The sequence below is a fragment of the Pseudoalteromonas sp. 78C3 genome (assembly GCF_002836695.1).
GTDB classification, from domain to species: domain Bacteria; phylum Pseudomonadota; class Gammaproteobacteria; order Enterobacterales; family Alteromonadaceae; genus Pseudoalteromonas; species Pseudoalteromonas arctica.
Window position 1 is genome coordinate 1 of record NZ_PJAV01000166.1, and the last position, 57,671, is coordinate 57,671.

General features: G+C 39.8%; 57 protein-coding genes, 10 tRNA genes and 1 pseudogene (1 of these 68 running past the window's edge). 28 read left to right on the forward strand and 40 right to left on the reverse strand.

The window, feature by feature from the left end; all coding sequences use genetic code 11:
• Nucleotides 1-155 precede the first annotated feature (155 nt).
• Nucleotides 156-1,103, forward strand: coding sequence for a PDC sensor domain-containing protein (locus tag CXF76_RS15370; RefSeq protein WP_024591129.1), 948 nt, complete (start codon nt 156-158; stop codon nt 1,101-1,103).
• Nucleotides 1,104-1,138: 35 nt separating this feature from the next.
• On the opposite strand, the gene CXF76_RS15375 is transcribed toward CXF76_RS15370, so the two are convergent.
• Nucleotides 1,139-2,758, reverse strand: a complete 1,620-nt coding sequence (locus tag CXF76_RS15375; RefSeq protein ID WP_101164086.1) for a M28 family metallopeptidase — start codon at nt 2,756-2,758, stop codon at nt 1,139-1,141.
• 142 nt (nt 2,759-2,900) lie between these two features.
• Here CXF76_RS15375 and CXF76_RS20720 point away from each other — a divergent pair, with 142 nt between their 5' ends.
• Nucleotides 2,901-3,050: a hypothetical protein gene (locus tag CXF76_RS20720; protein ID WP_007585545.1), complete on the forward strand. Its 150-nt coding sequence runs from the start codon at nt 2,901-2,903 to the stop codon at nt 3,048-3,050.
• Between the two features lie 106 nt (nt 3,051-3,156).
• Here the strand turns inward: CXF76_RS20720 and CXF76_RS15380 are convergent, their stop codons facing one another.
• A complete protein-coding gene (locus CXF76_RS15380; RefSeq protein ID WP_007585551.1) occupies nt 3,157-3,396 on the reverse strand; it encodes an RNA recognition motif domain-containing protein in 240 nt (79 codons plus the stop codon).
• Between the two features lie 256 nt (nt 3,397-3,652).
• Between CXF76_RS15380 and CXF76_RS15385 the strand changes: the two genes are divergently transcribed.
• Nucleotides 3,653-4,939, forward strand: coding sequence for a VCBS domain-containing protein (locus tag CXF76_RS15385; protein ID WP_024591127.1), 1,287 nt, complete (start codon nt 3,653-3,655; stop codon nt 4,937-4,939).
• 80 nt (nt 4,940-5,019) lie between these two features.
• Here the strand turns inward: CXF76_RS15385 and lipA are convergent, their stop codons facing one another.
• The 13 genes from lipA to leuS form a co-directional block, all read right to left on the reverse strand.
• On the reverse strand, nt 5,020-5,985 hold the full coding sequence (gene lipA, locus CXF76_RS15390) for a lipoyl synthase (protein WP_002958515.1): 966 nt from the start codon (nt 5,983-5,985) through the stop codon (nt 5,020-5,022).
• The gene (gene lipB / locus CXF76_RS15395) at nt 5,982-6,635 is read right to left on the reverse strand and encodes a lipoyl(octanoyl) transferase LipB (RefSeq protein WP_010554695.1); all 654 of its coding nucleotides are present in this window, start codon (nt 6,633-6,635) and stop codon (nt 5,982-5,984) included. Before lipB ends, lipA begins: the two co-directional genes overlap by 4 nt.
• Nucleotides 6,636-6,654: 19 nt before the next feature.
• Nucleotides 6,655-6,933, reverse strand: coding sequence for a DUF493 family protein YbeD (gene ybeD / locus CXF76_RS15400; protein ID WP_002958517.1), 279 nt, complete (start codon nt 6,931-6,933; stop codon nt 6,655-6,657).
• Between the two features lie 175 nt (nt 6,934-7,108).
• The gene (locus tag CXF76_RS15405) at nt 7,109-8,272 is read right to left on the reverse strand and encodes a serine hydrolase (protein WP_010554697.1); all 1,164 of its coding nucleotides are present in this window, start codon (nt 8,270-8,272) and stop codon (nt 7,109-7,111) included.
• Nucleotides 8,273-8,325: 53 nt separating this feature from the next.
• Nucleotides 8,326-9,090, reverse strand: a complete 765-nt coding sequence (locus CXF76_RS15410; RefSeq protein ID WP_101164087.1) for a septal ring lytic transglycosylase RlpA family protein — start codon at nt 9,088-9,090, stop codon at nt 8,326-8,328.
• Nucleotides 9,090-10,196, reverse strand: a complete 1,107-nt coding sequence (rodA, locus tag CXF76_RS15415; RefSeq protein ID WP_007585558.1) for a rod shape-determining protein RodA — start codon at nt 10,194-10,196, stop codon at nt 9,090-9,092. Before rodA ends, CXF76_RS15410 begins: the two co-directional genes overlap by 1 nt.
• Complete coding sequence (gene mrdA / locus CXF76_RS15420; RefSeq protein ID WP_024591126.1) at nt 10,193-12,061, reverse strand: penicillin-binding protein 2; 1,869 nt, start codon at nt 12,059-12,061, stop codon at nt 10,193-10,195. Before mrdA ends, rodA begins: the two co-directional genes overlap by 4 nt.
• Before the next feature lie 9 nt (nt 12,062-12,070).
• Nucleotides 12,071-12,541 (reverse strand): 23S rRNA (pseudouridine(1915)-N(3))-methyltransferase RlmH, encoded by a 471-nt coding sequence (gene rlmH / locus CXF76_RS15425; protein ID WP_007585562.1) that lies wholly within the window; start codon nt 12,539-12,541, stop codon nt 12,071-12,073.
• Between the two features lie 37 nt (nt 12,542-12,578).
• Entirely contained in the window at nt 12,579-12,896 is a 318-nt protein-coding gene (gene rsfS / locus CXF76_RS15430) for a ribosome silencing factor (protein ID WP_007585564.1), read from the reverse strand.
• Nucleotides 12,897-12,951: 55 nt separating this feature from the next.
• Entirely contained in the window at nt 12,952-13,587 is a 636-nt protein-coding gene (gene nadD, locus CXF76_RS15435) for a nicotinate-nucleotide adenylyltransferase (RefSeq protein WP_101164088.1), read from the reverse strand.
• A 21-nt stretch (nt 13,588-13,608) separates the two neighbouring features.
• The gene (gene holA, locus CXF76_RS15440) at nt 13,609-14,646 is read right to left on the reverse strand and encodes a DNA polymerase III subunit delta (RefSeq protein ID WP_010554702.1); all 1,038 of its coding nucleotides are present in this window, start codon (nt 14,644-14,646) and stop codon (nt 13,609-13,611) included.
• Entirely contained in the window at nt 14,646-15,137 is a 492-nt protein-coding gene (locus tag CXF76_RS15445; protein WP_101164089.1) for an LPS-assembly lipoprotein LptE, read from the reverse strand. Before CXF76_RS15445 ends, holA begins: the two co-directional genes overlap by 1 nt.
• Before the next feature lies 1 nt (nt 15,138).
• A complete protein-coding gene (leuS, locus tag CXF76_RS15450) occupies nt 15,139-17,727 on the reverse strand; it encodes a leucine--tRNA ligase (protein WP_101164090.1) in 2,589 nt (862 codons plus the stop codon).
• A 196-nt stretch (nt 17,728-17,923) separates the two neighbouring features.
• Between leuS and CXF76_RS15455 the strand changes: the two genes are divergently transcribed.
• The 5 genes from CXF76_RS15455 (at nt 17,924) to CXF76_RS15475 (ending at nt 22,337) form a co-directional block, all read left to right on the forward strand.
• The gene (locus CXF76_RS15455) at nt 17,924-18,382 is read left to right on the forward strand and encodes a zinc ribbon-containing protein (protein ID WP_007585575.1); all 459 of its coding nucleotides are present in this window, start codon (nt 17,924-17,926) and stop codon (nt 18,380-18,382) included.
• Nucleotides 18,383-18,459: 77 nt separating this feature from the next.
• Nucleotides 18,460-20,895: a Lon protease family protein gene (locus tag CXF76_RS15460; RefSeq protein WP_197237000.1), complete on the forward strand. Its 2,436-nt coding sequence runs from the start codon at nt 18,460-18,462 to the stop codon at nt 20,893-20,895.
• A gap of 2 nt (nt 20,896-20,897) precedes the next feature.
• Complete coding sequence (locus tag CXF76_RS15465; RefSeq protein WP_007585579.1) at nt 20,898-21,374, forward strand: FKBP-type peptidyl-prolyl cis-trans isomerase; 477 nt, start codon at nt 20,898-20,900, stop codon at nt 21,372-21,374.
• A 25-nt stretch (nt 21,375-21,399) separates the two neighbouring features.
• Nucleotides 21,400-21,654 carry a hypothetical protein gene (locus CXF76_RS15470; RefSeq protein WP_101164092.1) on the forward strand — a complete coding sequence of 85 codons (255 nt, stop codon included), beginning with the start codon at nt 21,400-21,402 and terminating at the stop codon, nt 21,652-21,654.
• A 146-nt stretch (nt 21,655-21,800) separates the two neighbouring features.
• Nucleotides 21,801-22,337, forward strand: coding sequence for a hypothetical protein (locus tag CXF76_RS15475; RefSeq protein WP_101164093.1), 537 nt, complete (start codon nt 21,801-21,803; stop codon nt 22,335-22,337).
• 21 nt (nt 22,338-22,358) lie between these two features.
• Here CXF76_RS15475 and CXF76_RS15480 read toward each other — a convergent pair whose 3' ends face one another.
• Nucleotides 22,359-22,883 (reverse strand): CIA30 family protein, encoded by a 525-nt coding sequence (locus CXF76_RS15480; RefSeq protein WP_101164094.1) that lies wholly within the window; start codon nt 22,881-22,883, stop codon nt 22,359-22,361.
• A gap of 82 nt (nt 22,884-22,965) precedes the next feature.
• Nucleotides 22,966-23,733 carry a hypothetical protein gene (locus tag CXF76_RS15485; protein ID WP_101164095.1) on the reverse strand — a complete coding sequence of 256 codons (768 nt, stop codon included), beginning with the start codon at nt 23,731-23,733 and terminating at the stop codon, nt 22,966-22,968.
• Between the two features lie 180 nt (nt 23,734-23,913).
• Here CXF76_RS15485 and CXF76_RS15490 point away from each other — a divergent pair, with 180 nt between their 5' ends.
• Nucleotides 23,914-25,002, forward strand: coding sequence for an alkene reductase (locus CXF76_RS15490; protein ID WP_101164096.1), 1,089 nt, complete (start codon nt 23,914-23,916; stop codon nt 25,000-25,002).
• Nucleotides 25,003-25,067: 65 nt separating this feature from the next.
• Here CXF76_RS15490 and CXF76_RS15495 read toward each other — a convergent pair whose 3' ends face one another.
• Both CXF76_RS15495 and CXF76_RS15500 read right to left on the reverse strand, forming a co-directional pair.
• Nucleotides 25,068-25,616 (reverse strand): hypothetical protein, encoded by a 549-nt coding sequence (locus CXF76_RS15495; RefSeq protein ID WP_024591118.1) that lies wholly within the window; start codon nt 25,614-25,616, stop codon nt 25,068-25,070.
• A gap of 17 nt (nt 25,617-25,633) precedes the next feature.
• A complete protein-coding gene (locus CXF76_RS15500) occupies nt 25,634-26,209 on the reverse strand; it encodes a hypothetical protein (RefSeq protein ID WP_101164097.1) in 576 nt (191 codons plus the stop codon).
• Nucleotides 26,210-26,433: 224 nt separating this feature from the next.
• Between CXF76_RS15500 and CXF76_RS15505 the strand changes: the two genes are divergently transcribed.
• The 4 genes and pseudogenes from CXF76_RS15505 (at nt 26,434) to CXF76_RS20815 (ending at nt 29,256) form a co-directional block, all read left to right on the forward strand.
• A complete protein-coding gene (locus CXF76_RS15505; RefSeq protein WP_101164098.1) occupies nt 26,434-27,444 on the forward strand; it encodes an RDD family protein in 1,011 nt (336 codons plus the stop codon).
• A gap of 29 nt (nt 27,445-27,473) precedes the next feature.
• On the forward strand, nt 27,474-28,322 hold the full coding sequence (locus CXF76_RS15510) for an alpha/beta hydrolase (protein ID WP_101164099.1): 849 nt from the start codon (nt 27,474-27,476) through the stop codon (nt 28,320-28,322).
• An 89-nt stretch (nt 28,323-28,411) separates the two neighbouring features.
• Nucleotides 28,412-28,861, forward strand: coding sequence for an ATPase (locus CXF76_RS15515; protein ID WP_101164100.1), 450 nt, complete (start codon nt 28,412-28,414; stop codon nt 28,859-28,861).
• A gap of 107 nt (nt 28,862-28,968) precedes the next feature.
• Nucleotides 28,969-29,256: pseudogene (locus CXF76_RS20815) on the forward strand (2OG-Fe(II) oxygenase).
• 87 nt (nt 29,257-29,343) lie between these two features.
• Here the strand turns inward: CXF76_RS20815 and lnt are convergent.
• From lnt to miaB, 5 genes are read right to left on the reverse strand one after another with little or no spacing between them, the layout of a single operon-like run.
• Nucleotides 29,344-30,894 (reverse strand): apolipoprotein N-acyltransferase, encoded by a 1,551-nt coding sequence (gene lnt, locus CXF76_RS15525; protein WP_101164101.1) that lies wholly within the window; start codon nt 30,892-30,894, stop codon nt 29,344-29,346.
• Complete coding sequence (gene corC, locus CXF76_RS15530; RefSeq protein ID WP_007585597.1) at nt 30,875-31,759, reverse strand: CNNM family magnesium/cobalt transport protein CorC; 885 nt, start codon at nt 31,757-31,759, stop codon at nt 30,875-30,877. The genes lnt and corC overlap by 20 nt, the downstream gene beginning before the upstream one ends.
• Before the next feature lie 22 nt (nt 31,760-31,781).
• The gene (gene ybeY, locus CXF76_RS15535) at nt 31,782-32,240 is read right to left on the reverse strand and encodes an rRNA maturation RNase YbeY (RefSeq protein WP_002958542.1); all 459 of its coding nucleotides are present in this window, start codon (nt 32,238-32,240) and stop codon (nt 31,782-31,784) included.
• A gap of 4 nt (nt 32,241-32,244) precedes the next feature.
• Complete coding sequence (locus CXF76_RS15540) at nt 32,245-33,303, reverse strand: PhoH family protein (protein ID WP_007585598.1); 1,059 nt, start codon at nt 33,301-33,303, stop codon at nt 32,245-32,247.
• A 50-nt stretch (nt 33,304-33,353) separates the two neighbouring features.
• Nucleotides 33,354-34,802: a tRNA (N6-isopentenyl adenosine(37)-C2)-methylthiotransferase MiaB gene (miaB, locus tag CXF76_RS15545; RefSeq protein ID WP_010554713.1), complete on the reverse strand. Its 1,449-nt coding sequence runs from the start codon at nt 34,800-34,802 to the stop codon at nt 33,354-33,356.
• Between the two features lie 169 nt (nt 34,803-34,971).
• Here miaB and CXF76_RS15550 point away from each other — a divergent pair, with 169 nt between their 5' ends.
• Together CXF76_RS15550 and CXF76_RS15555 are read left to right on the forward strand one after the other, a co-directional pair.
• Nucleotides 34,972-36,228: an FAD-dependent monooxygenase gene (locus CXF76_RS15550; RefSeq protein WP_024591112.1), complete on the forward strand. Its 1,257-nt coding sequence runs from the start codon at nt 34,972-34,974 to the stop codon at nt 36,226-36,228.
• Between the two features lie 154 nt (nt 36,229-36,382).
• On the forward strand, nt 36,383-37,966 hold the full coding sequence (locus CXF76_RS15555) for a putative bifunctional diguanylate cyclase/phosphodiesterase (RefSeq protein ID WP_101164102.1): 1,584 nt from the start codon (nt 36,383-36,385) through the stop codon (nt 37,964-37,966).
• Between the two features lie 41 nt (nt 37,967-38,007).
• Here CXF76_RS15555 and CXF76_RS15560 read toward each other — a convergent pair.
• The 16 genes from CXF76_RS15560 to lolB all read right to left on the reverse strand — a co-directional run bounded on the left by CXF76_RS15560 (nt 38,008) and on the right by lolB (nt 44,565).
• A tRNA-Gln gene (locus CXF76_RS15560) sits at nt 38,008-38,082 on the reverse strand.
• A 40-nt stretch (nt 38,083-38,122) separates the two neighbouring features.
• A tRNA-Leu gene (locus tag CXF76_RS15565) sits at nt 38,123-38,207 on the reverse strand.
• A gap of 71 nt (nt 38,208-38,278) precedes the next feature.
• A tRNA-Gln gene (locus CXF76_RS15570) sits at nt 38,279-38,353 on the reverse strand.
• Nucleotides 38,354-38,391: 38 nt separating this feature from the next.
• A tRNA-Leu gene (locus tag CXF76_RS15575) sits at nt 38,392-38,476 on the reverse strand.
• A gap of 71 nt (nt 38,477-38,547) precedes the next feature.
• Nucleotides 38,548-38,622, reverse strand: a tRNA-Gln gene (locus CXF76_RS15580).
• A 38-nt stretch (nt 38,623-38,660) separates the two neighbouring features.
• Nucleotides 38,661-38,745: transfer RNA gene (locus CXF76_RS15585), tRNA-Leu, on the reverse strand.
• An 89-nt stretch (nt 38,746-38,834) separates the two neighbouring features.
• Nucleotides 38,835-38,911, reverse strand: a tRNA-Met gene (locus CXF76_RS15590).
• A gap of 5 nt (nt 38,912-38,916) precedes the next feature.
• A tRNA-Gln gene (locus tag CXF76_RS15595) sits at nt 38,917-38,991 on the reverse strand.
• A 39-nt stretch (nt 38,992-39,030) separates the two neighbouring features.
• Nucleotides 39,031-39,115 (reverse strand) — tRNA-Leu (locus tag CXF76_RS15600).
• A gap of 47 nt (nt 39,116-39,162) precedes the next feature.
• Nucleotides 39,163-39,239, reverse strand: a tRNA-Met gene (locus CXF76_RS15605).
• Nucleotides 39,240-39,571: 332 nt separating this feature from the next.
• Complete coding sequence (gene ychF, locus CXF76_RS15610) at nt 39,572-40,663, reverse strand: redox-regulated ATPase YchF (protein WP_007583951.1); 1,092 nt, start codon at nt 40,661-40,663, stop codon at nt 39,572-39,574.
• Between the two features lie 53 nt (nt 40,664-40,716).
• The gene (gene pth, locus CXF76_RS15615) at nt 40,717-41,301 is read right to left on the reverse strand and encodes an aminoacyl-tRNA hydrolase (protein ID WP_007583954.1); all 585 of its coding nucleotides are present in this window, start codon (nt 41,299-41,301) and stop codon (nt 40,717-40,719) included.
• Nucleotides 41,302-41,320: 19 nt separating this feature from the next.
• Nucleotides 41,321-41,932, reverse strand: a complete 612-nt coding sequence (locus CXF76_RS15620; protein WP_008171830.1) for a 50S ribosomal protein L25/general stress protein Ctc — start codon at nt 41,930-41,932, stop codon at nt 41,321-41,323.
• Between the two features lie 149 nt (nt 41,933-42,081).
• Nucleotides 42,082-43,029 (reverse strand): ribose-phosphate pyrophosphokinase, encoded by a 948-nt coding sequence (locus CXF76_RS15625; RefSeq protein WP_007583957.1) that lies wholly within the window; start codon nt 43,027-43,029, stop codon nt 42,082-42,084.
• Nucleotides 43,030-43,117: 88 nt separating this feature from the next.
• Nucleotides 43,118-43,975, reverse strand: coding sequence for a 4-(cytidine 5'-diphospho)-2-C-methyl-D-erythritol kinase (gene ispE, locus CXF76_RS15630; protein WP_101164103.1), 858 nt, complete (start codon nt 43,973-43,975; stop codon nt 43,118-43,120).
• A gap of 2 nt (nt 43,976-43,977) precedes the next feature.
• A complete protein-coding gene (gene lolB, locus CXF76_RS15635) occupies nt 43,978-44,565 on the reverse strand; it encodes a lipoprotein insertase outer membrane protein LolB (protein ID WP_101164113.1) in 588 nt (195 codons plus the stop codon).
• Nucleotides 44,566-44,648: 83 nt separating this feature from the next.
• On the opposite strand from lolB, the gene hemA reads away from it, so the two are divergent.
• The 13 genes from hemA to CXF76_RS15700 all read left to right on the forward strand — a co-directional run.
• Entirely contained in the window at nt 44,649-45,905 is a 1,257-nt protein-coding gene (gene hemA, locus CXF76_RS15640; RefSeq protein ID WP_010554718.1) for a glutamyl-tRNA reductase, read from the forward strand.
• A gap of 7 nt (nt 45,906-45,912) precedes the next feature.
• Nucleotides 45,913-46,998: a peptide chain release factor 1 gene (gene prfA, locus CXF76_RS15645; RefSeq protein WP_007583962.1), complete on the forward strand. Its 1,086-nt coding sequence runs from the start codon at nt 45,913-45,915 to the stop codon at nt 46,996-46,998.
• Between the two features lie 2 nt (nt 46,999-47,000).
• Nucleotides 47,001-47,840 carry a peptide chain release factor N(5)-glutamine methyltransferase gene (gene prmC / locus CXF76_RS15650; RefSeq protein ID WP_010554719.1) on the forward strand — a complete coding sequence of 280 codons (840 nt, stop codon included), beginning with the start codon at nt 47,001-47,003 and terminating at the stop codon, nt 47,838-47,840.
• Between the two features lie 54 nt (nt 47,841-47,894).
• Nucleotides 47,895-49,439: a response regulator gene (locus CXF76_RS15655; protein WP_007583964.1), complete on the forward strand. Its 1,545-nt coding sequence runs from the start codon at nt 47,895-47,897 to the stop codon at nt 49,437-49,439.
• 29 nt (nt 49,440-49,468) lie between these two features.
• A complete protein-coding gene (locus CXF76_RS15660; protein ID WP_007583965.1) occupies nt 49,469-49,843 on the forward strand; it encodes a SirB2 family protein in 375 nt (124 codons plus the stop codon).
• Between the two features lie 147 nt (nt 49,844-49,990).
• Nucleotides 49,991-50,818 carry a tetratricopeptide repeat protein gene (locus tag CXF76_RS15665; RefSeq protein ID WP_024607702.1) on the forward strand — a complete coding sequence of 276 codons (828 nt, stop codon included), beginning with the start codon at nt 49,991-49,993 and terminating at the stop codon, nt 50,816-50,818.
• A gap of 14 nt (nt 50,819-50,832) precedes the next feature.
• The gene (locus tag CXF76_RS15670; RefSeq protein ID WP_024591612.1) at nt 50,833-52,086 is read left to right on the forward strand and encodes a DUF819 family protein; all 1,254 of its coding nucleotides are present in this window, start codon (nt 50,833-50,835) and stop codon (nt 52,084-52,086) included.
• 9 nt (nt 52,087-52,095) lie between these two features.
• Nucleotides 52,096-52,950: a 3-deoxy-8-phosphooctulonate synthase gene (gene kdsA, locus CXF76_RS15675; RefSeq protein ID WP_007583968.1), complete on the forward strand. Its 855-nt coding sequence runs from the start codon at nt 52,096-52,098 to the stop codon at nt 52,948-52,950.
• 121 nt (nt 52,951-53,071) lie between these two features.
• Nucleotides 53,072-53,974, forward strand: a complete 903-nt coding sequence (locus CXF76_RS15680; RefSeq protein WP_002958561.1) for a transcriptional regulator GcvA — start codon at nt 53,072-53,074, stop codon at nt 53,972-53,974.
• A gap of 2 nt (nt 53,975-53,976) precedes the next feature.
• Nucleotides 53,977-54,612 carry an alpha/beta family hydrolase gene (locus tag CXF76_RS15685; protein WP_024591611.1) on the forward strand — a complete coding sequence of 212 codons (636 nt, stop codon included), beginning with the start codon at nt 53,977-53,979 and terminating at the stop codon, nt 54,610-54,612.
• Nucleotides 54,613-54,631: 19 nt separating this feature from the next.
• Entirely contained in the window at nt 54,632-55,000 is a 369-nt protein-coding gene (locus CXF76_RS15690) for a DUF423 domain-containing protein (RefSeq protein WP_024591610.1), read from the forward strand.
• A 17-nt stretch (nt 55,001-55,017) separates the two neighbouring features.
• Complete coding sequence (rlmM, locus tag CXF76_RS15695) at nt 55,018-56,103, forward strand: 23S rRNA (cytidine(2498)-2'-O)-methyltransferase RlmM (RefSeq protein ID WP_007583974.1); 1,086 nt, start codon at nt 55,018-55,020, stop codon at nt 56,101-56,103.
• A gap of 16 nt (nt 56,104-56,119) precedes the next feature.
• Nucleotides 56,120-57,671 carry the 5' portion of a PKD domain-containing protein gene (locus tag CXF76_RS15700; protein ID WP_101164104.1) on the forward strand. The gene runs 1,757 nt beyond the window's last position, so the window shows 1,552 of its 3,309 coding nt (coding positions 1-1,552); it begins with the start codon at nt 56,120-56,122; its stop codon lies off the right edge, out of view.

The window sequence follows — 57,671 nt, forward strand, 5'->3', positions numbered from 1 at the left end:
TTTTTTGTGCATTTAATTTAATATATTACTTTTTAGTCACCAAAGTAGTGCAAAACTCGAGTTTGAATATCATTAAGTTGCTGATTGTTAAGTTATTTTATTATTGGTTTTAAACTTGCAAATCTATTTATAACTTAGGTTAATGAGTATTTAAAATGGCGCGAATGAGTTATATCAGTAGTGTTGAGCGCTACCACGAATATGAGCATGTAATACACAGCTTACTTGAATCTATTTTGATGAGTATTGAGGATGGGTTAACTAAAGAGCGTGATACCCGCTACCTGATTAAGCAGTACCCATTTTTAGAATTACAATATTGTTTAAATGCAGAAGGTTTGCAGCAGGGTAATAATGTCTGCTTTAAACGGGCATATAGCAAAAAACTAGGTGAAAGTGGTAATCAACAAGACTTAAGCGAGCGACCCTATTTTTTGAACGCTAAAACAAGTGATAGAGTGTGCTTTACTGATCCCTACATTTCTATAGCGACTAACCATTTATGTATATCGGCGATTAAAGAACTAAAAAAACCAATTAATAATCAACATTACTTGGTTGTCGATGTGAGCTTAACGCAGCTTATTGAGTTTGTAATGGGTGATACTGCGCGCGCTAATATGTCGCCTTACTTTAAAGCGGGTTACGGTATTATTGTGGCGTGCTTATTTTGCTTAGTATTATTTTTACTGAATATCGTTTTTAATGATATATACGCGCTATTAACCCATGTAGATACCTCATCAGATCCACTTGAACCCTTTAGTATCATTATTTACATCACCTTGGCATTAGCAGTATTCGATTTAGGTAAAACAATACTCGAAGAAGAAATCCTTATGCATAAGGATATTTTTAGGCACTCGTCTACGCGGCGCACTATTACACGGTTTATATCTACTGTGTTGATTGCTATATCAATTGAGGCGTTGTTAACTATGTTTAAAGCGGCGCTGGGGCAATCGGAATATTTAATGCCTGCAATAGCGATGATGCTTGCAGTAGTGGGGCTTTTAATTGCACTAGCTATTTATGTTTATTTAGGAGCAAAGGCCGAAACGCTATTAATGCGGGCTCGTTTAAAACAAAAATCCTCCAAGTAGGAGGATTTTTATATTACATAACTATTAATAGTTATTTATTGCTTATCTTGCGCGCGTTTGGCTTTAAAGTCAGACTCGCTCGTCCACTTTGGCCAATCGCCATTGTTTGCAAGTTGAGTGGCTATATCAACAATAAGATCTATATCTTGCTTAACACCACCTAACGACCAATCAGCTGAGTAGTCGTCTGCTTCTTTATGGTACTTATGCGCAATGTACTCAGGATCGGTATCGCCCAGGCTCATAAATAATAAACTAGGGACGCCTTGCTTAGAAAGTGAGAAATGATCTGATCTAAAAAATAAGCCATTTTGCGCTCGAGGATCCATTTTAACAACACGGCCTTGTGATTTTGCAGCCTTTGCTAAATAGCTTTCCATTGTCGATAAATCTTTACCGTATTGTAAAATGTAGTCAGTGCCATCAAGCACGTTCATGCCATCAATATTTAATAGACCGACCATTTGTTTTGTAGGTACAACCGCACCCGATGCAAATTCTTCAGAACCAATTAACCCCGTTTCTTCTGCTGTAAAGTTAGCAAAAATAATTGAGCGTTTAAATGGTTTTTGCTTGTTCATTTTGTTCATGATGCGTGCTATTTCAAGCGTGGCTGCAGTGCCTGAAGCGTTATCTACTGCGCCGTTATAAATCTTAGGGCCAGTATCGGTTTGTTTAGTACCAAAGTGGTCCCAGTGGGCGCTAATAACAACGTATTCGTCAGGTGATTCGCTACCTGTAATTTGTGCAACTACGTTATGCGATTTTGCATGGGATACTTCGTTTTTAAAGGCAAGGTTTGCTTTTAAGTTAAGTGGCGTCGCTTTAAAGTCATCATTTAATGCTGCTTGTTTTAAATCTTGATAGTTAAGCTTTGCGGCGTTAAACATTTTCTCAGTCGCATCAAGTGTTAGCCAGCCCATAACCGGTAATTTAGACGCGTTTAAATTGTTATCCATTAACGTGTATTTGGTGCCGGTGTTTGAACTTTCAACTACGCCCCAAGGGTATGCCGCAGGTGCTGTTTCATGAACAATAAATACAGCCTTTGCACCTTGGCGAGCGGCTTCTTCATATTTATAAGTCCAGCGACCGTAGTAGGTCATTGCATTGCCAGTAAAAAGGGCATCGTTTTGAGTAGCAAAGCCTGGATCGTTAACTAGCACAACTACTGTTTTACCAGTTACATCAATATTTTTATAGTCATTCCAGCTATATTCTGGCGCATTAATACCGTAGCCCGCAAATACAACGTCAGAGCTTCTTACATCAATTAATGGCTGAAGTTGCTCGGTACGTGCGGTAAAGTCTTTGCCTGATTCAAAGCTCAAATCACCTACCTTTAACTGCATGTCCTGATTAGCTGTCACCATTGCCATTTTTACAGGCTGTAAGTATTTACCTTTATAAGCACCGGTTAAACCCAGCGCTTTATATTGCTCGCTTAAGTAGCCTACTGTTTTCACTTCGCCATGAGTAAGCGGGCCTCGGCCTTGAAAGTCATCAGAGGCTAGCGTTTTAATATGCTGTTTAATATTGCTAAGGCTTACACCTGCTGTATTTTCTAATGGGGTTTGTTGGCTTGCGGGCTCTGAGCAGCCAAAGAGTGCAACTAGCAGGCTTAGGCTAGCGCTTTTTAAAAGAGTAGATGCCATAGTCTTCATATTGTTATTTAATTAGGCTTTCAATATAAAGGAAGCACCGCAGCGATGTCGAATTTTTATAGAGAACTTTTCATTCAATTGCAGATTGATTTTATAAGGTGTATAAATAACGAACAACCTAAAGGAGCACATAATGAGCCAATGTAAAAAAAGTGGGTATTTATTTATAGCTAGTGGCATTGCATTTTTTGCTGCTGCAATATTAGCTGAGCAGGAGACATTTTTTGTGCTGTCTGCTTCTTTTATAATATTGGGCACTATAAGTATAAAAAAAGCGGCTTAATAACCGCTTAGTTTTTTTAGCTAAATATAAAGCTTAAATACAATACTTGGCACTAAAAGCAAAAAACCAGCATTAGCTGGTTTTTTAGTATAAGTTGCAGTTAGCTTTATGCGTCTGCAAGCTTTACGCGGATCTTACTTTTATCAACAGTAGATTGGTTAAGTGCTTTAATGGCGCTTTTACTTTCTATGTCGTTTGGCATTTCTAAAAAGGCAAAGCCTTTAGATTGGCCAGTTTCTTTATCAAGTACCAAGTTGCAGGTAGTCACTTTACCGTGCTCTGCAAATAAAGTACGAAGCTCATGCTCAGTGGTAGCACGAGACAAGTTACGAACTAATAGTTTCATAATGAACCTAAATAATTATGTCAGTACTAATTATCTCAAGTAACTCAGCTTTAACCTAATTTTATTTTAAAACATATATAAATAAACGTTCTATAGGAATAATTGTTTGTATCACACTGAAAAAACATAGCTTTTATAATTTTAAATAGATTGCCATCAAATTGGTCATGTTAATTGGTAATTGAGTTGTGGTTATTTGCATAGTTAATTGGTAAGTTTATATTTTATTAACTTACTATTAACTATAAAGCTAACAATGCCTAAATATAATCTTAAACTGTGTAATGTAATTACAACCGCACTTCTATCTTGTTTAGTTGTTGGTTGTGGCAGCTCTGGCTCTGATTCTACGGTGCAAAATAATGAAGCGATTACTTTACAAACTCCTGCAATAATTGGTGGTAATAGCCGAGGCGAAGTTATTAGTGATAGTAATGATGCAATAACAGGCTCATTAACCATTACTGATCAACAATCCGGTGAGGCTGCTTTTATAGCACAAGAAAATAGCGCTACAAGCTATGGTTTTTTTAGCTTAAATGCTGGTGGAGATTGGTCATACACACTTGATGATTTAAACGCTTCAATAACATCTTTAAGTGAAGATGAAACACTGCAAGACACAATAACAGTAAACTCTTTAGATGGTACTGGCGCACAAATTATCATAACAATTGTTGGTGCACCAATAACTCAAGCTGATGGCTTTGAGAGCATCTCGCACGTGTTATTGCAATCAGATGGCGTAGATTCGGGACTTGACGCATACACACTTATTGAAAATGCATTCGGCGAAGGGTCAATTGAATCTCCAGACTTATACGCTGGTAATCATGAAAGTGTTGTCCATATTATCGAAGATACCGATACGATAATTGGTAGCCATTTTGTATTTTTAGCCCACCGAGATGATGACCAAGATAAAGACAAAGGTGCAAGTGACAGGCAACGTAACGAAATAAAAACCTACGATAAATCACCACAAGAAACACTGGCGTTTGAAGGTGAGACATTTCAATACAGCTGGAAATTTAAAGTAAGTAGCGAGCTTGAGCTTACGAGTAAGTTTAGCCATTTTTTTCAAATAAAAGCCCGTAACGAGAGTAACGACAACACCAATGGTAATGACGATCAGCCTATTATCACTCTCTCAGGAGCGCAAAAAAATAGTACAGGTAATCAACTACAGGTTCGATATAGCGCAGGCTTTGACGAAAACGGTAACAGCACGGGTCTTGATAAAAACTTAATTGAAACCGACTGGTCTTTAATTACAGATGAATGGGTCGAGGTATTCGTACAAGCTACATTTAGTGAAAGTGGTAAGCTTGATATGACATTAACGCGCTTAAGCGACAACGCAGAGATATTTAATATAAGCGAGCAAAACATAGATATGTGGCGCGGCTTTAATGATGATGATTTTGCTCGTCCTAAGTGGGGAATATACCGCTCAATTGTTGAAACCGACAGCCTTCGAGTTGATGAAGAACGTGTTAGGTTTGCTGATTTTTCTATCACAAGAGGTAAGTTAGCGCAGTAAGCTATTTTATCAATTAGCATGAAAAAGCCGTTAATAATTATGCATTATTAACGGCTTTTTTAATTTTTTGAGAAAAGTGATTACTTCACTTCTTTACCCGCTGCTTGTTGATCAGCATGGTAGCTTGAACGCACAAACGGGCCAGAAGCCGCGTGAGTAAAGCCAATTTCGTCTGCATACGCTTTTAAGCCGTCAAACTCTACTGGTGGCACGTAGCGTTTAACCGGTAAGTGATGCTTAGATGGTTGTAGATATTGGCCTACAGTTAGCATGTCAACGTTGTGTGCACGTAAATCGCGAAGCACTTCTTCAATTTCGCTAATTTCTTCACCTAAACCTACCATTAAGCCTGATTTAGTTTTTACTTCTGGGTGAGCTTCTTTAAAGCGGCGAAGTAATTCTAATGACCATTTGTAGTCAGCACCTGGGCGAGCTAGTTTGTATAAACGTGGCGCAGTTTCAAGATTGTGGTTAAACACATCTGGTGGCGTCTCGATTAATATCTCTAGTGCGCGGTCCATACGACCACGAAAATCAGGTACTAAAATTTCGATAGTAATAGTTGGATTATGTTTACGAATCTCGCGAATACAATCGGCAAAATGCTGTGCACCACCATCACGTAAATCATCACGGTCAACTGAAGTGATTACAACGTAGCTTAGCTTCATATCTTTAATAGTAAGTGCTAGCTTTTCAGGTTCAGTGGCATCAGGTTTTAATGGGCGACCATGAGCAACATCACAAAATGGGCAACGACGAGTACAAATAGCACCTAAAATCATAAAGGTAGCTGTACCGTGGTTAAAACATTCAGATAGGTTAGGGCACGAAGCCTCTTCACATACCGAGTGTAAGCCATGCTTACGTAGCGCTTTTTTAATGCCGTCAATGCGATCGGTTGATTTAGGTAAGCGAATTTTTAACCATTCTGGCTTACGCAACATTTCAGTTTTTTCTGTAGGTAAAACTTTTACTGGGATCAACGCCATTTTTTCTGCGTCGCGTAGTTTTACACCTGGTTCCATTTTGACTGGTTTATTCATTCGTTTTCAAACCCTTCAGTATGCTTAACCTGTGTTGCATTAAGCTTCTTGATCATGTGTTTCACCAATCCTTCACCTGCACTTTCTAGGTTTTGAGGACCATCTAATTCTTTAGTTTGCACCATATTCATGCCCGCATAACCACATGGGTTAATGCGTAAAAATGGACTTAGGTCCATGTTAACATTTAATGCTAAGCCATGAAACGAGCAACCACGACGAACCCTTAACCCAAGGGATGCAATTTTGCTGTCGTTAACGTAAACACCGGGTGCATCAGCTTTAGCATAAGCTTCAATACCATACTCGGCGAGTGATTCAATAATGCACTCTTCAAGCCATGTAACCAGTTCACGTACACCAATCTTTAAACGACGTAGATTAAATAATACATACATCATTTGCTGGCCAGGGCCGTGATAAGTTACTTGTCCGCCACGGTCAACTTTAATCACCTCAATGTCGCCAGGAGCTAGTAAGTGTTCGTCCTTACCAGCCTGACCTTGGGTGAATACACTCTCGTGCTCTACAAGCCAAATTTCATCTGGCGTATTTTCATCACGGGTGTCGGTAAAGTCCTGCATTTTTTGCCAAATTGGCATATAACGCTGACGACCCAGTTGGCGTACGATCAAAGTGTTTTCGTTCACAACAAATCTCAACTATGGCTTAAAGCATGTGGCGTACGTCATCAATATTGCTGATCACGTTGTAAATTTCTTCAATGTGTTTGCCACTAGTAACCGTTGCTACAAGGCTTACTGACTCGTAATTACCTTTGCTGCTTGGTTTTACTTTAGGGGCGTAATCGCCAGGTGCTATTGGTTGTAACTTAGCTAAAATTTGATCAGTTAAGTTTACATTAGCTAAACCCATTATTCTGAATGTAAATGGGCAAGGGTACTCTAGGTACTCATCAAATTTAGTATCTTTAACAGGTTGAACCACGACGGTGACTCCTCATACAAAAGTGTGGACTCTATGCAAGCTCGAAGCTTAATACAGATAGGCAATTAGCAGTCTTGCTTATATGGGGCACATTCTAACATTTTTCAAGCAAAAAAAAACGCCTCACAGTGGAGACGTTTAAATTAGTTACCCTAGTTAATAGGGGAGCTATAAATTACTGCATGATCTGTAAACGTAAGTAATCATAAATTTTGCTAAAGAAGCTGCCTTCTTCCACTTCTTCAAGTGTTACTAGTGGGTATTGAGCAATATCTTCGCCCTCTAGTTGTAAGAATAACGTACCTACTTTAGTACCTTTAGCAAGTGGTGCTTCAAGTGTGTTATCTAGCTCAAAGTTAGCTTTAAGGTTTTTATGCTGACCACGTGGGATAGTAATCGGTGTATCTTCTAAAATACCTAAAGATACATTTTCTTTGTTACCCATCCAAATACGTTGTTCTGCAAAGCTATCGCCTGCTTTGTACGGAGTAATTGTTTCATAAAAACGAAAACCATAGTTAAGTAGTTTTTTACTTTCTACTTTACGAGCTCGTTCGCTGGTAGTACCCATAACAACAGCAATTAAACGCATATCGTTTTTAGTTGCTGAGGTAACTAGGCTGTAGCCAGCTTCTGATGTATGACCAGTTTTAATACCGTCAACATCTAAGCTTTCGTCCCACAATAATGAGTTACGGTTATATTGCTTAATGCCGTTATAAGTAAACGATTTTTGCTTATAAAGTGCATATTCATCTGGCACATCACGAATAAGTGCAGCACCAAGTGTCGCCATATCGCGAGGCGTTGTGAAGTGCTCGTCAGTATCAAGGCCGTGGCTGTTGATAAAGTGGCTGTTGCTCATACCTAATTTAGCAGCATGGGCATTCATTAAATCAGCAAATGCGCTTTCGCTTCCAGCAATATGCTCAGCCATTGCAACACATGCATCATTGCCTGATTGGATAATAATACCGTGGTTAAGCTGATCAACGCTAATTTGTTTACCTACTTCAATAAACATCTTTGAAGATTCTGGAAAGTTTTTAGCCCATGCTTTTTCGCTTACCGTTACCATATCGGTAGTGGCAATATTACCTGCTTTAATTTCAGTACCAATTACATAACTGGTCATCATTTTAGTTAAACTTGCAGGTGCTAGCTGTGTATCGGCTTCACCTTCAGCAATAACTTTACCTGTTGTAAAGTCGACTAAAAAATAACCTTTTGCATTAACTTGAGGTGGTGCCGGAATAATTTGGGCGCTGGCTGAAAATACGGCGGCTGTACAAACTAGGCCGCATACACCTTTGAGGATTTTATGTTTAATAGATTTCATCATACTCATTAATGGTTAAAGTTAAAGATTCGCGTTACGCCATTCTAAAGGTCTTACTGAGTGTAAAGCAAGAACGCGTTTTGAAATTGATTTTGTTTTAATTTTTTTAATACTTCGTCTGCATGAGGGGTGTCTTTTATTGGCCCTAAATGCAGTCTGTAAATGTCGTCTTTTTGAACGATATTTGTTGGTAATTTGTATTGATCTCGCAATGTACTGGCAAGTGCTTCAATATTGGCAAGTGTACTACCTGCAGCTACTTGAATATAGGTTTGACGCGCAGTTGCGCCGGCAAGAGTAACGGCCTCTAGCTTAACCTTTGCTGTACCATGAGTGTAGTAGCCAAGCTTATAAGCGGCTGCGTACGAAAGGTCAATCACTCTATCGTCATGAAACGGGCCCCGGTCGTTCACGCGAACGATTACCGATTTACCATTTGCTGTATTGGTTACTTTAACAAAGCTAGGTAGCGGCAGCGTTTTATGCGCTGCGGTCATGGCAAACATATCGTACGTTTCACCATTTGAGGTGTGATAACCATGAAATTTACGACCATACCAAGAGGCAATGCCTTCATCACTAAAGCCTGTCTCATCAAGCATGGGCGAATAACTTTTACCAAGCACTGTATATGGGCGACTAGCGCTGGCACTTTTAGTTACTTCGGTAACTATAGCGTCTTGCATCTCAAGTGTAGTCGGGGCTCTAAGTGGTGCTGCATCGTGGCGCATGCTATAGCGACTACCAGAGCCACTGCTACAAGCACTTAAAAGTAAAATTAATAATGTAGTAAATATAAGCTGATTAGTGTGTCGCATTATTTTAAAAGCATCCTTTTATCTGTCGCGATTGACATAATAATGCCAAATCCTGCCATTAACGTTACCATCGATGTGCCACCATAACTAATCAGTGGTAAAGGTACGCCTACAACAGGTAATAAACCCGATACCATGCCTATGTTTACAAATACGTACACAAAAAAGGTGAGGGTGAGTGCGCCTGCGAGCAATTTACCAAATGCATCTTGTGCATTAACAGCAATGTATAAACCACGGCCAATAATAAATAAATAGAGACTAAGTAAAACACATACGCCAAATAAACCAAATTCTTCGCTTAAAACCGAAAATATAAAGTCGGTGTGGCGCTCTGGCAAAAATTCTAATTGCGATTGCGTACCAAGCAGCCAGCCTTTACCTTCTATACCGCCTGAGCCAATAGCAATTTTAGATTGAATAATATGATAACCCGAACCGAGCGGATCGCTCTCAGGGTCTAAAAAGGTGAGTACACGCTGCTTTTGATAATCGTGCATACCGTAGTGCCAAAATGGCCATGCGGCAAGCGCTACAATAGAGCTTAAAAAGCCGATTAAACGCCAACTTAATCCAGACAAAAACAAAACAAATATACCTGAACTTGCAATAAGTATAGCGGTACCTAAATCGGGTTGTTCTTTAATTAATAATGTAGGGAGCATTACAATCATAAAGCCAATAATTAAGTGCATTGGCCGAGGAGGTAAGTGATTTCGCCCTATATACCAAGCTACCATCATGGGGACTGCCAGCTTCATTAATTCTGCAGGTTGAAACCGTGTCACCCCTAAATCGAGCCATCGCTGTGCGCCTTTTGAGCTTACGCCAAATAAAAGTACACCCACTAGCATTAATAAACCAACGCAATAAAGTGGGATCACTAAACGCTTTAATGTGGCAGGCGAAAACTGGGCCAAAACAACCATAGCAACAACCGCACCGCCCATACGAGTCATGTGCCTAATCATCATTGAAGAGTCTTGGCCGCTTGCGCTGTAAACAACCATTATGCTACCAGCCATCATTATGAGTAATGCAATAAGCAGTGGTAGGTCTAGATGCATACGCATCCAAATAGAGCGTTTATCGTGCAAAGCGGTCATGGTGTATCGTTCCTTGCAAGATTAACTGGATTGGCTGCAAAGTAGTAATCCATAAGTTGGCGAGCAATTTGAATACCACCGTGGTTGTTTTCTAATACAACAGAAACCACAATTTTAGGATCGTTGTAAGGTGCAAACCCTACGTAAATTGTGTTGTCACGCTGGCGCTCTTTAAGCGATTCTGCATCGTAGCGTTCACCTTGGGCAATACTAACTACCTGTGCAGTACCCGTTTTACCAGCCGAGTCGTAGTTAGTGCCTTTAAATGCTTTGTGCGCTGTGCCTGATATTTTTTGAACTGTATTATGCATTGCATCTAACGATACTTGCCAATGGCGTGGATCTTTTAAAATAACAGGGGGTTTTTCTTCGTTGTTAATTTGCGTTATGTCGCTATCTTTTTTTATTACTTGCACCAAATGAGGTGGATGATTAATACCACGATTAACTAATATGTTAGTCGCATTTGCAATTTGAATTGGTGTAGCAGTCCAGTAACCTTGACCAATACCTACCGAAATAGTATCACCACGCCACCAAGACTCTTTAAAGCGTCCTTCTTTCCATTCTTTTGAAGGTAGAATAGCAGTAGTTTCTTCATGAATATCAATACCTGACAAATCGCCGTAGCCAAAACGGGCCATAAAATCACTGATTTTAGTAATGCCTAATCGATAAGCCGCATCGTAAAAATAGGTATCGCACGACTCTTCAATCGCCTTGTATACATCCACATGACCATGGCCCCAACGTTTCCAATCTCGCCATTTGTGTTCAACATTTGGAATTTGAAAAAAACCAGGATCCCACATTGATGTTGATTCATTTACTATATTTTCTTCAAGCGCTAATACAGCCATTAAGGGCTTTACCGTAGAGGCAGGCGCATAACGACCTTGCGTAGTGCGGTTTATTAGCGGACGGTCTTGGTTAAGTAACGCTTTATAATTTTTGCTGCTAATGCCGTGTACAAATAAATTTGGGTCATAACTTGGGTTTGAATAAAGTGCCAGCACGCCACCATCTTTTGCATCCATAACTACAACAGCGCCACGCATATCTTTAAGCCCATGCTGTGCAATTTGTTGCAAGCCAATGTCTAAGGTAAGTACTAAATCGCTACCAGGTTGTGGCTGGGTCATGCTTAGAGTGCGAATTACACGGCCACGGTTATTAACTTCTACCCGTTGTGAGCCCACTTTACCGTGCAATGTCTCTTCATAGTATTTTTCTAATCCGAGCTTGCCAATATCATATGTAGCACGGTAATTGGTTGCACGATCTTCTTGTTCTAATTGGTTTAGCTCTTTTCTATTAAGCTTGGCAACATATCCAAGCGCATGCGTTAGCGTGTCGCCAAATGGGTAGTAGCGAGCCAGACGTGCCTCAATACTAAAACCAGGAAATTTATGCTGATTAACCGAAAATTTCGCCACTTCTGTTTCGTCTAAGCGGGCTTTTAGTACTTGCGATTTAAAACGACGGGTGTGTTTTATATCTTTTAAAAAGTCTTGTTTGTCTTGCTCTGTAATCGCAATTATTTTACTTATTTTATCAAGCGATTCGTCAAGGTCGTCTACTTCTTCGGGGATGACTTCAAGGTTGTAAACAGGTTTGTTTTCAGCAAGTAGCACACCGTTACGGTCGTAAATTAAACCACGGTTGGGTGCAATAGGAATAACTTTAATGCGGTTATCGTTGGAGCGGGTTTGGTAGTCTTGGTGATCTTCTACCTGAATAGTATAAAGATTAGAAAGTAGTACAGCGACTAATCCTAATACAAAAACAAAACCCACGAATGCTCGCCTAGCAAATAAGTTTGCTTCTGCGGAGTGGTCACGAATAGTGGGTCTATGTTTTAGCATGGCAAGGGGTTACTCGCGATGATAAGGATGGTTGTTATTTAAGCTCCAGCCTCGATAAAGGCTCTCTGCAACAATTATACGCACCAAAGGGTGCGGCAATGTTAAATTAGATAACGACCATTTTTGCTCAGAAGCTGCAATGCACTCTGGAGCAAGTCCTTCAGGTCCGCCAATAAGTAAACTTACATCGCGGCCATCGAGTTGCCATTTTTCCATATTTTTAGCAAGTTGGTGAGTATCCAGCGCTTTCCCTGTTACCTCTAACGTTACAATACGATTGCCTTTTGGAATAGCCGCTAATGTTTTTTCACCTTCAATGTGTAAAATACGTTTTATATCTGCATTTTTACCACGTTTTCCGGCTTGAATTTCAATTAACTCTAGGGCCATATCTTTAGGGAAGCGGCGCTGATACTCTGCAAATCCCGTTTCTACCCATGCTGGCATTTTAGTACCAACAGCAATCATTTGTATTTTCACGTATTACTTCCAAGCATTGTCTAAAATGAGTGAGCGTTTAGCCCCACAGTTTTTCTAGATCGTAATAGCTACGTGCTTCGTTTTGCATCACGTGTACAACCACATCACCTAAATCAACCAGTGCCCATTCGCCGTCGCCTTCACCTTCATAACCTAATGGCTCTGAATCTGCATGACGCGCTTCTTTTGCTAAGTGATCGGCAATTGACTGTACGTGGCGTTTAGAAGTACCAGAACAAATTACCATGTAATCTGTGATATCTGATGTTCCAGTAACGTCAATATGAACGATGTCACGCGCTTTCATATCGTCAATTTTGTCCATAGCAAAGGCGAGTAGTTGTTTTGAATCCAAGGTTTTGTCTCAATTTAAAAATTTAATGGCGCGCATTTTAACACGCTAGGAGTTTTTAAGCATCAATTTGATAGAGCTGATGCACTTCTATGTAATGACTCACTGCATCGGGCAATAGTTCATTCTTTTTATTACTTTTTTTCAGTTGTTCGCGAATGGTGCTTGAGGCCGCATCGAGCATTTCGCCCGGTAAAAAATAAAGTTTACCTGCAAGTGAGTGTTTAAGTGCCGCTACTTCGCCGGCATTTGCGCGTTGCATATAGCTTTTGAGCTCACCTGTTACAGTGCAATGTTGAGCAGGGCGCTGGTACACCACAATATGGCAAAGCTGCGTTATTGCCTTCCACTCAAACCACTTATCTAGGTTGTTAAATGAGTCCATACCAATTAAAAATAAAATAGGTGTAGTGGGGTGCTCTTTACGAAGTTCTTGTAAACTCAGCAACGAATACGATGGACCGGTTCGATTGAGTTCTCTTAAATCGAGTTCAAAATGAGGATAATGAGCAATAGCTGCGTTGAGCATATTAATTCGGTGCTTCGTACTAATACCCGGAGCTGCTTTATGTGCAGGTAATGCACAGGGCATAAAATAAAGCGTATCTAAATTAAACGCATTTACGCATTGCTGCGCCATATTTAGATGGCCTAAATGGACTGGGTCGAAAGTGCCACCAAAAATTGCGATCATTTAACACCCATTAGCTATTTATTAATTAACCGCGTGGCACGGCATAGGAATGTTGAGCGGCTGGCAAAATTTAATACAAATATGAGCAAGCGCTTGGTAAGGTGCAATTAAATTACCTTGCTTGTAACTGGCATCAAACAACGCAACATCACTGTTTATTTGTTCTAGTGTGTGCATGTTTAAACGGTTAATAGCATTTTGAACTGGACCTTGTTGGTTTTTCCAAATTGCTTTTTGTTTAAATAAATTAGCGATAGGTTCGCCATTTAATAAACCAAGTTGCACACTTATAAGTGTATTAAGCTCTTTGGTTATAGCCCACAATATGCTCACGACTTCGGTGTTATCACTGGCAAGTTTGTTTAATACTTTTATAGCTTGTTTGGCGTGACCATTTAATAGCGCATCGCTTAAATCAAAAATATCAAACTTGGCTTGGTTTAACAGACCTTGCATTACTAATTGCTGAGTAATTAATGCATTGCCGTGCAGTAGCGAGAGCTTCTCAAGTTCCTGAAAACAGGCTAACAAGTTGCCTTCGGTGGCATTTATTAAGCTTACTTTGGCGTCGCTTTGCATATTAAGTGATAAACGTTGGCATTGCTCATCAAGCCATCGTTTTACATGAGAGCCCGTAAGCGGGTAGCAAGGTACAAATACACCTTGCTTATCAAGAGCTTTAAACCATGCTCCACGTTGTACTTCTTGGCTGGCTTTAGCGCCTTTAACAATTAAAATAGTATCGGGATTAACCAGCTCAACTACTTTTTTAAAGGTGTTGCTGCCAATAACGCCTGGCTTTTGTTGGTTTAAATCAAGCTCAATAATAGTGCGGGCGCTAAACAGCGACATACTTTGGTACTGGGCTATAATTTCTTGCCAATCGAATCCTTGCATTAAAGTAAACTTAATTACTTCATCAAAACCTTGTTGCTTAGCACTGTCGCGAATTTGTTGTACGCACTGCGCTTCTTGAAAAGGCTCTTCTCCAAATACTAAATAAAAGGGCTTTAGCCCTTTATTTAATTCACTCGGTAGTTGATTAGCGTAGCAGCGCATTATAGTTGCGACAGCTCTCTAACAATACGACGACTGGCTTGCTCACGAATTTCGCTAATAAGTAGCTCAAGCTCTTTTGCTTTTGCTAATGCATGATCCGGATCGTCTTGGTAATTACGGTAAAGCTCAAAACGTTTTTCTATCGCTTTTTCACCTGGGCGTTTAACCACATACGATACGCCATAAGCGAGCTCATATTCAGCAACTTGGCCGTTTTGAAACAGCGAAAGTGTTTGGCGTTCAATGCTTTCTTTGCGTAAATACAATTGGGCTTTATCTTTAGCTGACGATACTAACTCTACGTTACTCGCTTTAAGTTCTTTTTTAAGCTCAGTGAATAAAGTCGACTTTTCGTCATCGCCTACAAGTGTTAGCTGTTTTAAGCTATCAGGCAGGCTAGAGGCTTTTTTTAAATGAAAGCCACAGCTTGATAACAAAAAACAGACTAGCACTAAGGCTAGTCCATTTTTAATGGCGTTAAATGCAGCCATATTAGTTAGCTACCACGTTAAGTAGTTTGCCTGGTACGTAAATGATTTTACGAATGGTTGAGCCATCAGTAAATTTAGTTACGTTAGATTCTGCAAACGCAAGGGCTTCTACTTGCTCTTGAGTTGCACCAGCTGCCACTGTTAACTTAGCGCGAAGCTTGCCGTTTACTTGTACGATGATTAGTTTTTCATCTTCAACAAGTGCAGACTCGTCAACTTTTGGCCATGCAGCATCTAAAATTTCGCCTTTTTTACCAAGCTCTTTCCAAAGCTCATGCGATAAATGCGGAGTAATAGGTGCAAGCATAATAACTAATGCTTCAAGTGCTTCGTTAGCAATCGCTACATCTTGTTTGTCGCTCAGTGGTGCTTTTAATAACTTATTAGAAAGCTCCATAATAGCTGCAATAGCGGTGTTAAAGGTTTGACGACGTTCAACATCATCAGTCACTTTAGCAATTGCTTTGTGTAAGTCTCGACGTAGTACTTTTTGCGGATTAGTTAGCGCTGATTTATCAAGTGCTTGGTAACCTACTGTTTTAACGTCTACCGCGTACTTCCATACACGTTTTAAGAAACGATGCGCGCCTTCAACGCCTGAGTCTGACCATTCAAGCGTTTGCTCTGGTGGTGCTGTAAACATCATGAATAAACGCACTGTATCTGCACCATACTGGGCAATTACATGTTGTGGGTCTATACCATTGTTTTTAGACTTAGACATTTTGCTCATGCCTGATGAGAATACCGGCTCGCCGTCTTCCTTGTGCCATGCTTTAGTAACGCGGCCTTTTTCGTCGGTTTCGGTATTAACATCAGTTGGCGAAATCCAAATGTCGCCGCCTTTTTCATCTTTACGATAAAATGTTTCAGCAAGTACCATACCTTGACAAAGTAAGCGGTCAAACGGCTCGTCTGAATTAACTAAACCAAAGTCACGTAATAATTTATGGAAAAAGCGTGAGTACAATAAATGTAAAATTGCATGCTCAATACCACCAATGTATTGGTTTACTGGTAACCAGTAGTTAGCAGCCGCTGGATCTAGCATGCCTTCGTCGTAGCGTGGGCTACAGTAGCGTGCGTAATACCAAGACGATTCCATAAAGGTGTCAAACGTATCAGTTTCGTGAAACGCAGGTGCGCCATTTACTGTTGTTTTAGCCCACTCTGGGTCTGCTTTAAGTGGTGAAGTTACACCGTTCATTACCACATCTTCTGGTAAGCGAACTGGTAGCATATCTTCTGTTGCAGCAAGTTCTTTACCATCTTCATCGCTAAGCATTGGAATTGGAGAACCCCAATAGCGCTGACGGCTCACACCCCAGTCACGCAGGCGGAAGTTTACTTTACGCTCACCAACACCGAGTGCTTCTAATTTATCGGCAATCGCTTTAAAACCAGCTTCAAAATCAAGGCCGTTAAATTCACCCGAATTTACAAGTACGCCTTTATCGGTAAATGCTGATTCTTTTAGGTTTACTTCAAGATCTGAACCTTCAGCAGGCGCAATGACTTGTTTTATATCTAGGCCGTACGCTGTTGCAAACTCAAAGTCGCGTTGATCGTGTGCAGGTACTGCCATTACAGCGCCTGAGCCATAATGCATTAATACAAAGTTAGCAACCCAAATTGGTACTTGCTCGCCCGTTAATGGGTGAGTGGCGTAAAAGCCTGTTGCTATGCCTTTTTTCTCCATTGTTGCCATGTCTGCTTCGGCAACTTTGGTGTTTTTGCATTCTTCAACAAACATTGCAATAGCATCGCTATTTTTAGCGGCTTCTTGCGCAATATGGTGACCACCAGCAACAGCAACATACGTAACACCCATAAAGGTATCTGGACGAGTTGTGTATACGCTAAATGTTTCGTCGTTATCGGTGCGTTTAAATTCAATATCACACCCTTCAGAGCGGCCAATCCAGTTGCGCTGCATTGTTTTAACTTGCTCTGGCCAATCTTCTAACTTGTCTAAATCGTCAAGTAGCTCTTGTGCGTAGTCGGTAATTTTAATAAACCACTGTGGAATTTCTTTTTGCTCAACCACAGCGCCTGAACGCCAACCACGACCGTCAATAACTTGCTCGTTAGCGAGTACAGTTTGATCCACTGGATCCCAGTTAACTGTCGACATTTTTTTATACACTAGGCCTTTTTCGTAAAGCTTAGTGAAAAACCACTGCTCCCACTTGTAGTATTCTGGATGACATGTCGCAATTTCGCGATCCCAGTCATAACCAAAACCTAATTGCTTAAGTTGGGTACGCATGTAATCAATATTTTCGTATGTCCACTTAGCTGGTGCTGTTTTGTTTTTAATAGCAGCGTTTTCTGCAGGTAAACCAAACGCATCCCAACCCATAGGTTGCATTACGTTTTTGCCTTGCAGGCGCTGGAAACGAGAAACAACATCACCAATGGTGTAGTTACGCACATGACCCATATGCAGTCGACCACTCGGATAAGGGAACATAGAAAGGCAGTAATACTTTTCTTTGCTCTCATCTTCAGTGACTTTAAATACCTGGTTTTCTTCCCAGTAGCTTTGTACTTTTGACTCTATATCTTGCGGGTTATATTGCTCTTGCATCTATGGTTCCAGACTTCTTGCAAACTAATAAAAAATTGCCGTTAGGATACCCCAAATAAAACACTATTCACAGCGTCAAAAACATGCTTTTATTAAATTGTAACTTTCAGTGCAGGTTAACCTGCCTTTTTATAGTGTGGTTAGCTAAAGACATAAGTTACAGACTGATTTAACAGCAATTTTGAAGGAGTAAAAAATGACTGATTACAAAACATGGCTTAGCAGTTTTACCCATTGGATAAAAGATGTGAAAGAACATGGTTTAAAAGATGTGGTTTCTGGGTTTGTTGAATCTGAGCAGGCGCTTAAAGATTTAAGTCAAGAAAGATATGAGCTCTACAAAAGTTATTTAAAGAATGATATTGAACATATAGTAGAGAACGAATCACACTATAATTCGCTTGCATGGCAAGAGCTTAAAGAGTCTCTTTGGTTTGAACTTTCGCACATAGAAGATAAAACTCAACTTGAGTGGCAATCTCTTAGCCAAGATTTTAAGCACAATGGTGTGTATCACGCAGGCGAATGGATAGCCATGGGCACATTAGTATGTAAGAATTGCACCCATAGTTACGATGTTTATCACGCTACACAAATTACACCGTGTATTGAATGTGATGGAATCTATTTTAGTCGTAAGGCACTGCACCCTTAAATATAAGTATTAAGTGGCTGCGGGCCACTTAATACGCCCAAAGGCCAGCGAATATGCTGGTAAAAAAAGAAGTTAGAATGACGAAAAAATTGCTGCCACTATCTGTTTCAAAACTCGCACCGAGTATTTCTACTAATCACGTAAACACGTGTATGAACAATCCATACCCAGAGCAACTTACGTTTATAGGCCAACAACGCGCCCAAAGTGCTTTAGATTTTTCATTAGGGATGGAACTGCCGGGTTACAACGTTTATGTAATGGGCGAGGCCGCTCACGGGCGCTTTACGCTTGTTAAAGATAAACTTAAACAACACGCAAAAGACCGCTCAACGCCAAACGAATGGTTATACGTAAACAATTACGATGACCACAGAGAACCTATTGCGCTGTTTATGCAACCAGGTCAAAGCAAGCAACTTAGTGACGATATAGATTCATTTTTAGATGAAGTACTCGACACCTTTCCTGCGGCATTTGATAACCCAGCGTATCAGCGTAAGAAAAAATCAATCGATCGTGAATTTAACGATGCCTACGACAGTGCTATTACCGCAGTAGAAATTGCGGCGTTTGAGCAAAGCGTTGCATTAGTTGAAGAAAAAAATTCAGTAGGGTTTGCACCACTTGTAGATGGTAAACAATTGAGCGACAGCGAATTTGGCGAACTTGAAGAAACGTTACGTGAAGAGTTTTTTGAAAAAATTGAAAAGCTAGAAGATGCATTAATAGAAGCGTTAATAGAGCTGCCACGTTGGAAACGCGAATCAAAAGAAAAACAACGCAATCTTAAAAAGTCGACTGCAGAGCAAGCCACTAAACCACTTTTAAAAGACTTAGAACATAAATATGCCACGCATATTGGTGTACTGCGCTATTTAAAAGATATACGCGTTGAAATTATAGACGCGGTACTTGAATGGCTAGATGACGAAGATGAAAGTGAAGAAAGCAAAGAAGACTTTGATCGCAAAGGCATGCTTACCGACTTTTTTGCACCTAACATTTTAGTTGAGTTTAAAGAGGACGACGCAGCACCGGTTGTGTACGAGCCTAATCCAACGTTTGGCAATATATTTGGCAAAATTGAGTACTCAACATCGCAAGGCTCTTTAATTACCTGTTATCGCTCAATTCAGGCTGGTGCATTGCATCGTGCTAATGGCGGCTATTTAATTATGGACGCTGAAAAAATCATGGCAAACCCACAAGTGTGGGATGGTTTAAAACTCGCGTTAAAAACACATCAAATTAAAAACGACTTACCGTATCAAGACAGCACAGTAGGGACGAGCTTTACACTTCGCCCGCAGCTTATACCGCTTGATGTTAAAATTATTTTATTAGGTTCGCGCGAGTTGTACTACACCATAGGTGAGTACGATGAAGAATTTGCAGAGCTATTTAGAGTATTAGCTGACTTTGATTACTACTTGCCAAGTAGCGATAAATTGCAATACCAGTTTATTACTAAAGTAACCGAGTATTGCGAGCAAACATTAAAGTGCACTGCAACGCAGGCTGCTATGGTGCGTTTACTTAAATTTAGTTACCGCCAAGCTGAGCATCAAAATAAATTATCAGCGCGTTTTGCTGATGTACTTGAACTTATTGCAGAGGCCAGTTACTACGCAAAACAAGACAAATTAGCCGTTATTGACGCGCACCATATTGACGAAGCCATTGAAGGCAAGCAATACCGTACCGGCCAAATTAGCGAAAATATGCTCAGTGATATAAAAGAAGGTCACACACTTATTGCAACCGACGGCCAAGCCATTGGTAAAGTAAATGGCTTAACCGTATTACACATTGGCGATACCTCATTTGGTACCCCTGCGCGTATTACGGCAACGGTTTATGCTGGCGCCGATGGCGTAATAGATGTTGAACGCGAAGCTGAGCTTGGTAAAGCAATTCACTCAAAAGGTGTTATGTTGCTTACCGGTTATTTAGGTAATAAATATGCGCAGCACTTTAGCTTAACGCTTAGCGCTAATATTGCCATTGAGCAAAGCTATGGTTACATAGATGGCGATAGCGCATCTTTAGCAGAGCTGTGTGCGCTTATTTCGTCTATTACAAGCCTACCTATTAGCCAATCAATTGCGCTTACAGGCTCTATAAACCAACATGGTGATGTACAAGCCATTGGTGGTGTAAACGAAAAAATAGAAGGCTTTTTTAAACTGTGTAAAATGCGTGGTTTAACAGGTTCGCAAGGCGTTATCATTCCTAAATCAAACCAAGTTAACTTAGTGCTTGATGACGAAATACTTAATGCGGTTGAAGCGGGTAAATTCAATATTTACGCAGTTGAAACCGTAGACCAAGCGCTTAACTTGTTAATGGATATAGAAGCTGGCGATATTATTGATGACCAGTATCCAGAAAACTCAGTAAACGGTATTGCACTTGCTCGCCTCAAAGAGATTGCCGACATAGTAAACGGCGATGATGACGAAAAAGACGAAGAGCCAAATAATGAAAAGCTAGACAACGAAAAAGGTTAATGATGATTAATATAATTTTGGCGGTAGTTATCGCCATTTTTTGTTTTTTAATATTTCAAAATAGTAAAAAAGCAAAACAACAAGCAGGCATAAATGCACAAATAGGTGCAGACTATTTAGCCGCTAACGCAAAGGTAGAAGGCGTAGTAGAAACGACTTCTGGCTTGCAGTATAAAGTAATCCATAAAAGCGAAAACGAAAACACACCAACCCCAAAAAGTATGGTTAACGTGCATTACCACGGCACACTAATCGACGGCACTGTGTTTGACAGTTCAGTAGAGCGTAAAACACCGATTAGCTTTGGTTTACACCAAGTTATTAAAGGTTGGACTGAGGGTTTACAACTTATGAGCCCCGGCGATAAATACACGCTATATGTACCGCACCAATTAGCGTACGGCGAAAAACGTGTAGGGAGTATTCCTCCTGCCTCAGTACTTATATTTGAAGTAGAGTTACTGGCAATTGAGTCTTAGTGATCAAATAACAAGGAAGTAAATTATGAATAAAGACGAATTACTTAAAATAGCTAGGGGGGATATTAACTTTACCTTTCAATCTATTATTTATGCATTAGCGCTATGCTTACTAGTTGCAGCTGTTTTTTTACTAGAAATGAGCGTTAACCTACAAATGGGTTTAATAGTTTGTATTATCGGTGTGTTTGGAATGACTATTTATAATAATTTAAATACTCGCCTAAATGCGGCGCTTGCACTTATTGCGCTCTCACAAGATAACCAAAGCACTAAGTAAGCAACGAGTTAGTTTAATAGATTGGTATAAGCCCTACTTTAATAAAGTGGGGCTTTTTGCTTTTAGCTAACAATAAAATTTACTCAAGAATTTTAATACGAGGTCGATACCTATAAAAGAGACAAAGCTATTTTAGGGATAAAATAATGAAGATTTCACTGACTCCCATCCCATACCAAGTACACAGCTCAAATGCTCAAACTTTAGCGCAATCAGATAAACTACCTGTTGAAAAAGCGAGTGAAGAAAAGAGCGAGGAAGAAAATGAGGAAGAGCCAAAATATGTGTTATCAAAGTTTCTAGATACCAAAGCGCAAGAATATAGTGAAGATAACGCTACGTTTGGCAATCAATATAAAAACCTAGAAAAAGTATACAAGCACTTCGCTGGGCGAGTTATTGCGCTGCAAGAGCAAATTAATAAACTTAAACAAAGCCCCGTACAACGTAGTTTAACTATAAATACTTCTGCAAGTGAGTTAGATAAAAGTGATGCAAATTCAGTTTTAGATGCTGACCACCTAGGTGCAAAAAAATATAAAAACACACAGCAACAAGAGCAGATAGATATGTTAGAGCTGCAATTAGGGGAGTTAAAGTCAGAGCAAGCAGCAATAAAACAACAAATGGTTGAGCTGGTTATTAGTGAAATGAAGAGGCGGGGCGACGACTATACTATTTAGCGCCGCCAACATGCTGGTGGGCTAGCTTTTAAGCTCAATTTTACCCACTTCAAGTTTAAACCTACCTTCTTGCTTGCCTGCAATCATAAAGCCTAGCTGTTTTATATCGTCAAAATCAATAATAACCTGCTGCTCAAGCACGCGGCCGCGATACGTTAAAGTAAAATCACTCGGAGCAAAGTTTATATCTACCCATTCATTTTTTACTGTTTTAAATGAGTGGGTGTACGCTGCGCCATCAAGGTAATTGGTAGTTCTGAGCCTAAGCTGATAGGTTTGTCCATCCCCTTTAACGCGCAGTGCTATAGCTTTAGTATTTTGGCTTTGTGTATTTAGCTCTGTACGTATTGATGCAAAACCGCCGTTATTATCAAGCGAAACATTGCCTGTAAAAAGCAAACTTTTTTGAGTTTGAGTGAATTGGCTATTAGATACACCGCCCATTACTGAGTCATTAACAACGTACCAGCGCTGATTTGCATTCGCTTGTGTACTTACAACTAATAAATTAAATACAAAAAGTGACGATAGTTGCTTTGTTGTCATACGTGTTTCCTAATTGGCATTAAGTAAGTGGAGTACTTATAACTAATACGCTTTAATAATGTATTTGTTCACTAATTTAAAACTAATTATTTTTACGAGCCCACTTATCCATTATTTTATTAAATAATATTTCATCATCAGTTTGCTCGCCAGGGCAGGTCTGCGCGCTACCTTGAGGCATGCCATTACTACCAAATACGGTTGAAGTATCAATTAAATAGCATTTACCGTTAAATTTTTCTAATCGTCGTGTGCCTATTGTATTTTGGCTAATAACTTCCGATTTTTGTGATTTAACCGGTGATTTAATTGTGGGCGTGGCAGCTATTGCATCATCAGTACTATCTGAGTTATCTGCTTCGCCAAACGTGACCATTTTTTTATGCGTTAAGTTATTTATAGGTGCGCCATAAATAGGCGCATACGGGTTAAGTTTTTTAAACGTTTGCGTGTTGGTATTAATGGTGTGGGCAGGGGGTTGAGGTTTATTTGTAATAGTGAGCTTTGTTACTGTTGTTGTTTTTGGTTTTTCGTCACGTTGTTTGGGTGCTTTAGTAACTTGTGTTTGAGTTGTAGGTGTTTTATTAGTGCTTATAGATTCAGGTACTTTTTTTACCTCTAACTTTGCAGGCTCAGCAATCGGTGCGTTAGTGGTGGTGTTAACGGTGCTTAACTTAGGTTGCGTTGATAAGTTAACCATTACATAAGCGTTTATTACGGTGTCTTTTTTTGTTTGAGGTTCTTCAACTTTTATTTTTTGCGAAAGTAATTTATGTGAAAGTAATAAGTATAGCAACACGCCATGTATACATAACGAGATAACCCACGGCCACGCATTCCCTTTATTCACATCAAACCCTCAACTTAATAGTGCTGTTAAGAGTCAATAAAATACATTTAGTTCACCTAAAGTTAATGTGTTTTACTTTGTAGCTTTATTGCAGATACAACAAAACTATTTTGCAGTTTTTGTGGTTTTTGCATGTGCTTGGTTACGTTATTATGAGCGCAATCAAACTTAGGAGGCATTATGACATTACTTTTTGAACCAATAGAACTTGCAGGTAAAACATTAAAAAACCGTATTGTTATGCCCCCAATGACTCGCTCGCGTTCAACACAGCCTGGCGATATAGCTAACGACTTAATGGCAACATATTACGCACAGCGCGCAAGTGCCGGGCTAATTGTAAGCGAAGGCACACAAATTAGTGAACTTGGCAAAGGCTACGCTTGGACTCCGGGTATTTATTCAAATGAGCAAGTTGTAGGTTGGAGTAAAGTAACCAACGCAGTACATAGCGCTGGTGGCGTTATGTTTGCTCAGCTTTGGCATGTTGGCCGTGTAACTCATAGTGACAACACCGGTGGCGTGCAGCCTATTTCAGCCTCGGCCATTGCTGCAAAAGACGTAAAAGTATTTGTAGATACAAACGGTGCACCGGGGTTTGTAGACACCCAACTCCCACGCGAAATGAGCAAACAAGATATTACGCATGTCATAGGCGAATTTCGCCAAGCTGCTAAAAATGCAGTTAATGCAGGATTTGATGGCATAGAGCTTCATGCTGCAAATGGTTACCTTATTAACCAATTTTTAGACTCAGAATCAAATGCTCGCACCGATGAATATGGTGGCAGCGTGCAAAACCGTATACGCTTTTTAATTGAAGTAGTAAACGCTGTTATCGACGAAATTGGTAGCAGCAAAGTAGGCGTAAGACTAGCCCCGTTAACAACTCTTAATGGCACTGTAGACGAAAACCCTGAGGAAACTTATTTAGCGGTTTCTGAGGCATTGAATAAAGCCGGTGTAGGTTACATGCATATAGCCGAAGCTGATTGGGATGACGCACCTTTAATGAGTGTTGAGTTTAAACACGCTATTCGTAAAGCCTACAGCGGTGTATTAATTTACGCAGGCAAGTACACCAAAGAGCGCGCAGACAATGCACTTAGCGAAGGCTGGGCCGACATAATTGGCTTTGGTCGCCCATTTGTATCAAACCCAGACTTACCAGCACGCTTAAAGCAAGGCAAGCCTCTTAACAACCACAACCCCGACACTTTGTTTGGTGGTGCAGAGCAAGGCTATACCGATTATCCAGTTACAAATTAAATTTATATATAAATAAGGAGCTGTAGCATACAGCTCCTTATTTGTTTTAATTACACTGAGAGTACTTACTTAATTGCAGTAATAAACTCTTCGTCAGAATACAAGTTCTTAAGTAATTTTTGAACAAGCTCTACATAGCTTCGTTGACCATTTGGGATTGCAATTGCGCCAATAAATGAAGAGTCGAAATCATGTTCAGCTGAAATTACTTTTTCAAATAAAATTGCATCATCCTCTGAAACAACAAAATTTACTTTTATAAATGAATTCCCCTCTGAGAACCCTGTTACATCAATATCTTGGTCAATAACCTTGCCAGTCACTTGCTTTTTAGCAACACCAGACCAAAGTTTAGCCAGTTTTAATTCTTGTATTAAAGCGCTCTCAATATATTCACCATAGCTGTTGCCTACAGATGAAACAAGAGGAGAGCCTCGAAGTGATATCTTATTTAATTTTTTTTCAGATTCAATTTTTCCGACTGAGACTGGTGTATTAGACTCTTCTTTTAGTTTAGAAACGTTGCTGATATCTGCACTATAAGGTGGAACTTGAATGGTACATGCACTTAAAAATAAAGCCGCGATTAAACCTAGTGAACTTTTATACTTCATTTTATTTCTGTCCTTATTTATAAATTTGATTGATCAAGTTCTACAACTAGTTTGTTAAATGCTTCTTCTGTTGCACGTTTTGCAGATAAAGAAAAATCATTTTTAAACTCATCAAATTCAGCTTTGCCAAAACCTTTAACTTCACTATTCCATGCTATATCGCCATTGTTATTTAAAGTTTTACAGTTTAGCGTGAAAGTAAATTCTGTAGGAGGCCATGTGAATAAGCTATCTGAGCTAGATTGCGTTGTTATTGTCGGTATGAATACATACTCAATTTTTTTATCTTTTAAAAATGTACTATCAGTTAATGATTCAAGCTTATAAACGTTTTCAAATTTATTAGAAAGCACAGTATACAGCGCTGCTTCTGTGTCTTTATAAGGTTTGTAACTAACATTATCGCCACCACCGCCAGGTGTTTTTACTTGTTTTTTTATATCATCTTCAGAAATATAATAACCCACAACTGATGCTGATTTATTTTCTGTAACCTGAAGTTTTTCAGTGTCTGGATTTAAACTTATCTGGTGGGCACAGCCACTCAAAATAAGGACCGAAAACAAGAAAAACACATTAGTTAATAACTTCAAAATATACTCCATATATTTAATTTTTAGTGTGAAAGCAGTTTCAGCATCAATATATGTTCAATAGTTACTTTTGTAAATTATGTTAACTTTATATTTGTAAACGGTTGTAACTTTTAGTGTTTGTGGGGGGCGGTTTTCTTAAAAATAAAGCAGAGTTAATCTTGAGCAAAAAATAAAAAACGCGTAAGTTAACCGGGTTACCTATTTTAATAACAAGAAAATAAATGAAAGCCAAAGAGATAGAACAATTAGAATTATCAAACTCTGAAACCCGAGAAGTTGTTACCCCCTACGCCTTTAAAATTGACAGTGCTTTACTGGGCTTGCCTTTAGCTACGCCAATTCGGCGTGCACTAGCGATTATTATTGATGTTGCACTGATATTTTTAGCGGCCAAGCTTAGCGCGGCTTTAATAGCATTTGTTGCTGCAATGGCTTTTTATAAAGGTACGGCACAGCAATACCTTCCAAAAATATCGAATGTGTGGCGAAGAATCTTAAAAATAACGGCAGCAAGTATTTTATTTGTAAGCGCACTTACTGTGCTTTCAATTGGCATTGATTACCTAGAAGACGATAACGCTGATCAAGCTTTAGCTGTTCAGGGCGTAAAAATACAAGATGAAATTCAGCTTACTCCCACAGAAAAACAACAGGTAAATACTTATTTAGCGCAAACAGCCGATGACAGCTGTGAGGAACCTTGCCAACAAAACGCGCTTGATAATTTAATCGGGCAAGTACCTAAATTAGCAGAAATGGACGACCTACAAAACCCACAACTTGCTACCGTACTTTTACAGCTACTAGTGCTCAGTGAAAATAACGAAATAAAGCCTGCGCAGTTAATAGAAGAAAAACCTGCACAAACAACCACAAATAGTATTTTGCAGTGGAGCAAAGGCATTATTCAAGACTTGGGCTTAGGTTTTGGCTGGGCTGCAGTTTACTTTACGTTGTTCTCGTTACTTTGGCGCGGCCAAACACCGGGTAAAAAGGTATGTAATATTCGTGTTGTCGCCCTAAGCGGCGAGCCATTAGGTTTATTAGACTGTTTTGGGCGCTACGGCGGCTACGGTGCCGGCTTTGCTACGGGGTTATTAGGGTTTTTACAGATATATTGGGACCCAAACAGACAAGCCATTCAAGATAAAATATCAGCGACTGTGGTTATTAAAGGCGACTTGAATCAAGTTGTAAATGTTGAAACGGTAGAAGAGACTGTAAAAAGTTAAGTTTGCTCTTATTAATTACAAGGATGGTTATGAAAGCTTTATTAATGGCGTTTAGTTATCTGTATTTTATTACAGCTTCGTATGCGTCAGAAAATATTGTGTTAGCAAAAAAACATCAGCTTAAGTCTATTATTTTAGGTGAGCAGCGCAGTTATAGTGTTTATTTACCGCCAAGCTACAAGCAAAACCTCGAACGAGTATATCCTGTTATTTACTTGCTTGATGGCGACCCAACCCATTTAAAAGCCTTAGCGGGGCTTGTTGAAGCACTCAGTACTGAGCGGCTAGAAAAACAAATTCAACAAGCAATTATTGTCGCTGTTCCTAATAGTAAAAATGCGATAAGAGAGCGCGACTTTACCCCTACCAATGTCGATTGGACTTTTAACGGCAAGCGACTCGAAAAATTTGAAAACATTGGCAATGCCGCAAACTACACCGCTTTTTTTGAAAAAGAACTTATTCCATTCATTAATAAAAATTACCGTACATCAAATAAGCGGGTATTAATTGGGGAATCTTTCGGTGGCTTGTTCGCAAGCTATGTTTTACTTACCAATCACTCTTTATTTACTGATTACTTAATTATTGATGCAACCTACCTTTGGGATAATAATTATCTCAATCGTTATTTTGACGAACAACAACTTATAAACAAGCAGCTTAAAGGCAATGTATATTTTACTTTTGCTAATAATGCAGCTTTTGGTGAAATTGGAGAGGCTAATTATAAATGGGGCTTAGAGCTTGCTAAAAAACTAAAAGCGCACCCGAGTAATAGTTTATATATAAATCAACGTTACTTTGAAGAAGAAACTCATGGCACGGTGGCAGCGCTTAGTTGGTATTATGGTTTAAAAAGCTTATTACAAAAATAAATTTTAATTTATATACTAGGTTAGTGAAAGTAGTGATTTTGGGTATATTGTTAACGAAATTTAGTAGTGAAAAATTAAAAGGGAATTAAATGAGTAATAATTTTAATGAGGCTATAAAGGGCTTTTTTTGGGGGATAGGGTTTGTAATAGCAACACTCGGTGGTATCAGTGTGTACGCGCTAACAATAGCCTCAGAAGTTGATAGTGGCTTTAAAGAGCAGGTATCAAATAAAGCATTGGAGGGCACTGACGACTTAAATAGTGATTATAAACTTACCCTTTCTGATATTTTTAAAGAAAATGGGCGAGTAAGAATAACTGCTGAGTTAAAAAATATCACCAATGAAAGCATATATGCAGGTGGTGTTATAGCATCTACATTCGATAAAAACGGAAAGTTTGTTGGTAATTGTTTAGGTAAAAGCGATGACATTTTTATAGAACCAAATAAAAGTAGCTATATTGATATTCATTGTAATCTACTGAGGCCACAGGTGAGCAGAGTACACTCAGCAAAGCTAAAGTTTAAGTGGTTTTGATAGTTGTTGTAAACTACCCCCATAGAAAGCAAAAAGCATAACGAGTAGTTATGACTAAAAAGTTATTTAGTTGGGAGCTAGGACGCCAATAGTCGGGTTACGATAAAATGTTACTATGCTGTATGCTAACCCCATTTAAATTTGATACTTAATTAAACTCCCGCAAGTAAGTGAAATAAAGTCGCATACCGATAAAGTTAAAGTCGGTCGGCATTTTAGGCTCAATCTCAATATTGTACTGAGGTATGCCGTTAAAGGTGGTGAGTTTATCTGTGAAAACCCAATTATAAATTACAGTCGAGTTTAACTTTTTAAACCTGATATTGAGCAACACCAAGCATTAAAAATAGAACAAAGCTCGTTATATTTTTAGCATAGGCTGGATTAAAAAGTAAATTTGCGTAGGTTGGGTAGAGCGAAGCGAAACCCAACAATAAACACCTTTTTTAAATAGCTGTCCACCGACAGCTATTAATTTTAATTCACTTTCTCAACCTAACCCCAAAACCACCAAGACCCATCAACAACACAAATCCCCACACAAATATGTTGCCGTATTGGCTGTACACGCTGTCGCCTTTTATAAGCTTAATGTTGGCTTTCAATATGGTAGCTTCAAACTGAGGCATGGTTTGTTGTGTGTGGCTTATGGGGTCGTATACGGCGCTTACACCATTGTTGGTAACTCGCACTAGAGGGCGTTGTAGTTCGAGCGACCGCATACGGGCTATTTGCATATGTTGCAAAGGTCCAATAGAGTCGCCAAACCAGGCATCGTTACTTACAGTAAAGAGTAGGTCAGAATCGCTTTTGTAATTACCGCGGACTAAATCTGCAAAAGCAATTTCGTAGCAAATAGCGGGTAGTAAATTAAAGCCGTTGGCGCGCAAGTTGTTTTGCACTTTGTCGCCACGGGTAAACGATGACATAGGCAAATCGAATAATGGGGCAATAGGGCGCAAAAAGTCTTGAAACGGTACAAACTCGCCAATAGGTAATAGCTGGTGTTTTTGATAGCGGTTTTTATCAAGGTAATGATAATGCCCGTGCTCGTCGCCGCGTTCTTTATTACCGACCACAATAAGCGTGTTGAATATATTTTTGGTGTCTCGCTGATAGTCAACAATACCGGTTACAAGGGCGGTTTTATTAAACGAGGCTGCACTGTCTAAATTGGCTAGGTAGGAATCAGCAAGCATTTCTATTTCAGGCACGGCGGCTTCTGGCCATACTATTAAGTCGGCATCCCAATGTGGGCGTGTCAGGTCTTGGTATTTGCTCATTGTGGTCCAAAACTCACTTGGCTCAAAGCGCAGGTGTTGCTGTATGTTCCCTTGCACGAGCAACACTGACATGTTTTTATCTGTGTAATGAATACTGCCGGTGGTGCTTGCGCCTATAAAAATAAGCGCAACAGCTGTAGCAGTAACCGCCGGGGTTTTAAAATCTTTTTGGGTAAGTCTATACAGTGCAAAGCCAATAGCGACACAGATAAGTGTTAAGCCAAACTCGCCAATATAAGGGGCAAGCAGCCTTAAAGGTCCATCGGTTTGTGTGTAGCCAAAACTTAACCACGGGAAACCGGTAAGTACGGTGCCACGTAAATACTCACTAATTGCAAAGCATGCTATTAGTAATGCGCCAAAGCTTTTAGGGCCAGTGGCAAAGCGTGTAGTTGCCCAAAAGGCAAGTGCGGGAAATAACGCTAAGTATGCGCACAAAAATGCCATTAACGAGAGCGACGCTATAAGCGGCATACCGCCAAAGGTGGCAATAGAAACATGTACCCAGCTTATACCTGCACCAAACCAGCCTAGGCCAAATATAAAGCCATATTTAGCAGCGGTTTTTGCGTGTGCTTTACCGGTATTATTGGGGTTAACGCAAAAAATTATGGTACCAAGGCTAATAAATACGATGGGCCAAATTTCAAATGGGGCATAGCCAAAAGTTAAAACAAGGCCCGCAACGAGTGCGAGCCATGCTTTTTTATCTTTTGCTAATAGGGTAAGTCTAGTTAGCAGTTTCTTCACTGTCGTTATCATCAGCCTTAGGAACGGTGACTTGCAGTTGCAAAATACGACGATTGTCGGCGTTGGTTACTTTAAATTGGTAACCTTCTATGTCAATCGTTTCACCACGGCTTGGCATATGGCCAAATGCGTGCAGTACAGTTCCGCCAATAGTATCGGCTTCGTCTGTGCTGTAGCCTGTTTTAAAATGCTCGTTAAAGTCATCTACAGGTGTGAGTGCTTGCACTACGTGAACATGTTTAGCAAGTCGACGAATATCTTGATGTTCTTCTTCTTCGTCGTGCTCATCTTCGATTTCGCCAACAATTATTTCAAGAATATCTTCAATCGTTACCAAGCCCGATACGCCGCCGTATTCGTCAATAACAACAGCCATATGGTAGCGTTGCTGACGGAATTCGTTTAGCAATGTATCAACACGTTTGCTCTCAGGTACTACCATTGCTGGGCGTAAATAATCGCGTATTGATGGTAAATGCTCGTCTTTATTTAAGATCAGTGGCAATAAATCTTTAGCGAGTAAAAAACCTTCTACATGGTCTTTGTCTTCAATCACCACTGGAAAACGTGAGTGAGTTGAGTCAACCATCATTGGAATTAGCTCTTCAAGCGGGCTGTCGATCTCAAGAGTGATCATTTGTGAGCGCGGAACCATTATGTCTCGCACTTTAAGCTCAGACACGCCAAGCACACCTTCTATCATCTCTTTTGTTTCAGGATCGATTACGTCTCGTTCTTGCGCATCGGCAATAACTTCGACCAGCTCTTCTCTATTCTGGGGTTCCCCTTGCAACATTTGGGCTATTCTGCCCAACCACGTTTTGCCAGAAGAACCCTGGCTAGATTGCGAGTTACCGTCGCTCATTGCGTCTAATTGCTCCGTTAATTTAAATATCGTCCCGGTATGGGTCTGCTATGTTTAGCTCTGCAAGTAATTGCTTTTCGATGCTTTCCATCTCTAAAGCATCGTCACTCTTTATATGGTCAAATCCAAGCAAATGCAAGCATCCGTGAATAACCATGTGGGCAAAGTGGTCATGAAATGACTTCTCTTGCTCAATTGCTTCAGCTAATACAATGGCTGGGCAAATAATTAAATCACCAACCAAGGGAATATCTATTCCTGGTGGTGCTTCAAATTCGAACGACAGTACGTTGGTCGGTTTATTTTTACCGCGATAGTCGTTATTAAGTTGTTGCGATTGCGCTTCGTCGCTAATAACGATACTGAGTTCTGACTCGTCACGGTATTGGCTAAGGGCTTTGTCGGCCCACAGTGCAAATTGCTCTTCGCTTGGGAGGTTGTCAAACTCACAGGCTATTTGTAAATCAAGTTCGGTTGTCAAAGTATTACTCTTTAGTAGTAGGCTGTTGAAGAGCAGCAAGTGCGTCTTTTGCATTTTGCTTTTCAATGCGCTTTAGTCGCTCGCTTTCGTCGTTTCGCTCGTAGGCTTCAACTATGCGTGCTACAACAGGGTGGCGTACTACGTCTTGGGCTTTAAAGTAGTTAAAGCTAATTTCGTTTACGCCATCAAGTACTTCCATTGCATGGCGAAGGCCTGAACGTGTGCCACGAGGTAAATCGACCTGTGTTATATCGCCTGTAATAACCGCTTTTGAGTTAAACCCTATACGGGTTAAAAACATTTTCATTTGCTCGGCGGTGGTATTTTGGCTTTCATCTAAAATAATAAAGGCATCGTTTAAAGTACGTCCGCGCATGTAAGCAAGCGGGGCGACTTCAATGATATTTTTTTCGATGAGTTTTTCTACTTTTTCAAAACCTAGCATTTCAAAAAGAGCGTCGTAAAGAGGGCGCAGGTACGGGTCTATTTTTTGACTTAAATCACCGGGTAAAAAGCCAAGCTTTTCGCCCGCTTCTACAGCAGGGCGCGTTAATAATATGCGGCGTATTTCTTGGCGCTCAAGGGCGTCAACGGCGGCAGCAACTGCAAGGTAGGTTTTACCAGTACCAGCAGGGCCAATACCAAAGGTAATGTCGTGGTTTAAAATATTAGCCACATAAACACCTTGGTTATCGTTACGTGGTTTAATAACACCACGGCGCGTTTTAATCACCATTTCTTTGCCGTAAGCGCTGCTTGATGCGTCTTGCTCTAGGGCTTTTGATTCGGTAATAGCTAAATGAACGGCTTCGGGTTCTATTTCGCCTAAAACACCACGAACTGGCTGAGTATCAACATAAAGGTTTTTTAAGATTTCTACAGCGCCGGCGCAGTTGTGTAGTTTACCGGTTACTTTAAAAAAGTTGTCGCGGTGAATTATTTCAACAGCCAGGTGGCGTTCAATTTGTTTGATGTTTTCGTCAAACGGGCCACATAAAGAAGAAAGGCGTTTGTTATCGGCAGGTTCTAAATAAATCTCTAATGTTTTTAACTGATTACTCAAAATTGCTTCCTATAGTACTGCGCCAGCGTTAACTGGCGCTAATAGTGTGACTAAGGAACGAAAGTAGCTACGCCAATTTCGTTAACAGTGTCTGGTTTTGGCTCTGCAGCTGCAGCTTTAGTTAAAATAGCTGAAGGCGCGATTTCACGTCGTAAGTTCATTTCTGATTCTGTACGAATTAAGTCACCACGTAAAGAGTTAGGTAGTGCTTCGGTAATACGTACGTCAACAAACTGTCCGATCACTGTGTGCGGGCCAACAAAATTTACTACACGGTTATTTTCGGTACGGCCACGTAATTCCATTGGGTTCTTTTTAGAAGGACCTTCAACAAGTATACGTTGCTCTGTATCGAACATTTGACGGCTAATTTGCTGCGCCATTTGTGTAATACGGTTTTGTAGTAAGTATAAGCGTTCTTTTTTCTCTTGCTCTGTTACGTCATCTGGCAAATCTGCCGCTGGCGTACCTGGGCGTGCACTGTAAATAAAGCTAAAGCTCATATCAAAACCAATGTCGCTAATAAGCTTCATGGTTGCTTCAAAGTCTTCTTTACTTTCGCCTGGGAAACCAATAATGAAATCTGACGACATGCTTAAGTTAGGGCGAATTTTGCGTAACTTACGAATTGTCGATTTGTATTCAATTGCCGTATGGCCACGTTTCATTAGGTTTAATATACGGTCTGAACCACTTTGTACTGGTAGGTGTAAGTGATCTACAAGCTCTGGTACATCAGCGTAAACGTCGATTATATCAGGCGTAAATTCTACCGGGTGCGATGTGGTGTAACGAATACGGTCAATACCATCAATAGCAGCAATAAGACGAATTAAATCTGAGAAGTAACATATTTCGCCATCGTGCGTGTCGCCGCGGTATGCGTTTACGTTTTGGCCTAGTAGGTTTACTTCACGTACGTTTTGCTCAGCAAGCTGTGCAATTTCTAGTAATACGTCATCTACTGGGCGGCTAACTTCTTCGCCGCGAGTATACGGTACAACACAAAAAGTACAGTATTTAGAACAGCCTTCCATAATTGATACAAACGCAGATGGGCCATCCGCTTTTGGCTCTGGCAGGCGGTCAAACTTTTCAATCTCTGGGAATGAAATATCAACAACTGATGAGCCTTTGTTGCCTTGCACTTGTTTAATCATTTCTGGTAAACGGTGCAATGTTTGCGGGCCAAAAATAACATCCACAAATGGTGCACGTTGACGAATAGAGTCACCTTCTTGTGAGGCAACACAACCACCTACACCAATTATTAAGTCTGGCTTGTCGTCTTTTAACAACTTCCAACGACCTAACTGGTGAAATACTTTTTCTTGTGCTTTTTCACGAATTGAACAGGTGTTAAGTAAGATTACGTCGGCATCTGTTGCATCATCAGTTAGCTGGTAGCCGTTGGTGGCATCTAAAAGTTCAGCCATTTTCTGAGAGTCGTATTCGTTCATCTGACAACCCCAGGTTTTAATATGCAGCTTTTTGCTCATTGAAATATTGCCTCGTGTTCAATTCGATAGTGGCACAAAAATGTGCTAGAAACAGGATTAAGGAGCAAGCATGCTCACTTAAAGGAGGCGTATTTTAGCTGGATACCCGCCCAGATCCAAGTATAGTTTTCATGTTTGTGATCTCAAATCAATACGGGGCGAGTTTAATGTGCTGTTAGGGATATCCTCTGGTATAAAACAAATTAATTTTGATACAATCAAAACAGACTCAAGTAATAATAAAATGATGAAAAACATGACCAAAAATAATGTGATAGTGGTTGGCGGGGGCATGGTTGGCGCGGCTATGGCGATAAAGCTGGCTCAGCAAGGCTTTGGCGTGCGCATAATTGAAAAACACCTAATAGACCCATCGCACATTCTTAGTAGCGATAAGGTGGATATTAGAGTGTCTGCTATTAATCGTTTTTCAGAAAATTTACTTGATGAATTAGGGGCAATGCCTCTTTTAAGGCAAAACCGCATAGCACCTTATCAACAATTAGAGGCTTTTGAGCGCGGTGGTGACAATTTATTATTTGATTGCGCCGACATAAACACGACACATTTAGGCCACTTGATTGAAAATAGTTTAATTCAAGCAAGTTTGTGGCAGCAATTTGGGCATTATAAGATTGAGGTTATTGAGCAATCATTGCCGGTAACTAAAATAGAGCAAACGGATGATTTAATTACGCTTGTGTATGGTGATCAAACCTATACGGCTGATTTAGTAATTGCCGCCGATGGTGGGCAATCGCAGCTGCGCGATAAGGCGAATATTGGTATTACGGGTTGGCAGTACCAACAGCATTGCATGGGGGTGTTAATTAAACTCGATGCACCGCAACAAATTAAAACATGGCAACAGTTTACACCAAGTGGGCCGTTAGCATTTTTACCAATGCAGGCACCGTACGCTAATTTAATTTGGTACGACGATGCAAATACATTGCAAGCATTTAAAGGGCTAAGCCCAGCTCAGTTAAAAACGCACATACTGAATAAATTCCCAGAACTTGCTGGAGACTTTGAAGTACAAACCCATGCAGTATTTCCGCTTACTCGCCAACATGCTAATAATTATTCGCAAGGGCGCTTGGTTTTAGTAGGCGATGCAGCGCATACAATTAATCCCCTTGCAGGGCAGGGCGTTAATTTAGGCTTTCAGGACGTAGTGGCACTTGCTGAGGTTTTAAACGAAGCAGGAGATATAGGTTGCCCACTAAAACTTAAAGAATACGAGCGAGCTCGCCGTAAAGCTAATTTATTAATGATGAGCATGATGGACGCGTGTTACTTTGGGTTTTCTAATCAAATTACGCCACTTAAATGGGCACGTAGCCAGTTTTTAAAAATGGCTAATAATACGGGGCCAATAAAAAACTGGGTTTTAAAATACGCAATTAGTGGTGATTTAGGCTAAATTTAAAGTAGATATTAGAAAGGCTCATTTATGAGCCTTTTTTTATGTCTGTTTTTAAGTCAGCAAATAGTGACTCGGCTATATTGAACACAGTTTTAATTTAACTGGTGTTACATCACTAAATCGCAATTTAATAACTTTAAAGAGCCTGTGTGTGGATAATTTTTTTACAGTAATAATTATTTTAGGTGCGCTACTGCTTGTTGCTAGCTTAAAAACAACCGTTAAAGTTTGCAAAAAAACATCGCAAAGAGCATGGAGTGTACTGCTATGCGCTATTATTTTTTTTATTTTAGGGTATTGGTGGATACTTTATTATTTTTCAAACCACGATATTGCACCCGTCGTTATGAATATGGTGGCTATGTTGTTACTTGGCGGTGGTGGGTTTGTTTTTTTAGTTATTAAACTGAGCTTAAAAAGTATTCTTAAAATAGAGCAAGCAACGCAGTATCAAAAATATCAAACTGAGCACGATAACTTAACAACCTTACCTAACCGCGATAAATTTTTTAAATCTTTAAGTAAACAAGTTGAATATCCTTCCCCATTTTCACTATTTTATATCGACTTAAATAACTTTAAACAAATTAATGATGCGTTTGGGCATCATTGTGGGGACCAATTATTGACTGCATTTGCCAATAAACTAAATAAAGAATTATGCGGCATTGCTAAGTTATATCGAATAGGTGGCGATGAGTTTGCATTTTTATTGCATACCGATACAGATGAAAGCATGAATTATTGTGTAAACATTATAAACTCAGCCGTCAAAAGTCCGTTTTGTACGAATGAGCAAATGGTTAAAATACAATTAAGTATAGGCGTAAGCCGTTTCCCAGATGATAGCCGATTACCCGACCAGTTACTAAAAAAAGCCAACTTGGCACTGCATGAAGCAAAAAAGACATTTCAACCTTTAGTAAATTACTCATCTGAAATAGGTAAACGAGCTGAGGACTTTTTTGATTTATCAGTCAAAATTAAAGTGGCATTACATAAAGATGAGTTTGAGCTTTATTTACAACCAATAATGAACTCCAAAGATATTCAATTGCATGGCCTAGAAGCGCTGATCCGATGGCCGCAAGCTGATGGTAGCTTTATTAGTCCTGAAAAGTTTATAAGTGTAGCTGAGCGTACAGGGCTTATTTTTGTTTTATCGAAATGGGTTGTACAAGAAGCAGTTAACCATATTAGAAAACTTAAACTGTTTGGGTTCACCGGCACTATTCATGTCAACTTATCAACGAAAGATATTGAAAGCAGCGAGTTTTACGAATTTATAATTAGCTTACTTACTACTGACCCGACTTTAAGTGATTCACTAATATTTGAAATTACAGAAGGGGCAATGATGACAAACATACCCGCAGCAAGAAAAATGATGCAGCAGTTAAGTATGCGTGGATTTAAATTTAGTGTTGATGATTTTGGTACGGGGTTTTCGTCACTGTCGTTATTAAGGGAGTTGCCCATAAACCAGATAAAAATAGATCAATCGTTTATCAAAGATATGCTCATTAATCCGCCTGATTACGCTATTGTAGAATCTACGTTGTTTTTGGCGAGCCGATTAAATTGCGATGTAGTAGCTGAAGGAATAGAAACCAAAGAAGTAGAGCAAGCGCTATTGAGTATGAACTGTGATTATTTACAAGGGTATTTATATAGCAAACCAATAGATATAGACGAATTTATAAATGTATATTTAAGTACAGAAAAAGTAAGCTGAATTTAATGAATATTGAGAAGTTTTAGAGAAGGAAGTCAAATTGGCTGGGATACCAGGATTTGAACCTGGGAATGCCAGGATCAAAACCTGGTGCCTTACCGCTTGGCGATATCCCAACTATAAATTTGATATTAATTTTAGTTCTTAATAAGAACATGGTGCGGAAGGAGAGACTTGAACTCTCACATCCTAAGATACTGGAACCTAAATCCAGCGCGTCTACCAATTCCGCCACTCCCGCATCACTAATGTGCTCATTTAACCTCTAAGCTAGAGTAATTCTTTTATTCAACTTTCCTTGGTAGAAGAAGTTGGCTGGGATACCAGGATTTGAACCTGGGAATGCCAGGATCAAAACCTGGTGCCTTACCGCTTGGCGATATCCCAACAAAGAATTCTTTATAATTTTAGTTCTTATAAGAACATGGTGCGGAAAGAGAGACTTGAACTCTCACAACCGAAGTTACTGGAACCTAAATCCAGCGCGTCTACCAATTCCGCCACTCCCGCATCAACAATTTGCCAATTTAAACTCTAAGCTAGAGCAATTCTTTTATCCAACTTTCCTTGGTAGAAGAAGTTGGCTGGGATACCAGGATTTGAACCTGGGAATGCCAGGATCAAAACCTGGTGCCTTACCGCTTGGCGATATCCCAACAAAGAATTAATGATAATTTTATTTCTTATCAAGAAATGGTGCGGAAAGAGAGACTTGAACTCTCACAACCGAAGTTACTGGAACCTAAATCCAGCGCGTCTACCAATTCCGCCACTCCCGCATCGTTTGTGTTATAAAACACAGGTAGTTATTTTAGACTCTTCATTGAGTGCAATTTAACTCTTGCAGAGCCACTTCTAAAAAAAGAAATGGTGGCTAAGACGGGATTTGAACCTGTGACCCCATCATTATGAGTGATGTGCTCTAACCAGCTGAGCTACTTAGCCATTGTTGGCTGGGATACCAGGATTTGAACCTGGGAATGCCAGGATCAAAACCTGGTGCCTTACCGCTTGGCGATATCCCAACAATAACAATTGATAGTTTTAATTCTTATCAAGAATTATGGTGCGGAAGGAGAGACTTGAACTCTCACATCCTAAGATACTGGAACCTAAATCCAGCGCGTCTACCAATTCCGCCACTCCCGCACACAAGGTAGTTATTTTAAACTCTTCATTGAGTAACAAAAAAATAATGGTGGCTAAGACGGGATTTGAACCTGTGACCCCATCATTATGAGTGATGTGCTCTAACCAGCTGAGCTACTTAGCCATCTTTTTTTGTTAGCACTTCATCGCTGAGTGCGGGGCGTATTATGCTGATATGACCCAAATTCGTCAACACCTTTTTTGCAAAAAAACACTTAACTGTGTTTGTTTGCAGGAAAATTAAGCTAACAGGCTAAAATTTAATAAAAATGCTGTTTTTTTAGCTGCCTTTAAGGCGCGGAATCTTAATTAACCCTGTACTTCTTTAATAAAGCGATATTACAAAGATAGACTAGTTGAGGCTAATTATTATTTTTATAATGCTTAAATACAAAAAAGGCTCGTAAAAACGAGCCTTTAAAAATTATTACCAAGTGAAATTGGTTTAATTTGTACTTATACGTTGAACAAGAAATTCATTACATCGCCATCTTTAACAATGTACTCTTTACCTTCTTGACGCATCTTACCTGCTTCTTTTGCGCCACTCTCACCCTTAAAGGCAACAAAGTCGTCAAAAGCAATAGTTTGCGCACGGATAAAGCCACGCTCGAAGTCGGTATGGATTTTACCCGCTGCTTGTGGTGCTGTTGCACCTACAGGGATTGTCCATGCGCGTACTTCTTTTACGCCAGCTGTGAAATAAGTTTGTAATTGTAGTAATTCATAACCACCACGAATAACAAGGTTAAGACCTGGCTCTTCTAGACCAAGATCAGCCATAAACTCTAGCTTGTCTTCGTCATCTAGTTCTGAAAGCTCAGACTCGATAGCGGCACATACAGGAACAACAATCGCATCTTCAGCTGCGGCAATAGCGCGTACGCGGTCAAGGTATGGGTTATTTTCAAAACCATCTTCTGCAACGTTTGCAATATACATTGTTGGTTTAATTGTTAAGAAGTTAATAGAGCTGATTGCTGCTTTTTCTTCTTTAGTTAGTGCTAGACCACGTAAAGTTAAGCCTTCGTCAAGATGCACTTTTACTTTTTCAAGTACAGCATTTTGCTCTTTAGCGTCTTTATCACCACCTTTTGCTTTTTTTGAATTACGGAAAAGGGCTTTTTCAGCGCTATCCATATCAGCAAGTACTAACTCAGTGTTGATTACGTCAATATCGTCAGCAGGGTCAATAGTGCCTGCTACGTGGATGATGTTTTCATCTTCAAAACAGCGAACTACGTGGCCAATTGCATCGGTTTCACGAATGTTAGCTAAAAATTGGTTACCAAGGCCTTCACCTTTAGATGCGCCTTTTACTAAGCCAGCAATGTCTACAAATTCCATACTGGTGGTAAGAACTCGTTGAGGATTAACTATTTTAGCAAGTTCGTCTAGACGAGGATCTGGCACAGGTACCACACCTGTATTAGGCTCAATGGTACAAAAAGGAAAGTTAGCGGCTTCAATACCCGCTTTAGTTAGTGCATTGAAAAGCGTTGATTTACCAACGTTAGGCAAGCCAACGATGCCACATTTAAAACCCATAGTAAGATACCTTGTTTAGAATTCGTTTAAACGGTGTACTTGGACCCAAGTTACTAGGGTTTAAACGAATGTAGTCTGTTTTGTGCTTTTAACACACCATCTTTTGCAAGTATTTCCATGCAACGAACTGCTTCATCAACGGCAGCATCCATTTTTTCTTGGTCTGCTTTGGCTGCTTTTCCAAGCACCCAACCAGTAACCATTTCACGATGCCCCGGATGACCTACACCAATGCGCAAGCGCATAAAGTCTTTTTGATTTGCCATTTTTGCAATAATGTCTTTTAAACCATTATGACCGCCATGCCCGCCGCCTTTTTTTAACTTGGCAACGCCTGGGTCTAAATCCAATTCGTCATGGGCAACTAAAATGTCCTCGACAGGGATTTTGAAAAAATTAGCTAAACTACCGACCGCTTTACCACTTAAATTCATGTAAGTAGTGGGGATCAATAATTTGAATTCTTGGCCTTGAATGATCACTTTGCCTGTAAGGCCGTGATATTTAGGATCGTATTTTAGGGTGCAGTTGTAGCGTGCAGCGATTTGCTCGATGAACCAAGCACCTGCATTGTGGCGTGTGTTTGCGTATTCGGGGCCTGGATTAGCCAGGCCCACAAGCATTTGAATAGAATTCAAGGTTGCGAGACCTTAAAAATTATTCTGCTGCTGCAGCGTCGTCTTCAACTGGAGCTGCTTTGTTTGCTTTGATAGTCAGGATAGACTGATCATGGCCTTCGCCTTTACCTAAATCTACAGAGCTAACGCCTTTAGGGAAAGTAAGGTCAGAAATATGAACAGAATCGCCAACAACAAACTTAGAAACATCTACTTCAATGAATTCTGGAAGTGCTTTTGGAAGACACGTAATTTCAACTTCAGTTAACTGGTGAACAACAGTTGCGCCAGCTTTAGTTACAATATCTTCACCGATGAAGTGAAGAGGAACTTTAGTTTGAAATTTATGAGTAGCATCTACACGTTGGAAATCAAGGTGAGTAAGCTTAGGCTTGAATGGGTGACGTTGGATATCTTTTAAGATTACTTCAACAGCTTCGCCATCTACGTTAAGCGTAAGGATATGCGTGTAAAAACCTTCGTCTTCTTGTGCTTTGATCATATCTTTATGAGCAAAAGTAAGAGATAAAGCTTCTTTGTCAGCTCCGTAAAGGATTGCAGGAACTTTGTCTTCGCGACGTAGGCGGCGGCTCGCACCAGTACCAGTTTCTACGCGAAGTTCAGCGTTATATGTATAAGTTTTGTTAGACATGATGTCTCCAGTTATTAAAATGTGTAGGGCCTTTGCGACCAAGGTCCCTAGCCAAAAGGCGCGCTATCATACCACCACGCCCAGACAAAATAAACATCGCTTACAAAAAAAGCGCCAAAAGGCGCTTTTATACTCAGGAATGTTTAATTTTAGTGTTCAAACATCGCTGAGATAGATTCTTCGTTACTAATACGACGAATAGTCTCTGCTAACATGTCAGCAAGCGTAAGTACCTTAATTTTATCAAGGGCTTTAAGCTCGTCAGATAGCGGAATTGAGTCAGTTACAATTACTTCGTCAATCATCGAGTCACGTAAGTTTTCTGCTGCTTTACCTGAAAGAATAGGGTGCGTTGCGTATGCAAATACGCGTTTAGCGCCATGTTCTTTAAGTGCTTCTGCGGCTTTACATAACGTACCACCGGTATCAATCATATCATCTACGATAATACAATCACGACCTTCAACGTCACCAATAATGTGCATTACTTGAGAAACGTTTGCTTGAGGGCGACGTTTATCAATGATTGCTAAATCGGTATCGTTTAGTAGTTTTGCAATTGCACGTGCGCGTACAACACCACCAATATCTGGAGATACAACAACGACGTCTTCAAAGTCGCGTTCTTTCATATCTTCAAGTAATACAGGGCTGCCAAATACGTTGTCTACTGGTACATCAAAGAAGCCTTGGATTTGTTCAGCGTGTAAATCAACCGTAAGAACACGGTCAACACCAACGCTTGATAAGAAATCGGCAACAACTTTAGCGGTAATTGGAACACGAGCAGAACGTACACGACGGTCTTGGCGCGCATAACCAAAATAAGGAATGACGGCAGTAATACGACCTGCAGATGCACGACGTAGAGCATCAACCATAACGATAAGTTCCATTAGGTTATCGTTTGTAGGGGCACAGGTTGATTGCAAGATAAAAACGTCCGAGCCACGAACATTTTCATTTATTTGAACACTGATCTCACCGTCGCTAAAACGGCCAACAACAGCATCGCCTAATTCAATATATAAACGTTTTGCAACTTTTTGAGCTAACTCAGGTGTTGCGTTACCAGCGAAGAGCTTCATGTCAGGCACGGTAGGGTTCCTCAGGCACTGAATATTTGGACTAACGGGCAATGATAAATACCACTGCGAGTTAACTTATGATTACTTGTACGTTACTTCATTGATCGAATATGGCGGTTAACTCCGTATGAGCAGGTGAGACATTTGCGCTTGAAGCCACAAAACCCTGCCAAGTATGGGGGAGATTTTCAAGTACATCTTGTGCTTGAACTTGACTAGCAAATTCGACAAAACAACATGAACCTGTTCCGGTCATCTTCGACGGTGCGTATTTTAGCAACCACTGGAGGGTTTTTTCAACCTCGGGGCAAAGCTTTTTAACTAAAGGCTCACAATCGTTGGTTAAAGTATGGTGTTTCCAATCGCCTATTATTTTTGGTGTGTCGCGTTTTAAATCTGGATGTGTAAATATTTTTGCGGTACTTACATGTTGGTTTGGGTGTACAACGCAGTACCATTTTTGTTCAAGTTTTACCTGGTGTAATTTCTCACCAATACCATGCGCTATGGCGCTTTGCCCTTGTATGAACACCGGAACATCAGCCCCTAATTTAAGTCCTAATTGGGCTAGAATTTCTAAATTTAGTTCTAATTTCCATAATTTATTTAGGGCTAATAAAGTACTTGCGGCGTCGGATGAACCACCTCCAACACCTCCGCCCATCGGTAAGCGTTTAATTAAATTTATTTTTACACCCAAAGAGGTTTTACAGTGTGTTTGTAATAATAAAGCCGCTTTATAGATGAGATTATCATTTAGGGGTATGTCTTTAGTATCACCACCGACAGAAATACCACCGTCTGTTGTTAGCTCAAAATGCAACTCATCACCCAAATTTAAAAAAGTAAATAAGGTTTCTAGTTCATGATAGCCATCTTCTCGGCGAGCATTAATATGTAAAAATAAATTGAGTTTTGCCGGAGCAATAAGTGAAAAAGAGGTTTTGTTATTCATACTTATTTAAACTGCCAATCGTAGAGTTGAATTTTTATTTTTATTTGTTGATGCTTTAACGTCAGTTTAGTTGGTAACCAGTAACCTGCGTTTTGTACGTAAGTGCCGTAATCTATTTGCCATTTCTTGCCTGTATTATCAAACCATAATACTTGCTTTGCGCGGCCTAGTTCATCAACGACTAAACTTTGATCGTCAATGGTGCCCTTAAGCCAGTTATCGGCGTTATCAACAGGGAGTGTAAAACCCGTTAAACGCTTTAAAAGCTCTGCAGCATTAGTATCAAAGTACTCATCGCCGTCAAACTCTAATTCAGCACCATTTGCTGTTTGTTTAAGCGACAAAATACGAGTACCAATAAAAGTAGTCAGTATTAAATTATTGGAATTTGTTGTTTGCTGCCAATTTAAGTTTGCAGATTGACGCTCTTCTGGGCTTATAAACGCGAGTTTACCCTCGACCTGCCAAGTTTTTTGAGCAGCTAAACGTGGCTTCCAATCATCATAAAGTGTTGTTTTTGTATCAATTTGATGGGCACAGCCACCTAATAATAAAAAAAACATGAATAAAATCAAATATTGTCGAATCAAATGTTGTTCCTTACTTTCCATATTCCGCTGATTTTTGGTAAAATTACCGCCTTTGAAGTAGGGCTCAGCAATATTTGGCAAATATGACCATAATAGCACTAGGTATAAATCACAAAACCGCATCCGTAGAATTACGTGAAAAAGTGGCTTTTTCGCCTGAGCAAATTTCAGAGGCGTTGCAACAATTAAGTGGCCATGCCGACTTTAATGAAGCGGTTATTGTGTCTACCTGTAATCGAACCGAGATCTATTGTAGCCTCGCTCAGCAAAATTCCCAAACACTGTTAACTTGGCTTGCCAGTTTCCATGGTTTGGATGAACATGAACTGAGCAGCAATATATACTGCCATGAAGGTAATGACGCCATTAACCACTTAATGCGCGTAGCGTGTGGGTTGGATTCTTTGGTATTAGGCGAGCCGCAAATTTTAGGGCAAATAAAGCAATCGTTTTTTAGTGCTAAAACCCACGATGCAATAGGGGTTACTTTTGATAGGTTGTTTCAAAAAACCTTTTCGGTAGCAAAACAAGTTCGTACTGAAACAAATATAGGCGCAAGTGCCGTGTCGGTTGCATTTGCGGCTGTTAACTTAGCAAAACATATTTATGGCAAGCTTGATCAAACCAATGTGCTATTAATTGGTGCTGGTGAAACCATTGAACTGGTTGCTAAACATTTATATCAAAATGAGCCTAAAAAAATAACGGTAGCTAATAGAACAATTGAACGTGCTCGCAGCCTTGCTGATGAAGTGTCGGCAGATGTTATCGCACTTGCACAGTTACCAGAACGTTTACATGAAGCCGATATAGTCATTAGTTCTACCGCCAGTACTTTACCTATTATTGGTAAAGGGGTGGTTGAGCAAGCGCTTAAGCAGCGCCGTCACAAGCCTATGCTATTTATAGATATTGCGGTTCCGCGCGATATAGAAAGCCAAGTAGGTGAGCTAGATGCTGCCTATTTATATTCCGTTGATGACTTACAAACCATTGTAAGCGAGAATATGGCAGCGCGTGAGCAAGCTGCACAGCAAGCGCAAATAATTATTACTGAACGCACCAAAGAATTTGCAATGTGGATGCGCTCACTCGATTCGGTAGATTTAATCCGCCATTATCGAAATGATGTACAAACAATTAAGTCAGAACTTGTAGAGCGTGCTGTTAGTCAGCTAAATACAGGTAAAGATGCAGAAAAAATTATATTAGAGCTCGCCAATAAATTAACCAATCGCTTAATGCACGCGCCTACCCGTGCAATACAAGACGCAGCGAAAAAAGGTGAAGTGGCGCAGCTAAACCAGTTGAAAAAAATGTTAGGTATTGATCAGGAATAACCGTTAAATGAAAGAGTCTGTTTATAATAAATTAGAAACCTTAGTAGAGCGTTACGAAGAAGTACAAGCGCTACTAAGCGACCCGTCGGTCATTAGTGATCAAAATCGTTTTCGTGGGCTTTCAAAAGAATACTCTGAGCTTGAAGAGATTGTAAAAACGTTTTTAACTTACAAAGAAACGCAAGATGATTTAGCCAGTGCAGAAGAAATGCTTAAAGATTCTGACCCTGAAATGCGTGAAATGGCGCAAGAAGAATATAAAGAAGCTAAAGCACAAATTTTGGTAATTGAAGATCAAATTCAAGTATTAATGTTGCCAAAAGATCCGCGAGATAACAATAACGTGTTTGTTGAAGTACGCGCTGGAACAGGCGGTGATGAAGCGGCTATTTTTGCTGGCGACTTATTCCGTATGTACAGCCGCTATGCAGAAACTAAAAAATGGAAAGTAGAAGTTGTGAGCACCAATGAAGGTGAGCACGGTGGCTACAAAGAAGTTATTGCAAATATTAGTGGCGAAGGCGTTTACGGTCAATTAAAGTTTGAATCAGGTGTACACCGCGTACAACGTGTGCCAGAAACTGAGTCACAAGGGCGAGTTCATACCTCTGCGTGTACTGTTGCGGTAATGGCGGAAGTACCAGAGGCCGAAGCGATACAAATTAATACCGCAGATTTAAAAGTTGATACATTTCGTGCATCAGGGGCAGGTGGTCAGCACGTTAATAAAACAGATTCTGCTATTCGACTTACACATATACCTACCGGTGTTGTGGTTGAGTGTCAGGATCAGCGTTCACAGCATAAAAACCGTGCTAAAGCGATGTCGGTACTTGCAGCACGCTTGCAACAGGCTGAAGATGAAAAACGCCATGCGGCAGAAGCATCTGAACGTCGTGACTTAGTAGGTAGTGGCGATCGTTCTGAACGTATCCGTACTTATAACTACCCACAAGGTCGTATTACCGATCACCGTATTAACTTAACACTTTATCGTTTGAATGAAGTGGTAGCGGGTGATTTAAGCTGCGTTATTGACCCATTAATGCAAGAACATCAAGCTGACTTATTAGCGGCTATGGGCGACGAGTAATCGTGAGCCAAACTCTTGAACAAGCTATCGCTGCAGGCGCTAATTTATTAGCACCTAGCAGCGAAAGTGCTAAATTAGACGCACAAGTTTTACTTCTACATATTCTTCAAAAACCTCACAGTTACCTTTTTACTTGGCCAGAGCATGCGCTTAATGCTGAACAACAACAGCAATTTAATACATTTTGCCAAAGACGTTTAAACGGTGAACCTGTTGCACATATTACGGGGCAACGTGAATTTTGGAGCTTATCGCTTGAAGTTAACGCAACAACTTTAATACCTCGACCAGATACCGAAACGTTAGTAGAACAAGCGCTTGAAGTGGCTGTACCTGCTACAGCTAAAGTGCTTGATTTAGGCACGGGTACTGGTGCAATAGCGCTGGCATTGGGTAGTGAAATGCCTAATTGGCAAATTATTGCAGTAGATAGAGTAAGCGATGCAGTTGCACTGGCTACACGTAACCAGCAGCGATTGGCTATTAATAACGTTCACGTTAAGCAAAGCAACTGGTTTAGCGAGTTACATGGTGAGAAATTCAACCTAATTGTCACTAACCCACCTTATATTGAAAGCAGTGATATACATTTAAATCAGGGCGATGTGCGCTTTGAGCCTTTGTCGGCATTAGTGGCTGATGATTGTGGAATGTCTGATATTAAACAAATAATTACACAATCACGTGACTATTTGTTATCTAGTGGCTATCTTTTAATAGAACACGGTTTTGAGCAAGGTGAAGCTGTTCGTCATTTTTTCAAAAAAATGGCATTTGTGAATATTAAAACAGTGAAAGACTTTGGTGATAATGACCGTGTAACGTTTGCACAGTGGCCCTAAAGAATAATAATTGCCTGCTAGTGCGTTAAATAATGCCATGAAGGAATTTCGACTATGATGGGTGATTTTTTATTTTCAGATGAGCCAGAAGAAGCAATCAATGAGATTGAACTCGGTACCTGGAAAGTATTAATCGTTGATGATGAACCTGAAGTTCATGCTGTTACAAAACTAGCGTTGAGTGATTTTGAGTTTCAAAATAAACGCTTAGAATTTATTAGTGCGTACTCAGGTGCTGAAGCAAAAGAGCTTGTGAAAGAGCATCCAGATGCAGCCATTGTACTACTTGATGTAGTAATGGAGACCGATGATGCCGGTTTGCAAGTTGCTAAGTTTATTCGTGAAGAAGCTAAAAATAATCATATTCGAATTATTTTAAGAACGGGTCAACCTGGTCAAGCACCTGAACGACAAGTAATTATTAATTATGATATTAACGATTACAAATCTAAAACAGAGCTAACGGCTCAAAAGTTATTTACTGTTATTATGTCGAGCCTGCGCTCGTATCGGGATATTATTTCGATTGAGCAGTCACGCGAAGGGCTTGAGAAAATAATTATAGCGTCCCGTGATATTTTTTCAGCGCATTCAATAGAGCACTTTATTGAAGGCGTTATGCAGCAGTTAACTTCTTTACTCGGTATTGCTGATCAAGCTATGTATGCAACTACTTTAGTTGCGCAAAATCCTGAAGCACAAAATAATAAAAAATTAATTGTTTGCTCGGGTACCGGTGACTTTGAAAAAAGTGAAGGTAAAGAGCTCGATGAGGTATTACAAGCTGAACAGTTAAGTGCATGTCATCAGGCGCTTAATGAAAAAAGCATTATTTATAAAGATAACTACTTATTTGCGTATTGTAGCAGTGAGTACAATCATAATTCGATGCTATTTATATCAGGTATTCCAAAGGATTTAACGGATACTCAGCGCCATTTAATTAAGATTTTTTCTCAAAATGTGCAACTTGCGTTTGAAAATGTACAACTTCAGTCTGAAATAGAAGCAACGCAACAAGAGCTTGTTTACAGGTTAAGTGAAGCGGTAGAGCAACGCTCAACAGAAACGGGTAATCATGTTAAGCGTGTAGCACATATTTGTCATATATTGGCACAAGGGTATGGCTTATCTAAGCATGATGCTGATTTAGTAAGGTTGGCGTCGCCTCTTCATGATGTAGGCAAAGTGGGCATTCCTGATGCGGTATTAAATAAACCAGCAAAGTTAGACGCCCAAGAATGGGAAGTGATGAAAACCCATACTGATAAAGGCTATACTATTTTAAAAGACTCGCCGCATGAGATTGTTAGTGCAGGTGCAATTATTGCAAAAGAGCATCATGAAAAATGGGATGGCTCTGGTTACCCACAAGGTTTAAGCGGAAACGCAATTAATGTATTTGGTCGCATAGTTGCACTTGCTGATGTATACGATGCACTTCGCCATAAACGATGCTATAAAGAACCTTGGACACTGCAAAACGTAGTTGATGAAATTAACGCTCAAAAAGGCACACACTTTGAACCAAAATTGGTTGAAGTATTTAACGAGAAGCTTGATGAGTTAGAAGCGGTTCTTAACCGTTTTCCTGATTAAATTTTTATAAAACAGAAGTACAGGGGCATATGGATTATTTAGCAGTAAAGCATTCACACATGGCAATTGCGATGTTGAGTGTGATTTTATTTTATGTTCGCGCATTTTCGCGAATGGGCAGTGGTAAATTAGCAAAAAATAAAGCGGTAATGATTGGTAGTCATAGTATAGATACTTTGTTATTAGTGTCTGCACTTACGCTTATATTTATGGCTAAAATTAACCCGTTTGAACAATATTGGCTATTAGAAAAAATAGTTTTAGTGGTTATATATATTGGTATTGGGGCTAAAAGCGCCAGACAAACTAAAATGACGGCTAAAGTTGCTTACGTTTTAGTTAACACTGCTGTTATTTTAGCGATAGGTTATTTAGCGACGTCTAAATCAGCTTTTTTGCTTTAAAATACCTGACTATTTGAGCTTTATAGTTGTTTTATAAAGCTCAAATACGACTCCCTCTCAGAAAATATTCAAAAACATCTCTATATTGGTATATAGCTTTAAAGTTAGGTAAACTACGCCTTCGTTTTCTAAAATGTTGCAGTATTAATGACTACCCTCGGGTTTGACGAACACGATGAATCTTATCTTGATGATGCTTACGATGAATTTACACCTCCAGCGATTTACCGCTGTATTAAAGCAGAGTCAAAATGGGACCCTCAGATAGATTTAACACCATGTTATGAAACTTTAACTGACTTTGAACAGCAAATTTCAGCGCTGTGTTTAAAAGTGAGTGATGAGCACGATCGCTTCGAAAAATTATTAGATATGTTTTACAGCGATTGGCTATTTAGTGCCTCAGGCTTAAAAGTGCCAGAATACAAATTAAATACATTAAGCTATACGCTTTCTATGCGTAGTGGCTCACCAACAACGCTTGCAATTATACTTTGTCACTTTTTACAACACGCTAACTTTGATGCAAATCTTAGTCTTACGCTGGGTGATGTTGGTGTTCATGTGGCGATAAGTGATGAAGAGGGCTATATAATTGAGCCAAGCAGCGGGCAACAAAGCTGGTATATCATCCCTGAAAACGCAGATGAAGATGATGGGCAAGAACAAGAGCCTTTAGAGTTAATTTTTGATGACGAAGTATATAAGCTATTTTTAGCTCAGCAAAAATGGTCTTTCATTAGCGAAAACAAATTTGGTCATGCTTTGACCTGTGTAGAGATGCTAATGGAGCTAATAGGCGACGACCCGTATGAGAGACGCGACAGAGGTTACTTATTAAATCAGCTCGGTTGCCCTAAAATGGCACGTGATGATTTACAGTTTTTTGTCGATGAGTGTCCGGACGATCCTGCAATAGAGATTATTCAACACCAAATAGAAGAACTAGAAGATAATAATAAAACGCACCATTAAGAATAGGAATAATTATGGTTGAAACTCAAAGCGCATTAATTACAAATGATGCCGTTGTGCTTGGTTTGCTTGCTGTTATTTTGGGGGTTATTTTTAAAACCTCAAACAGTGAGCGTCCAGCTTTAAAACGATTTTATAAATACGTACCTGCTTTACTACTGTGTTACTTTTTACCTTCGTTATTAAATACCTTTGGTATTGTAGATGGTAATAAATCTAATGTTTATTATGTGGCTTCGCGCTACTTACTGCCTGCTTGTTTAATACTACTTACCATTAGTATTGATTTAAAAGCTATTATTAACTTAGGCCCTAAAGCGCTCATTATGTTTTTAGTGGGTACATTGGGCATTGTTATTGGTGGGCCATTAGCTATTTTAGTAGTGAGTGCATTTGATCCAAGTATTGTTGGTGGTCATGGGCCCGATGCAGTATGGCGCGGTATGACAACCGTTGCGGGTAGCTGGATTGGCGGTGGTGCTAACCAGGCATCAATGAAAGAGATGTTTGAAGTTGGTGGTGATATATTTTCTGTAATGATTACAGTAGATGTAATAGTCGCGAATATTTGGATGGCTGTTTTATTGTTAATGGCAGCAAATCATAAAAAAATTGATGCTGCTACGGGTGCTGATACAAGCGCAATTGAAGATTTAAAAAAACGTGTTGAAGCCTATCATGCTGAACACGCGCGTATTCCTACTCTTAACGATTACATGACGCTGCTTGCAATTGCATTTGGTATAACCGGTTTAGCGCATTTTTGTGCTGACTTTTTAGGTCCGTACTTTGGCACTACTTATGAGTGGGCAAAAGAATACAGCTTAAACAGTAAATTCTTTTGGCTAATTGTTATATCAACAACGATTGGCATAGGCTTATCGTTTACTAAAGTTAGACAAATAGAAGCGTTTGGCGCTTCAAAGGTAGCCTCTAGCTTTTTATATATTTTAGTCGCATCAATTGGTTTGCACATGAATGTAACCGCTATTTTTAATAACCCTGGGTTATTTTTAGTTGGCGCAATTTGGATGCTAGTGCATGCAAGCATAATGTTAGTAGTAGCTAAACTAATTAAAGCACCGTTATTTTATATGGCTGTGGGCTCGCAGGCTAATGTGGGCGGTGCAGCGTCTGCACCTGTTGTAGCATCAGCGTTTCATCCGTCATTAGCGCCTGTTGGTGTTCTGTTAGCTGTACTGGGCTATGGTGTGGGTACTTATATGGCTTATATTTGTGGATTAATGATGCAAGCAGTTGCACCGTAAGGAATTTAAATGAAAGACCAAATTATTAAAATCAATGAAATTGAACTAGCAAACAACAAACCGTTTGTATTGTTCGGTGGTATTAACGTATTAGAATCTCGCGATTTAGCTATGCGTGTTGCAGAGCATTACGTAGAAGTTACGACGAAACTCAATATTCCTTATGTATTTAAAGCGTCATTTGATAAGGCTAACCGTTCTTCAATCAATTCGTACCGTGGTCCGGGTATGGAAGAAGGTTTAAAAATATTTGAAGAGATTAAAAAGACTTTCAACATACCGCTTATTACCGATGTACACGAACCGCATCAAGCAGCACCTGTTGCTGAAGTTGTTGATGTAATTCAGTTACCAGCCTTTTTAGCACGTCAAACAGATTTAGTTGTGGCGATGGCTAAAACAGGTGCAATTATTAACGTGAAAAAACCACAGTTTTTAGCGCCGCATGAAATGCGCCATATCATTACTAAATTTAATGAAGCGGGTAATAATAACATCGCACTTTGTGAGCGTGGCTCTAGCTTTGGTTACAACAACCTAGTGGTTGATATGCTGGGTATGGATGACATGAAAGCAATGGCGCCTGTTATTTTTGATGCAACACATGCTCTTCAGCGCCCTGGTGGCCGAGCTGATTCTGCTGATGGTCGTCGTGCACAAGCAGCAGAGCTTGCACGCAGCGGTATGGCGCTAGGTATTGCAGGTTTATTTATTGAGGCGCATCCAAACCCTAACGAAGCTAAATGTGATGGCCCATGTGCGCTAGCGCTTAGTAAGTTAGAAGGATACTTAACGCAAATGAAAGCGGTTGATGATTTAATTAAAAGCTTTGCCCCACTTGATACAAGTGCAAGCGATTTATAATTAAGCATGATGTTTATTAAAAAGCGACTCAGGTCGCTTTTTTTATGCCTTTAATATACACAAACTTATATGATGTATATAATCTCACGCATAAGAAAAACTAATTCTAAGCTTGGTTATTATGTCAAGACGGGTACCTCCATTAAACGCATTAAAAGCCTTTGAAGCGGCTGCGCGTCATTTAAGTTTTACTAAGGCTGCAGAAGAGCTCTATGTAACGCAGGCGGCAGTAAGTCATCAAATAAAAACACTTGAAGAGCATTTAGGTTTAAAGTTGTTTTTACGTAAAAACCGCTCATTATTATTAACTGAAGAAGGCCAAGGCTATTTTTTAGATATAAAAGAGATTTTTACTCAGCTTATTGATGCAACTGAAAAGCTATTAGCCCGTGGTGCTAAGGGCTCATTAACAGTTAGTCTAACACCAAGTTTTGCTATTCAGTGGTTAGTGCCTCGTTTGAGTTTGTTTAATGAGTTACACCCAGAGATAGACGTGCGAATAAAAGCACAAGATCAAGATGAAAACTCACTGACTGATGACGTAGATATTGCTATTTACTATGGAAGAGGTCATTGGAATGGCGTACAAGCGTACAAACTTCATACCGAGTATTTAGTACCACTTTGTAGTCCTATGTTATTAAGCGGATTAAAGCCGCTTGATCAACCTAGTGATTTAGCGCATCACACCTTATTGCATGACACCACACGTAAAAACTGGAAAACGTGGATGAAAACTGCAGGCGTGCGTAACATTCAGGTAAATCAAGGGCCTATATTTAGTCACTCATCAATGGTGTTACAAGCTGCAGTACATGGGCAAGGTGTGGCAATTGGTAATAGTGTATTAGCTAAACCCGACATAGATGCAGGGCGTTTGGTTATTCCGTTTAATCACAGTCTAGAAAGTAAAAATGCATATTACTTAGTGCTTCGCGAATCGCAAACAGAGCTTGGTAAAATAGTTTCGTTTAAAGAGTGGATGCTGAGCTTAGTAGAGCATGAGCAAGAACATGAGTATTAATAATGATTGAATGGTTTAAAAACACCGCACAACCTGCAATTGCACAGTTTATATTTGCGCATGGTGCAGGTGCTGGTAGCGATTCTGACTTTATGCAACATATGGCAAAATTAATAAGCGAGCAAGGTGTTGATGTTGGTTTATTTGATTTTGAATATATGCAAATTGCTAAACAAACTAATAAACGTAGGCCTCCAGAGCGAGCGCCAAAGCTACTTACTCATTATGAGCAAGTGCTTGGGCAGGCGCAGCCAGATTTACCGTTATTTATAGGCGGTAAATCGATGGGCGGACGCATGGCATCAATGCTTGCGTGCAGCACAGAGCAAAGACTTTCGGGTGTTATTGCATTTGGTTATCCATTTCATCCGCCGGGTAAGCCAGAAAAGTTACGCACCGATCATTTTGCTGATATTGTTTGCCCTTTTTTAGTATTACAGGGCGAGCGAGATACATTTGGTACACGTGAAGAACTGCTTACTATGGAAATGCCAAAACAGCCTTTACTCACATGGCTGACTGATGGCGATCATTCATTAAAACCACGTAAAAAAAGTGGCGTAACTGAACTGCAAAATAGAGAAACAGCAGCGTTAAGTGCCGTTGAATTTATTAAGCAACAAGTAGAGATGTGTTAAGACTCGATTAGGGGATTAGATGATTAAATTATTTTTAATGACCGGCAGTATTTTTTGTATGCTCTCGGTTATGTTAGGTGCATTTGCTGCCCATGGTTTAAAAAGCCGTTTATCGGAGTATTCATTAGGGGTTTTTAAAACAGCTGCTGAGTATCAAATGGTGCATGGCCTTGCACTTATTGCGGTGGCTATTTTAATCAAATGGGGCATAAACCTGAGTTGGGCTGGTGGTTTTTTTATAACGGGCACACTACTTTTTAGTGGCAGTTTATATTTACTCGCTCTAACAGATATGAAGTGGCTAGGGCCGATAACACCGCTTGGTGGATTGTGCTTTATTATTGGTTGGATTGTTATTTTAGTGCAAGTCGCACGATTTAAGTTTTAAAGAGTTTAAGGGTTAATATGTCTAGTGTTGTGATTTATTGTCGTAGTGGTTTTGAAAGCGATGCCGCTGCTGAAATAACGTTTCATGCTGCAGAGCAGGGTTTTGCAGGGTATGTAAAAGCAAAGCCAAATACAGGTTATGTTGTTTACGAATGTTTTGAAGCGCATCACAGCGACGAAATAATCAAAAAAGTCGATTTTAAAAATATGGTGTTTGCACGCCAATGGTTTGCCGGTACATTACTTGAAAACATGCCAGTAGAGGACCGTGTAAGTGCAGTAGTTGAAGCTGCTAAAGATTTTACATTGTGCTCAGAACTGCGCGTAGAAACGCCAGATACAAATGAAGGCAAAGAGCTTTTAACGTTCTGTAAAAAAATATCAACGCCGCTTAAAAAAGCCCTCGAAAAACAAAATACAGTACTGCGTGAGCCAAAAGCAAACCGCCCAGTAATGCATGTCATGTTTTTAACAAACAATACGGCTTATGTTGGTTACTCGTATAGCTTTAATAATTCTCCATTTTTCATGGGTATTTTACGCCTTCGTATGCCAAGCGATGCACCGAGTCGTTCAACGTTAAAACTCGACGAAGCGTTTAATGTATTTATTCCTGAGCAACAACGTGAATCACGCGTGGCAGCAGGTATGCGCAGTGTTGATTTAGGTGCATGCCCGGGTGGTTGGACTTATCAGCTTGTACGCCGTGGTATGTTTGTAAGTGCGATTGATAACGGCCCAATGAATGACGATTTAATGCAAACGGGGCAAGTTAAACATTTTAGAGCAGATGGTTTTAAATATCGCCCAGAAAAAAGAAATATTACTTGGTTAGTGTGCGATATGGTGGAAAAACCAACCAAAGTGACTACGCTAATGATTGACTGGGCAGTAAATGCATACGCAAAAGAGTTTATATTTAACTTAAAACTACCTATGAAAAAACGCTTTGATAGTGTTTATGAATGTCTTTCGATGATAAGAAAAGAGCTTGAGAAACATAGCATTAATTACGAGTTACAAGCTAAACATCTCTATCATGATCGTGAGGAAATAACCGTTCATTTAAACGTTACTAAGGTGCCACAAAATTTGTATAGTTAATATGTAGAGGCTAAAAGTGGTAAAAAACAATATTAATAAATGGCTAAGTTTACTTTTTTTATCACTTTTAATCACAGGTTGTGGCGGCGGCGGAGAAGGTAGTGATTCAACTACGCCCTCTGGTAACGCTGCGCCCAGTGTTACGCTCTCTGTTAGTAGTAACTTTATTGTCTCTAACCAATCGTTTACTATTACTGCGCTTGCAAGTGATAGTGACGGGCAAATAGCCAATTATCAATGGCAACAACTTAGTGGTCCTGAATTTACATTTATTGTTAATGGCAATACGCTTACAGCTACTGCACCGAGTGTAACCACTGACACGACCTTTAGTTTTTCAGTTACTGTTACTGATAATTCAGGTGCTACTGCACAACAAGTATTTTCAGGCACTATCACTTCTCAAAATAATGCACCTACAGTTAATATTACAGGCCCAAGTAGTGCACTTGCTAACACACAAGTAAGCTTAGTTGCTAACGCTCAAGATACAGATGGAACCATAAGCACTATTAGTTGGATTCAGTCTGCGGGAGATAATGTTGATTTTAGCCAGTCAGATGGTGTACTTAGTTTTACTGCCCCCAATGTATCTGAAAATACAACGCTAGGCTTTAGCGTAACCGTAACTGACAATGCCGGTAAAAGCGCTCAAGCGAGTAAAACGGTTTTAATTAATCAAGTAAATAGCACGCCAACAGTCATTGTTACAGGCCCAGAAGAAGCTGAAAAAGATGACAGTGTAACCCTAGTTGCAGATGCACAAGACAGCGATGGTAGTATTAATAACATAACCTGGCAGCAAACAAGTGGCCCTGTAGTTGAATTTACCCAAACAGAAACAAGTATTAGCTTTAATGCGCCCACTGTTGCGCAAAATACCAATGTAACGTTTGTAGTAACTGTTACCGATGACGATAACGCTACAAATAGCGCCCAGAAAATAGTTGTAATATTAGCCCCAAATAATCCACCGGCTGCCGATGATGTAAATATAAAAGTGCAATATAACCAAGCCACAGAATTTAGTTTAGTGGTTAGCGACGCTGATAACGATAGCGTACAGATTGACTTTGGTGATGATTTAAATGGTGCGCAAATCAGTGTTATTGACGCTCAAGCCTTACGTTTTAGTTACACACCTCCTGCAAACAGTATCACTCCACAAAGCTATACGTTAACGGCGACTGATACAAAAGACACAACTGAATTTGTACTGAGTGTTACCGTTGTTGATTCAACGCCCGCTACAATTAGTAATGTAACGCCCCAAAATAGTAATGAACCAGTATTTGTAGATAGCCCTGTTAGCATTACATTTTCAGATATTATGCTCGTGAGTACTTTAGCCGTTAACTCTAGTAGTGGTACTTGTACTGGAAGCGTACAAGTGTCAGCAGATAATTTTACTACTTGCTTGGCCTTAACTATTGAAAGTTTGTCGGGTACTACCAGCGACACAAGTACTTATTTTCATACTGTAAATTTAAGCGCAAGCTTTGATGAAGACACTCAATATATTGTTCGTGTTACAGCTGATTTAGCTAATTTTGATAGCACAACTATTT

Excerpts from the sequence above, each read along its gene's own strand:
- CXF76_RS15670 (WP_024591612.1), top strand. The coding sequence starts at position 50,833 with ATGGTTGAAACTCAAAGCGCATTAATTACAAATGATGCCGTTGTGCTT.
- CXF76_RS15655 (WP_007583964.1), top strand. The coding sequence starts at position 47,895 with ATGATGGGTGATTTTTTATTTTCAGATGAGCCAGAAGAAGCAATCAAT.
- CXF76_RS15370 (WP_024591129.1), top strand. The coding sequence starts at position 156 with ATGGCGCGAATGAGTTATATCAGTAGTGTTGAGCGCTACCACGAATAT.
- CXF76_RS20720 (WP_007585545.1), top strand. The coding sequence starts at position 2,901 with ATGAGCCAATGTAAAAAAAGTGGGTATTTATTTATAGCTAGTGGCATT.
- corC (WP_007585597.1), bottom strand. The coding sequence starts at position 31,759 with ATGAGCGACGGTAACTCGCAATCTAGCCAGGGTTCTTCTGGCAAAACG.
- holA (WP_010554702.1), bottom strand. The coding sequence starts at position 14,646 with ATGCGCTGCTACGCTAATCAACTACCGAGTGAATTAAATAAAGGGCTA.
- CXF76_RS15475 (WP_101164093.1), top strand. The coding sequence starts at position 21,801 with ATGAAGATTTCACTGACTCCCATCCCATACCAAGTACACAGCTCAAAT.
- CXF76_RS15380 (WP_007585551.1), bottom strand. The coding sequence starts at position 3,396 with ATGAAACTATTAGTTCGTAACTTGTCTCGTGCTACCACTGAGCATGAG.
- CXF76_RS15455 (WP_007585575.1), top strand. The coding sequence starts at position 17,924 with ATGACTGATTACAAAACATGGCTTAGCAGTTTTACCCATTGGATAAAA.
- CXF76_RS15410 (WP_101164087.1), bottom strand. The coding sequence starts at position 9,090 with ATGCGACACACTAATCAGCTTATATTTACTACATTATTAATTTTACTT.
- CXF76_RS15685 (WP_024591611.1), top strand. The coding sequence starts at position 53,977 with ATGATTGAATGGTTTAAAAACACCGCACAACCTGCAATTGCACAGTTT.
- rlmM (WP_007583974.1), top strand. The coding sequence starts at position 55,018 with ATGTCTAGTGTTGTGATTTATTGTCGTAGTGGTTTTGAAAGCGATGCC.
- nadD (WP_101164088.1), bottom strand. The coding sequence starts at position 13,587 with ATGATCGCAATTTTTGGTGGCACTTTCGACCCAGTCCATTTAGGCCAT.
- CXF76_RS15690 (WP_024591610.1), top strand. The coding sequence starts at position 54,632 with ATGATTAAATTATTTTTAATGACCGGCAGTATTTTTTGTATGCTCTCG.
- leuS (WP_101164090.1), bottom strand. The coding sequence starts at position 17,727 with ATGCAAGAGCAATATAACCCGCAAGATATAGAGTCAAAAGTACAAAGC.
- miaB (WP_010554713.1), bottom strand. The coding sequence starts at position 34,802 with ATGAGCAAAAAGCTGCATATTAAAACCTGGGGTTGTCAGATGAACGAA.
- CXF76_RS15680 (WP_002958561.1), top strand. The coding sequence starts at position 53,072 with ATGTCAAGACGGGTACCTCCATTAAACGCATTAAAAGCCTTTGAAGCG.
- CXF76_RS15660 (WP_007583965.1), top strand. The coding sequence starts at position 49,469 with ATGGATTATTTAGCAGTAAAGCATTCACACATGGCAATTGCGATGTTG.
- CXF76_RS15460 (WP_197237000.1), top strand. The coding sequence starts at position 18,460 with ATGACGAAAAAATTGCTGCCACTATCTGTTTCAAAACTCGCACCGAGT.
- CXF76_RS15405 (WP_010554697.1), bottom strand. The coding sequence starts at position 8,272 with ATGAAATCTATTAAACATAAAATCCTCAAAGGTGTATGCGGCCTAGTT.
- rodA (WP_007585558.1), bottom strand. The coding sequence starts at position 10,196 with ATGACCGCTTTGCACGATAAACGCTCTATTTGGATGCGTATGCATCTA.
- CXF76_RS15375 (WP_101164086.1), bottom strand. The coding sequence starts at position 2,758 with ATGGCATCTACTCTTTTAAAAAGCGCTAGCCTAAGCCTGCTAGTTGCA.
- CXF76_RS15385 (WP_024591127.1), top strand. The coding sequence starts at position 3,653 with ATGCCTAAATATAATCTTAAACTGTGTAATGTAATTACAACCGCACTT.
- CXF76_RS15665 (WP_024607702.1), top strand. The coding sequence starts at position 49,991 with ATGACTACCCTCGGGTTTGACGAACACGATGAATCTTATCTTGATGAT.
- CXF76_RS15505 (WP_101164098.1), top strand. The coding sequence starts at position 26,434 with ATGAAAGCCAAAGAGATAGAACAATTAGAATTATCAAACTCTGAAACC.
- CXF76_RS15445 (WP_101164089.1), bottom strand. The coding sequence starts at position 15,137 with ATGGCTGCATTTAACGCCATTAAAAATGGACTAGCCTTAGTGCTAGTC.
- hemA (WP_010554718.1), top strand. The coding sequence starts at position 44,649 with ATGACCATAATAGCACTAGGTATAAATCACAAAACCGCATCCGTAGAA.
- ychF (WP_007583951.1), bottom strand. The coding sequence starts at position 40,663 with ATGGGTTTTAAATGTGGCATCGTTGGCTTGCCTAACGTTGGTAAATCA.
- kdsA (WP_007583968.1), top strand. The coding sequence starts at position 52,096 with ATGAAAGACCAAATTATTAAAATCAATGAAATTGAACTAGCAAACAAC.
- CXF76_RS15515 (WP_101164100.1), top strand. The coding sequence starts at position 28,412 with ATGAGTAATAATTTTAATGAGGCTATAAAGGGCTTTTTTTGGGGGATA.
- CXF76_RS15510 (WP_101164099.1), top strand. The coding sequence starts at position 27,474 with ATGAAAGCTTTATTAATGGCGTTTAGTTATCTGTATTTTATTACAGCT.
- CXF76_RS15490 (WP_101164096.1), top strand. The coding sequence starts at position 23,914 with ATGACATTACTTTTTGAACCAATAGAACTTGCAGGTAAAACATTAAAA.
- lipA (WP_002958515.1), bottom strand. The coding sequence starts at position 5,985 with ATGAATAAACCAGTCAAAATGGAACCAGGTGTAAAACTACGCGACGCA.
- CXF76_RS15480 (WP_101164094.1), bottom strand. The coding sequence starts at position 22,883 with ATGACAACAAAGCAACTATCGTCACTTTTTGTATTTAATTTATTAGTT.
- CXF76_RS15495 (WP_024591118.1), bottom strand. The coding sequence starts at position 25,616 with ATGAAGTATAAAAGTTCACTAGGTTTAATCGCGGCTTTATTTTTAAGT.
- CXF76_RS15465 (WP_007585579.1), top strand. The coding sequence starts at position 20,898 with ATGATTAATATAATTTTGGCGGTAGTTATCGCCATTTTTTGTTTTTTA.
- ispE (WP_101164103.1), bottom strand. The coding sequence starts at position 43,975 with ATGAATAACAAAACCTCTTTTTCACTTATTGCTCCGGCAAAACTCAAT.
- prfA (WP_007583962.1), top strand. The coding sequence starts at position 45,913 with ATGAAAGAGTCTGTTTATAATAAATTAGAAACCTTAGTAGAGCGTTAC.
- CXF76_RS15470 (WP_101164092.1), top strand. The coding sequence starts at position 21,400 with ATGAATAAAGACGAATTACTTAAAATAGCTAGGGGGGATATTAACTTT.
- CXF76_RS15620 (WP_008171830.1), bottom strand. The coding sequence starts at position 41,932 with ATGTCTAACAAAACTTATACATATAACGCTGAACTTCGCGTAGAAACT.
- mrdA (WP_024591126.1), bottom strand. The coding sequence starts at position 12,061 with ATGCTAAAACATAGACCCACTATTCGTGACCACTCCGCAGAAGCAAAC.